The organism is Pseudomonas sp. OV546, assembly GCF_900116845.1.
Lineage (GTDB): Bacteria > Pseudomonadota > Gammaproteobacteria > Pseudomonadales > Pseudomonadaceae > Aquipseudomonas > Aquipseudomonas petroselini.
In genome coordinates this window covers 169,265-226,935 of the sequence record NZ_FPCE01000001.1, presented here as the reverse complement: position 1 = coordinate 226,935, position 57,671 = coordinate 169,265, and the positions used below count along the sequence as shown (strand labels likewise).

Here is a 57,671-nt window from a genome sequence, read left to right as displayed (position 1 = left end):
GGCTGATCTCGGGCACCAATTCGCTGTACAGCGCCTGGGTCATGCCCGGCAGTTGACGCACTTCTTCCACTACTCGAAACGGCGCCAGGCCCTGGTTACGGCGCACTTCCAGGGCTTTGGCGAGCTGGTTGGCCTGGCTTTGAGTCGCACCGCAGGCCAAGGCCAGGCGGGCGAAATCGCCGACCTCGGCGCTGTTCAAATACAACTTGCCGCGCTCGCTGCGCAGGCTGACGTGCAGTTGCGTGTCATCAAATACCCGCGAAATCTCACGCCCGTCGGCTATCCATTGCTTGTGCTGCAAGGGGTCGAGCAGACCTTGCATCGCGAGCGCCACGCCCGCCTCGGCAGCCAGCACCGCCTGGGTGTGCTGGCGGTGCCAGGCGGCCTGGCGCGTTTCCAGTTGCACCCAACCGGCCAGACCGCCCAGCAACAGGCTGAGCAAAGCCAGCACCCACAGCACCAGCAACAGGGCAACGCCACGTTGATGCTTGATCATTCGGGCGCCCCGCCCGACAAGTTCAGGCGCAGGGCAACCACCTGGGTCACCCAGGGCACCGGCCCATTCACTCGCGCGTCGATCCGCACCGCGTAAGGCAGGCGCTTGGTCCACGGCCATTCGCTGATCCAGCCGGTGGGTTGGCCTTTGGGCGACAGGCCGCGATAGCTGAATTGCACATCCTCAACGTCTTTCAACAACACCTGCGGCTCACTGCGCGACGCCGGCACGCTCACTTGCGCCTGGGACTCAAACCGTGCGAACGCGACTTGCAGTTCGCGCTGCGATTCCGGCCCCACCAACTGCAGCGTGAAGCGCTGAATCCCGCCACCGAGCACGCCGGGCAAGGTCGCGACAAACTGCATGCGCTGCGGGCTGCCGGCGAAAAAGCCGTCGACCTGGCTGTCGTCCTCGGTCACATCCAGCGGCAGTGCCTCGCTGATGGCGGTGCGCAAAAACTGCTGCGCGGCGCGCATTTCATCCAGGCTGACCGTATAGCGCTGGGCCTTGAGCACCGCCCGATTGGCCCCCAGCAACGCGCCACCGACCAGGGTCAGCAGCACGCCGAGCAGGCTCAGCACGATCATCACCTCGAGCAAGGTAAAGCCCTGCTGATGCCGCTTCACAATCCGGCCCCGGCAGCGCGCAGTTTCAACGTGCTGAAGTGCGCCTGGCGCGGGCCTTCGCTGACGCTGAGATCAAGGCGAAACAGCTGCGGCTGACCGATACGGGTGGGCTGCTGGGCGATGCGCAGCTGCCAGTCGATGCCGTCCAGTTCGCCCTGGCGCACGCCGTTGGCCAAGGGCCCCGCGCCTTCCTGGTCCATCACGCTGACGGCGGCATGGGTGAGCCGGTCGCTATGGGCAACTTGCAACAACGAGCGCGCGCTCTGGCCGAACGCGACCAGCAACACGCTGCTGCAGATCGCCATAAGCACCAGCGCCGCAAGCATTTCCAGCAGGGTGAAACCGCCTTGATGCTTCATGGCAGCGCCTTGGACTGCACACTGCCGGTGAGCCAGCCGATGTCGATGCGCCAACGCCGGCTGCCATTCGCCAGCAGCAGGTTGCCACCGGTGGAGCTGCCATCGGCGTAGAACGCCACCGCCGAGCCGGCCTGTTCTGCGGTGTGCAGGGTCACGTGCAGGTCGGCCGGCCAGTGTTTCAACGGGCGGCCCGGAGCCTGGAAGCTTTGCTGACGCAAGTCGAACACGGTGCTTTGGGCGGTGCCGCTGACAATCGCCCGCGCCCGCGTGCTGCGCAGCGCCTCGACTATCTGCCCGACAGCCTGGCGCTCTTTTGCGGCACGCAGGCCTTGTTGCAGGCCAAACCCCACCAACCCGGCCGCGATGCTGATCAAGACGATCACCACCAGCATTTCCAGCAGGGTAAAGCCGCGTTGGAGGTTGGGCATGGTCGCGGGTTATTCCCAGTTGCCCAGGTCGGCGCTGTAGCCTTCGCCGCCGGGTTGGCCGTCCTGACCGTAGAAGATCAGGTCGAACGCACCGTGCTCACCGGGGAAGCGGTAGCCGAAGGCATGGCCGAACGGGTCCTTGAGGTCTGAGGGCTTGGCGTACGGCCCGGCCCAGCCGGCGCTGTTGCCGGGCTTTTCGACCAGTTGCTGCAGGGTCTTGGGCGGCGAGCCGACGTCCAGGCCATAGCTTTCGATCTTCATGCTCAGGCTCGCCAGTTGCGCTTTGCCCGCACCGTACTTGCCCTTGTCCACATTGCCGCCGACCTGGCGTACCACGATGGTCGCGACGATGCCCAGCAGCACGATCACGGCGAGCATTTCCAGCAGGGTAAAACCGCCCTGGCGGCGGGCAGGCTTGAATCGGGTAGGACGCATCAGCTTGTTTCCTTAAGGGTTCATATATTGCTGGTCAGGCTCATCAGCGGCAGCATGATCGCCAGCATGATCACCGCCACCAGCACCGCCATGACCACGGTCAGGGACGGCACCAGCGCGGCGAGCAGGCGGTCGATGCCGCGTTTGGCCTCGACGTCGAACACGTCGGCGACCTTGAGCAGCATGCTGTCGAGTTCGCCGGCCTGTTCGCCGACTTCAATCATTTGCAACGCCAGGTCCGGCAGCAAGGGTTCGCTGCCGAAGGCGCTGGCCAACGTGCCGCCGCCTTTGACGGATTCGGCGGCCTGGGCGACTTGCGCCTGCAGCGCGCGGTTGGTGCACACCTGCCGGGCGATCACCAGCGCTTGCAGCAGCGCCACACCGTTGCTGAGCAAGGTGCCAAGGGTGCGCGCCAGGCGTGCGGCTTCGACCCGCTGCAGCAGCGGCCCAAGAATGCGGATGCCCAATACGCGGCGGTCATAGCGCTCACGGCGCTGGGGATCACGCAGGCGTGCAACCAGGGTCCATGCGCCGACAATCAACCCGGCCAACACCGCCAGGCCGTAGGCACCGAGGAATTGGCCGAGGCCCAGAATCACTTCGGTGATCAGCGGAATTGGCACGCCCAGATCCTTGAAGATCGGCACGAACTGCGGCACCACGTAGGCCAGCAACAGCGCGAGCGAACCGAGCACGCCCACCACCAGGAACGTGGGGTAGATCAGCGCGTTGATCACTTCGCCCCGGAGCAACTGGCTGCGCTCCAGGTAATCGCTGAGCTGGCGCAGCGTGTCTTCCAGGGCACCGCCCGCCTCGCCGGCGCGGACCATGCTCAAGTACAGCGGGGAGAACTGGTCGCCCTCCTCCTCCAGCGCCTTGGATAACGGCTGGCCGGCCTTGACCTGTTCGCGGATGCGCTCGATCAACGCGCGGGTCTGCGGCTGGCCGGGCTGCTTGAGCAGGATGCCCAGGGAGCGTTCCAGCGGTTGGCCGGCGCCCAATAGCGTGGCCAGTTGCTGGGTGAAACTGACCAGCGCCGCGCCGTTCAGTTGGCCACGGCCGAAGGCCTTGCGCAGCCCCTGGGCGCCCGCCACCTCGATCTGCAACAGCAGCAAACCGCGTTTGTGCAGCGCGGCGACGGCAGCGTCCTGGTCCTTGGCTTCCAGGGTGCCGTTTTGCGCTTGGCCCTGGCTGTCGAGGGCGCGGTATTTGAACAGGCTCACGCGCCCTCTCCACGGGTGACGCGCAGCACTTCTTCAAGGGAGGTAACACCCGCCACGGCTTGGCGCAGGCCCTCTTCATGCAAGGTGCGCAGGCCACCTCGGCGGGCGGCCTGTTCGAGGGTGGCGGCGTCGGCCTGGCGCATCAGCAGGCTGCGCAGTTCGTCGTTCATCACCAGCAGTTCGGTGATCGCGCTGCGGCCGTGGTAGCCACCGCCCGGCGCATCGGCGCGCGGGCGATAAAGCAGGATCGGGCGCTGCTCGGTAAACCGATCCAGGCCATGTTCGGCGATCAACTCGGCGGGGGCTTCGAAGGCTTCGCGGGTGGCCGGGTCGAGGCGCCGCACCAGGCGTTGGGCGAGGATGCCATTGACGGTCGAGGCGATCAGGTAGCTTTCCACGCCCATGTCCAGCAGACGGGTGATACTCGCCGCCGCGCTGTTGGTGTGCAGGGTCGAGAGCACCAGGTGGCCGGTGAGGGAAGACTGGATGGCGATACGGCAGGTTTCCAGGTCGCGGATTTCACCGATCATGATCACGTCCGGGTCCTGGCGCACGATGGAGCGCAGCGCGCCGGCAAAGTCCAGGCCGATGGCCGGCTTGACCTGGATCTGGTTGATGCCTTCGAGCTGGTATTCCACCGGGTCTTCGACGGTGATGATCTTGCGCTCAGCGGTGTTGAGCCGCGACAGCGCCGTGTAGAGCGTGGTGGTCTTGCCCGAGCCGGTGGGCCCGGTGACGAGCAGGATGCCGTGGGGCCGTTCAAGCACTTCCAGGAAAGTTTCCAGGCGCTGGCCGTCGAACCCCAGGCTCTGGAAATCGAACTGCACGGTCTGGCGGTCGAGCAAACGCATGACCACTGACTCGCCAAAACTGGTGGGTACCGTGGACACCCTCAAGTCGAGTTCCTTGCCCTGGATGCGCAGCATGATGCGCCCGTCCTGGGGCAGGCGCCGCTCGGCAATGTCCAGGCGCGCCATGATCTTCACCCGCGAAATCACCGCCGCCGACGAACTGGACGGCGGCGCTTCGGCCTCGTGCAGCACGCCGTCGATGCGGTAGCGCACCTTGAGCTGGTTTTCGAACGGTTCGATATGAATGTCCGAGGCGCGGTGTTCCACCGCACGCTGCAGGATCAGGTTGACCAGGCGAATCACTGGCGCTTCGGAGGCCATGTCCTTGAGGTGTTCGATGTCTTCCAGCGCACCGCCCTGCTCATCGAGGTTTTCGATCAGCGTGCCCATGGCCGAACGGCCCTGGCCGTAGTAGCGCTCGATCAGGGTTTCGACTTCATTGCGCGGGCCCACGGCCAGCCACACCGGCACGCCGCAGGCATAGGCCAGGGCCTGGAACGGGTACACCAGCGATGGGTTGGCGGCCAGCACGCGCAGGCCGCCCTGGCTCCAGCCCACGGGCACCACTTGGTAGTGACGCATGAAGCGCTCGGTCAGTGAGGGCAAGGGGTCCAGCAAGGGTGGCGCGGCATCGGCCAGCAGCAGCGGCGCGCCGAGCAGGTCGGCCCAGGCGCGGGCCAGTTCCACTTCGGAGACAAGTCCCAGGCGAGTCAGCAGGCCGAGCAATTCGGGGTCATCCGACTCTTGGGACAGGCGTCGGGCGCGCTCCAGGTCAACGGTTTTCAAGCCAGCGTGCTGCATCAGCCACGCGCAGACCTGTTCGGTGTGCGGGATGTGCAATTGGCAGGCATCGAGGGGCGTTGAGGCGCTGGGCATGGGTAACTATCTGAGGGGCGATGTTCTAAAGGGCTATGGGAAACCCTTGTGGGAGGGGGCTTGCTCCCGATAGCGGTGGACCAGCTGCCGCATGCACCGGCTGATACACCGCTATCGGGGGCAAGCCCCCTCCCACAGGGGACCGCGTTTCCCCGCTAGTTCGAGGTCTTCGGCGCGGCCTGGCTGCTGTTCAGCGGCCGCCCGCCTTTGGTGGTTTCGGTCTTCTGCTTCTTGGCAGCCTTGGCATCGTGGCTCTGGGTCAGCACGGTGGAATCAGCGGCGCCTGACTTGGCATCCGCGTCGGTGGCATCAGCCGCCATCGCCGCGCCACTTAGCGCAACGCCCAGTACAACACCAGCACCCAAAAGGGAAATCTTCATCAACTTTCTCCAGATCAAAAACAGCAGATAGCCCAAGTGGCGCCTTGAACTCAATCAAGACCCTACACCAAAGCGTTGTGTATGACAGCTTGTGTAAACATGGCACTTTAGAACTACCGAGCAATGCCACTAGTTCGCCATGCACGATGATTTTTCTTAAACCAATCGACTGGTAGGTTTAGCCTTAGTTCCTGAACGTAAGAAATTATTTCTTATTTCACGCAAAAATTAGCTTTCGTTTGACTTATAACCGCAAGAATTGCCTTAATTATGCCGTTTTCGCGGTTCAAAATGCCATCTCGTGATATCGCTTAGACACTACTTACAATAACAACTCATATAATTATTACACTTATAAAACTGCGAATTTCGCCAAATAGTTGCAATTAGCCATCGGTTAAAAATTGCGCTCACGGGCAACTATTGCCCAGAAAAAAGTGACGAGCGTGCATTGCAACACGCACTTCTCGGCGCGCCATGTTTACTGAACAGTTGTCGGAGAGACCCATGAATAAACGCAAAATGATCGGTGCGCAGTCGGCATTCGCCCTGCTGGCACTGGCCGTGTCCCAGGTGCACGCGGCCACGAGCCCGGCCCTGGATGAAGGCCGGGTAAGCCGTGCAGAAAAGGCCGCGGATAAGACCCTGGCGAAGATGACCATGGAAGAAAAACTCGCCTACATCGGCGGCACCGGTGGCTGGGACGTCAAGCCACTGACTCAGTACGGCATCCCGCAGATTCACGGCGCCGATGGCGGCGTGGGCGTGCGTTACACCAGCGAGGGCAACGCGCAGGGCGTGGTGTACCCGTCCGGGCCGAACCTGGCCGCCAGCTGGAACCCGCGCCGCGCCATCGACCTCGGCCGTGCCCTGGGCTATGACACCGCCAGCGGTGGTTATCAGTTCGTCACCGGGCCAGGCGTGAACCTGTACCGCATGCCGTACAGCGGCCGTGCGTTCGAGTATTTGTCCGGCGAAGACCCGTTCCTCGGCGCCAGCCTCGGGCCGGCGGTGATCAACGGCATTCAATCGCGCGGTGTGTGGGCCAACGCCAAGCATTTCGCCGCCAACGACCAGGAAAGCAACCGCTTCCACCTCGATGAAATCATCAGCGAACGCGTCCTGCGCGAGATGACCCTGCCGCCGTTCGAGTCCGCGTCGAAGAACAGCAAAGTCGCGATGATGATGTGCGCGTTCCAGAAGGTGAACGGCGAGTTCGCCTGCCAGAACAAACACCTGATGCGCGACATCCTCAAGACCGAATGGGGCTACCCAGGCTTCGTGCAGAGCGACTACAACGCGGTGGTCAACGGGTTGCCGGCGGCGCAGGCCGGTACCGACCTGGACATGATGGGCTACCAGATGAACAGCACCATCCTCAAGCCTTACCTGGACAGCGGCGAGCTGAGCAGCGCGACCATCGATGACAAGGTGCGGCGCATCCTCAAGCAGATCTATCTGTACAAATTCGACAGCAAGGCGCCGTTGACCAGCCACAACATGAACAGCGCCACCAGCAACCGTGTGGCCCTGAACGCCGCCCGTGAAGGCATCGTGCTGCTGAAGAACCAGAACAGCCTGCTGCCGCTGGACGCGAAGAAGGTCAAGCGCATCGCCGTGGTCGGCACCCTGGCCAAGTACGCGCCGCCTACCGGTTTCGGTAGCGCCAACGTGATGGCCGCCAACTACATCAGTGAGCTGAGCGGTCTGCAGCAACTGGCGCCGGGCGCCAAGGTCGAGTTTATCGACGGGCTGTCCCTGGACCCGGCCACTTCGACCTGGACCCATGCCGACAGCAATGGCAACAGCGCCAAAGGCTTGAAGACCGAGTTCTTCAGCAACACCAACTGGTCCGGTGACCCGGCGGCCAGCCGTACCGACACACATGTCGACCTCGACTGGTCCACCGATACCCTGCCGGTGAACGGCGATACCGCCGCCACCTCGATCCGCTACAGCGGCCAGATCACCCCGACCGTCAGCGGCGAGCAGGTGTTCAAGATCCGCGCCGACGGCGCCGTGCGCCTCTACGTCAACGGTAAGAAAGTCCTCGACAACGGCGACGGCAAACCGCTGCCGAACAACAGCATTCCGCCGACCATCCCGGTGTTTGCCAAGGTCAACCTGGAAGCCGGCAAACCCGTCGATATCAAGCTGGAATACTCGCGTCGTAACGGCTACCTCTCGACCATGGGCGGCCTGGTCGGCGTGCAGATGAGCTGGGCTTCGCTGGTGGCACCGCAAGACCTGGCGCAGTACGACGCGGTCCTGGTGGCAGCCGGTAACAGCAATGAATACGAAGGCGAAGGCTTCGACCACAGCTTCGACCTGCCGGAATACCAGAACCTGCTGATCCAGAGCATCGCCAAGGTCAACCCGAACACCGTGGTCACGCTGCACGGCGGTACCGGGCTGAAGATGAGCGACTGGATCGACCAGGTACCGGCCGCGCTGCATGCGTTCTACCCTGGGCAAAACGGCGGCCAGGCCCTGGCGGAGATCCTGCTGGGCAAGGTCAACCCGTCGGCCAAGCTGCCGATCAGTATCGAACGCAACATCGAAGACAACCCGATCTACGCGACCTTCCCGAAATTCGACAACCAGGAAACCCTGGCCGAGATGAGCTACAAGGACGACCTGTTCCTGGGCTATCGCGGCTACGAGAAGAAAGGCATCAAGCCGCTCTATCCGTTCGGTTATGGCTTGTCGTACACCACCTTCGGCTACAGCAACATCAGCGTGACCCCTGGGGTGGCGGTGGCGGGTGCGCCGATCAAGGTGTCGTTCGACCTGTCCAACACCGGCAAGGTCGCGGGCGCCGAAGTGGCCGAGTTGTACGTGGGCCAGAACAACCCGAAAGTCGAGCGCGCCATCAAGGAGCTCAAGGGCTACAAGAAGGTGTTCCTGAAGCCGGGCGAAAGCAAGCGCGTGACCATCGAACTCAACGATCGCTCGCTGGCCTACTACGACGTGGCGAGCAAGCAGTGGGTGGTGGATGCGGACAGCTTCAATCTGTCGGTGGGCGCGTCGTCCCAGGATATTCGCCTGAACGCCAAGCTGGTCAACCCGTTCCGCCAGGAACTGTCGACCACCACCAGCAACCCGCTGCCGCGCTCGGCGCTCAACTCGACGCTGCGTGAATCGACGGTGAAGACTGGCGGCGTGCTGCATCAAAATGAAGGGGATAGCGGCACCAGCGACGGTGATGGCTATGACATGAGCGATGACAGCAGCCAGGGCAGTGCTGCCGGCAACTGATCCCGACTCAGTCTAGTGCGGGAGGGGCGGTGCGACGATTCGGCTGGCTCCCTCCCACATTTTGGGCCGCGTTATTTTTGGACTCTGATGGCCGTTTCGACCCGTGCGATGTAGCTGTCGAACCGCGCCACCAGGTCCACTTGCGCGGGAAAGCGCAACCACTGGATCTGCAGGCCATCCATCATGGCCAGGATTTCTTCCACCAGCCCGGCGATGTCCACATCGCTGCGCACCTCCCCCGCCGCCACCAGGTCGGCAAACTGCCCCTGCAAGCGCCGCTGGATGCCCGCGTAACGTTCCTGGAACCACGCCCAGGCCGGCTGGGTGTCGAGCAGACTTTCGGCATTCAAGATGGTAAACGCCCGCACCACCCCAGGCGCGGTCGCGTTCGAACGGTTGATCGCACGCAGGCTGCCAAGCAACCCGGTCAGGGTTTTTTCAGCGCGCACTTCATCGGCAATCCGCTGATTGACCTCGTCGCGGCGTTGCAGCACGCCCATCAGTAATGAAATTTTGCTGGGGAAGTGGTGCAGCACACCGGCAACGGAAATACCGACGATGGCCGCCACTTTTGCCACCGAGGCGCCGCTGTAGCCCTCCAGGGAAAACACCTGCAAGGCTGCGTCCAGCAGCTCTTCACGGCGCTTTTCACCTTTTGGGGCGCGACGGGTCTTGGGGACGGGTTCGGTCATAGGAACATCCTTGTGGGCAGGCTTTCACCGTATCCAAATTGCCCCCGAGCCGCAAATAAAGCTCAGGCGCTTTCCCGTTCGATCAAGCGGCACTCCAGCAAGTTCAAGCGCTGTACCTCATCATTCACCGCCAGCACGCCCAGGCTTTCCAGCACCCGCGTCGCGGCCAGCACACCCATCTCCAGCGCAGGCGGCTTGATGGTGCTGAGGCTCGGCAGCAGCATTTCGGCAAACGGATAATCACCAAACCCGAGCACGGCGCAGTCCTGCGGGATCTTCAACCCGGCGCGCTGGCCGGCCAGCAAACCACCGGCGGCCAGGTTGTCATTGGCGAAGAAGATCGCATCGGGCGGGGTGGCGTGGCTCATCAGGGTTTCCATCGCTTGCTTGCCTGCTTCGAACGGGGCGCGGTCGGCGTCCGGGGCGAAGACCCAGGGTTGTACACCCAGTTCGGTCAGGGTCGCGGCGAAGCCGTCACGCCGCTCCAGTGCACTGAAGTCGCCCGCCGCGCTGTTCTGCACGAAGGCAATGCGTCGGTAGCCCTTGCCGTGCAGGTAGTGCGCGGCACTGACACCGACGTCGTAGTGGGAAAAACCGATCTGCAGCGGTGCGCGTTCGGGCACGTAGTCCCAGGTTTCGACCACCGGGATATCCACGTCCGCGATCATCTTTTCAGTGCCTGCGCTGTGGAAGCGGCTGGTCAGCACCAGCGCTGCCGGCGACCAGCCGAGGAACGCGCGCACCGCGCTTTCTTCCTGTTCGGCGCTGAAGTAACTGGACGCCAGCAGCAATTGATAGCCATGGCGACTGAGGGTGTCGCTGAACCCCTGGATAGTATTGGCAAAGATCGGCCCCGAGATGTTCGGGATCACCATCGCCACGATCCGCCCGCGCGCCGAGGCCAAGCCGCCGGCCACCAGGTTGGGCACATACCCCAGCTCGGCGACCACCTGGGCAATGCGCTCGCGACGCTCGGACGAGACGTGCTCCGGCTGGTTGAAATAGCGCGACACGGTGATCGCCGACACCCCGGCCTGGCGGGCCACGGTGTTCAAGGTGACGCGCCCGGCGCCACGGCGCTTGCGCGGTTTATCTTCGCTCACGGGACAATCCTGCTAACAACCAAAAAGAATATAAGAATAATTTTTAAGTCTTTGACGCTCTAAACCCGAGCTACCAATAATGCCGATGTTAGCGCTAACAAAGCGCGCTGTCTGCTACTCGCTCAAGCGAATGCCCACGACAGTTTTCACATGCGCTGACGGTCGCAAGAACCGCAGCGGACCCGGGCATTCTTTTCGAGCAAACACAGCATGCACAACGTCACAAAACACACTCATTTGTTACTGCTCGCGGGTTTGACCGCCCTCCCCGTGCCCGGCGCCTTTGCCGCTGACGAGCAGGAACCCACGCTCAAATCGGTAACCGTCACCGCCACCCGCCGCGAAGAATCCCTGCAGAAAGTCCCGGTAGCGGTGTCCGTGCTCGACGGCGAACAACTGGAGCGGGACAACCGCAACGGCGTGGCGAGCATCGCCCAGCAGGTGCCGTCGCTGAACTTCCGCACCGGCGCGTCGAACAAGGACACCTCGCTCTTCGTGCGCGGCGTGGGCACCATTTCCACTTCCCCCGGCGTCGAGCCGACGGTGGCCACGGTGATCGACGGCGTGGTCTACGCCCGCCCCGGCCAGGCCACCCTCGACCTGCTGGACCTGGAGCGCATCGAAGTGCTGCGCGGCCCGCAAGGCACGTTGTTCGGCAAGAACGCCTCGGCCGGTGTGCTGAATATCACCAGCAAGGCGCCCACCGCCGAGACCCACGGCTATATCGATCAGTCGTACTACAGCGGCAATGAAAGCCGCACCCGCTTCGGCATCGGCGGCAGCCTGGTACCTGACGTGCTCAAGGGCTCGATCAGTACGTTGTTTGGCAGCTACGACGGCAACGTGGACAATCCGCACAACGGCCAGGAGGTCAACGGCTACAACCACAAAGGCATTCGCGGCAAGCTGGAGTTCACCCCCAACGATGACATGAAGCTGACCCTGATCGCCGACTACATGCAGTCCCACGACGACGCGCCGAATGGCGTGGTCAGCAAGTCCCTGAGCCCGGCGTTCAGCAATGCCCTGAGCCCGGTGCGAGCGTCCAGCGACAACCGCGACATCAACACCGATACCCGCAGCCATGTGGAAGACAGCAACAAGGGTGTATCCGCCCAGCTGGACTGGAACCTCGGCGACTACACCCTGACCTCGATCACCGCCTGGCGCGGCTGGGACAACACCCAATACCAGGACGGCGACCGCCTCGGTACCGTGAGCGCTGCCTTCCCTGGCACCGCCGACAAGGGCGAACTGGACTTCAACCAGTACTCCCAGGAACTGCGCCTGGCCTCGCCCAAGGGCGAATTCCTGGAGTACGTCGGCGGCCTGTTCTACATGCACGGCAAGGACGAAGAAACCTACCAGCGCACACTGACCACCACGACACGCACCGACCGTGGCATCGCCGACTACAGCACCACCAACGACAGCTACGCGGTCTTCGGCGAAACCACACTGAACTTCACCTCGCGTTTTCGGGGTATCGCCGGCCTGCGTTACACCCACGATGACCTGAAATACGCTCACCGCCGCGCCTCCACCTCGGCCACGACGGTCAGCGGGATTCAACCGGCCACCTCCAGTTCCGGCTCGGTGGACGAAGACGGCTGGTCCGGCCGCCTCGGCGTGCAGTACGACCTGACTGACAGCGTCACCAGCTACCTCACCTACTCGCGCGGCTACAAAGGCCCGGCCTACAACGTGTTCTTCAACATGCAGCCGCGTGACACCGACGCGCTCAAGCCGGAGACCTCCAATACCTGGGAAGCCGGGATCAAGGCCACCGCCTGGAACAACCGCCTGACCACCAACCTGGCGGTGTTCCACAGCGACTACGACAACTACCAGGCCAACTTCTTCGACACCGTCGCCGGCCAAGTGGTGACCCGCTTGATCAACGCCGGCAGCGTCAGCACCGAAGGCGTCGAGCTGGATTACGCCTTGCAGGCCACCCAGCAACTCAAGCTCTCCGGCGCCCTGGCCTACACCCGTGCGCGCATCGACGAATTCGCCTGCCCCGCGGGTGCCGCCGCAACCTGCAACGTGAATGGCAAGCCGCTGCCCTTCAGCCCGGACTGGAAAAGCTACGTGCGCGCCGACTACACGATCCCGCTGGATAACGGCCTGGACATCGAACTGGGCACCGACTACAGCTGGCAGAGTGAAGTGCAGTACGACATCAGCCAGAATGTCGACACCCAACAAGGTGCCTATGGCATCTGGAACGCCAGCGTGGCCCTGGCCGACTACAGCAGGGGCTGGCGCGTCGCATTCCTGGCCAAGAACCTCGCGGACAAGTCCTACTCGCCGCTGCTGGCCAGCGGCGGCAATTATATCTACCGCGCCGTACCCCGTGACGATGAGCGTTACTTCGGCGTGCAACTGCGCAAGGATTTCTAAGCATGAGCCGTCAACTGAAACTCGGCGCCTTTCTCATGGCCACCGGGCACCACGTCGCCGCCTGGCGCCACCCGGACGTGCCGGCAGATGCCGGGCTGGATTTCGCCCAGTACAAACACCTGGCACGCGTGGCCGAAGCAGCGAAGTTCGATGCGCTGTTCGTGGCCGACAGCATTGCCGCGCCTACGGGTGAGGTCGCCAGCCAGATGGCGCGCTCGGACCATTTCGAACCGCTGACCTTACTGTCGGCGCTCAGCGCAGTGACCGATCACATCGGCCTGATTGCCACGGCGACCACCACCTACAACGAGCCTTACCATGTCGCACGCAAGTTCGCCTCGCTGGATCACCTGTCCGGCGGGCGCGCGGGCTGGAACCTGGTGACCTCGGATGCCGCCGCCGAAACACAGAATTTCGGCCGCGATGAACACCTCGGCCACGCCGAGCGCTACAGCCGCGCGCGGGAATTTCATCAGGTGGTGACGGGGTTGTGGGACAGCTGGGAAGACGACGCCTTCACGCGGGACAAGGCCAGCGGCACCTACTACGACCCGGCGAAGCTGCACGTGCTGGATCACGTCGGCGAACACTTCCGCGTCAAAGGCCCGCTGAACGTGGCACGCTCGCCCCAGGGCCAGCCGGTGATCGTGCAGGCGGGTTCGTCGGAAACCGGCCGTGAACTGGCGGCGCAAACCGCCGAGGTGGTGTTTACCGCGCAGACGTCGTTGGCGAGTGCCCAGGCGTTTTATGCCGATCTCAAGGCGCGTCTGAGCCGGTATGGGCGCGAACCGGATTCGCTGAAAATCATGCCGGGGGTGTTTGTGGTGGTCGGTCAGACCGAGGCTGAAGCCCAGGCGAAATTCGAGGCGTTCCAGGCGTTGGTTGAGCCGGAAGTCGGCGTGGCTTTGCTGGGGCGCATGCTGGGTAATTTTGACTTGTCGGGCTACCCGCTGGACGGTCCCTTGCCCGCGTTACCGCTGACCGACAGCGGGCAACGCAGCCGCCAGCAACTGCTGAGTGATTTGGCCAACCGTGAGCAACTGACGCTCGCACAATTGGGTCGGCGGATTGCCGGTGGGCGCGGGCATTACAGCCTGATCGGCACGCCCGCACAGATTGCGGATGCGCTGCAAAACTGGTTCGAAAATGGCGCGGCCGATGGTTTCAATATCCTGGTGCCGCACCTGCCGGGCGGGCTGGAAGATGTCGCCCAGTGGGTGGTGCCCGAGCTGCAACGGCGCGGCCTGTTCCGGACTGAATACACCGGTTCCACCTTGCGTGAAAACCTCGGTTTGGCGCGCCCCGAAAACCGCTTTAAAAAGGACGACGCATGAAGATTCCGGCCCTGTTACTGGCCCTGCTGGCCGTCACTCAAACGGCCTTGGCGGCCGACCCCGCCGCACTGCGCATCGGCTACCAGAAAGGCTCTATCGCCCTGGTGCTCGCCAAGGAACATGGCCTGCTGGAAAAGCGCTTCCCGCAGACGCAAGTGAAGTGGATCGAATTCCCCGCCGGCCCACAGATGCTCGAAGCGCTGAATGTGGGTGCGCTGGATGTCGGCGCCACCGGCGACATCCCTCCCCTGTTCGCCCAGGCTGCCGGGGCCGACCTGGTCTACATCGGCGCCGAACCGCCCAAGCCCAGCGCCGAAACCATCCTGGTGCGTAACGACAGCCCGCTGCATTCGGTGGCGGACCTCAAGGGCAAGAAAGTCGCCTTCCAGAAAGGCTCCAGTTCCCACAACCTGATCCTGCGCGCCCTGAACAAAGCCGGCCTGAGCTACACGGACATCCAGCCGGTGTACCTGCCGCCGGCCGATGCGCGTGCGGCGTTCGAACAAGGCAGCGTGGATGCCTGGGCCATCTGGGAACCCTATTCGTCCCTGGCCCTGAGCCAGAGCCCCAGCCAGGTGCTGGCCAATGGTGAAGGCCTCGGTTTATCCGGGCCGGTGTATACCGCGCGGCGTGAATATGCGAAGGCCAACGGTGCGTTCATCCACGACCTTCTCGGAGCACTCACCGCCGCCGAAGCGCTCACGCGCAGCCAGCGTGAAGACAGCTTGAAAGTCCTGACCGACTTCATGGGCCTGCCCGCCGCCGTGGTTGCGCGCTATATGGACAACCGCCCGCCTTCGCCGATTTTGCCGATTGACGACAAGATCATCCAGGCGCAGCAGGCGACGGCGGACCTGTTCTACCAGAACCGGTTGTTACCCAAGGCCATTGATGTGAAGAAAGCCGCTGCTCAGTAGGCGCCGACTTGCCGGCGATGGCGGGGATCAACCAGTCCCCTAACCACGATGCGAAGCGAGCCGTTCTTGATCTTGATCTCGCTTTTGATCTTAAGCGCCCCGTCAAACACGCTGGCCGGAATTCGACAGGGATTTGGGGGGTAAACCGGCAGGGATGCCGGTTTAGCCGCCCCGCGCCATGGATGGCGCGTGGCGGCGGCCCCCCAAATACCTGGCGGATTACGGGCACACCGAGCCTGGGCGAGGTGCCGAGTGTTGGGGCGAAGGCCTTTTGGTTACTTTTGGGCCTTTCCAAAAGTGACCCGCCGTAAGGGCGGAACCCATAGTGGCTGTGACCTAAATAACGGATATGTACCCGGTCAGACCCAACATCCAGCTCGGCTGTCAGGCCGCCTTCGCGGGCAAGCCCCCTCCCACACTTTTTGATCGCGTCAGGCGTGATGGCGGGTGCTTTTCTCAACCACGCACATCGGCGTGCCGGACACCGGCTCATTGATGATCTGCACCTGCACCTCAAACACCCGCCGCATCAATTCGGCGCTGATCACCTCCCCCGGCGCACCGTCAGCCACCAGCTTGCCGCCGTGCATCACCGCCAGGTGGTCGGCATAACGGCACGCCTGGTTGATGTCGTGCAGCACAGTGATCACGGTCTTGCCCTCAGCCGCCAGTTCGCCCATCAGGTCGAGCAGTTCGACCTGGTGGCTGATGTCGAGGTAAGTGGTGGGTTCATCGAGCAACACCACCGGCGCGTTCTGCGCCAGCACCATCGCCAGCCAGGCACGTTGGCGCTGGCCGCCGGACAAATCTGCCAGGGCACGGTCGGCCAGGGTGTCCAGTTCCAGGCGTTGCATGGCCTGGGTGACATGGGATTGGTCGTTGCCGCTCAGGCGCCCCCACAATGAGTTGTGCGGGCTGCGACCATACGCGACCAGTTGGCGCACGCTGACACCTTCCGGCACCGGCAATACCTGAGGCAAAAACGCGATCTGCCGCGCCAATTGGCGGGCGGACAGGCCGGCGTAGGCCTGGCCATCCAGGGTCAATTCGCCCTGGGTCGGCGTGAGGATGCGCGCGAACGCCTTGAGCAAGGTGGATTTGCCGCAGCCATTGGGGCCGATCAATGCAGTGACCTTTCCGGCGGGCGGCGCGAAGGACAACCCCTGCACGATGCGCGTGGCACCGTAGCCGATATCAAGCTGTTGCGCGTGGAGAATACTCATGTCATCAGCCCTTGAACCGTGCCAGCAACCAAAGAAAATACGGCGCGCCAATCACCGCCGTGAGCACCCCGGCGGGGATTTCGCTGGGCGCGATCAACGTACGCCCCAGGGTGTCGGCCAGCACCAGCAGCAGCGCACCGATCAGCATCGCCGCCGGCAGCAGGTACTGGTGATGCCCGCCTACCAGGCGCCGCGCCATGTGCGGTGCGACCAGGCCGATAAAGCCAATCGGCCCGATCACGCCCACGCCCAGGCTGGTCAGCAGCACCGCGCAGGCCATCGCCAGCCAGCGTGTGCGGCTCAGTGCGGTGCCGAGGCTGTGGGCGGCTTCATCGCCCAGCGCAATCAGGTTCAGCGGCTTGGCCAGGCACAGGCCCACAGGGATCAACACCAGGAACGGCAGCACCAGCGCCACGTGGTGCCAATTGCGGCTCCACAGGCTACCGGTCAACGCGAGCAAAGCGGTGTTGATATCCAGCGGGTGGGACAGGATCAGAAACTCGGTGACGCTGGACAACGTCACCGCAATCGCCACCCCGGACAGCGCAAAACGCACGCCGGAAAAACTCACCCCGGTGTTGTACAGCGCCAGCAGCAACGCGCCACCGGCACCGCCCAGGCAGGCCACCAGCGGCAGCCAGGCAATCGGCAAATGCGGCCAACTGATGATCGCCACGGTCAGCGCCAAACCGGCGCCCTGGGTCACACCGAGGATTTCCGGCGAGGCCAGCGGGTTGCGGATCACGCCCTGCACAATTGCCCCGGCCAGACCGAAGGCCGCACCGGCGAGGATCGCGATCAGGCTGCGCGGCAGGCGGTGGTTCCACACTTCGAAGTCGAGCGCGTCGTGGGCCAGCAGGCGCTCCACCACGGTGCCCGGCGCGAGCCACTGGGTGCCGGCGCTGAGGCTGACCAACGTCGCCAGCAGCAATAGGCCGAGCAGCAGCCAGAGGCGCGAACGTGGGCGGATCATAGGGCGCGCCTGGCAAGAAAGAGGAAGAACGGTGCGCCGATCAGCGCGGTGACCACACCGGCCGGGGTCTCCACCGGAAACGCCACGGCGCGGCTGAGCAGGTCGGCCCCCAGCACAATCACAGCGCCTAATGCCGCGCTCAGCGGGATCAGCCAGCGGTAGTCATTGCCGAGGAACTGGCGAAGGATATTCGGTGCGATCAGCCCGACAAAGCCGATCGGCCCTACCGCGCAGACGCTCGCGCCCACCAGCAGCAAACTGGCGACAAACACCTGCAGGCGCAGGCTGGCGATGCCCACGCCCAGCGAGCGTGCGGCGTCTTCGCCGAGGTTGATCAGGTTCAAGCGCGGCGCACACCAGAGGGCCCACACGCCGCCGATCAAGGTGCACGGCCAGAGCAATTGCACTTGCGCGGCGCCGACATTCGCCAGGGAACCGGCCAGCCAGTTGAGCACGCTTTGCGCCTGGGCTTCGACCAGGATCACCGTAAGCCGGGTCAAGGCCGCGCACAGCGCCGCCACGGCTACGCCGGCCAATACCAAACGCCCCTGGGCGGTGGTCGGCGACCAGGCGCCACCCAGGCTGAACACCGTGACCCAGGCCAGCGCGCCGCCCAGGCAAGTCATCAACAACGCACCGCCGGCGAAGGGCAGCGCGACCAACCCGGTGGAAAACAACGCCAACCCCAACGCCGCCCCCGCCGTCACGCCAAACAGGGACGGCGAAGCCAGGCGGTTGCGCGTAATGCCTTGCATCAACGCGCCGGCCAAGCCCAGGCAGGCACCGACCAACGCCGCGCACACCGCACGAGGCACGCGCAATTGGGCGACGATGTAGGCCATATTGCCGCCCACGCTGCCTTGATGGACCAGGCCATTCCACGCATCCGTCGCCGTCAGCGTGAACGGCGACCAGCTGTACAGCGAAAACCAGAACAAACCGGCGCCCAACAGCAGGATGCCCACGGCGGCGAAACTGCGTTGCACGGTTATTGGCTCAATACGGCTTTGCCGCCTTTAAGGATCGCCAACGTGTCTTCGGCGATCTGCTCCGACGCCAGTACGCCACGGTTGCGCGCCCAGCTGTCGCCATCCACTTCGGCGACATGCTGGTTACGCACGGCGCCGAGCACTTGCCACAGCGGCTGCTTGCTCCAGCTGTCAACGATGCTCGGGCGACGGTAATGGCCGACCAGCAACCAGCCCGGGTCGAGGGCAAGCAGTTGCTCCAGGCTGACGAACTCGGTGGGCGCGGCGTTGGCACGCACCGACGGGACTTTCAGGCCAATGGCTTGCAGCACGCTGCCGGCGTAGGAGTCCGGGCCGTGTACGGAGAAGCTGTCTTCCCGCGCCACACCGAACAGCACGCTGGCGCCGGCGGGGATCTGTTGGGCGATGTTTTTCAGGTTTTCACGGTTTTGCGCGATGCGCGCGGTCATCTGCGGGCTTTTGCCCAGGGCCTTGCCGATCAGCTCGGCGGACTTGAGGCTGCCTTCATAATCCTCGCCACGCGACGGCAGCAACAGGGTCGGTGCAATGCTCGACAGGTCGTTGTACAGCGCCTGATGGCGGTTGAGGTCGGCGACGATCAGGTCCGGCTTGAGACGCGCGATTTCCTCGATGCTCGGCTGCGAGCGCAGGCCCACGGACGTCCACTGGCCGATGGCCTGGCGCACACGGGGCAACACACGGTTGGCGTCGCCATCGTCGGCGGCGCCGACGGGGGTCACGTCAACCGCGGCGAGGCTGTCGAGAAACGAGAACTCCAACACCACCACGCGCTTGGGTGCGTCCGGCAGATGCACGGCGTGCTGGCCGTCGTTGAGGTCGATGGGGGCGGCGCTCAGCAGGCTTGAAGAGAACGCCAGGACGCAGGCGGCAAGGGTGGGGATGGAGCGCAGCAATCGCATGACAAGAACCTCGGCGTTAAAACACCCCGGCTAGACAGGCTGGGGAAAACGGCGGGTACTATTCCATATCAGCGCGGCGTGATCAAAAAACATTCTCATTTATACCCGCTCTACCCTGTGGACGCGGGGTTGTTGGGGTGAGTGGCCTGCGTGGTGAGCAGGCTTGTTGGAGTGACTGGCCTGCATGGTGAACGGGCTTGTTGTGGTGAGCGGGCTTGCCCCGCGCTGGGTGGCGAAGCCGCCCCAAAACCTGGCGCCGCGTTCTACCTGACACGAAGTGGTGTTCTTGTTGGGGCTGCTGCGCAGCCCAGCGCGGGGCAAGCCCGCTCACCACAACAGCTTGCTCCCCCCCAACAAGCTTGCTCACCCCAGCAAGCCTGCTCACCACAACAAGCTTGCTCCACCTCAACAAGCTTGCTCCACCTCAACAAGCTTGCTCACCTCAACAAGCCCGCTCACCACAACAAGCCTGCTCACCCCAGCAACCACCTTGACCACAGAAGCCAGTCCGCGCAGCAAGCCTCATGCTAGAAGTCGACGGTGGCCGAGAGCAGGTAGGTACGCGGCGTCGACAAGGTCAACCCCGGCTCGCTGTCATCCGAGGCGCCGGCCGAACTCCAGTAGCGTTTATCGGCGACGTTCTCCACGTTCGCCCGCAGGGTGATGTGTTTGTCGTCCACCTTGAACGCATAGCGCGCGCCTACGTCGATACGGTTCCAGGCGTCGATTTCCTTGTCGTTGGACTGATCCAGGTACTGCGAGCTGGAGTAGAGGCCACGGCTGGTCAGGGTCAGCCCTTCCAAGGTCGGTACGTCCCACTCGGCGCCCAGGTTGACGTTGTACTTGGGCGTCGCCGGTGCACGGTTGCCGTCATAGGTACCGTTGGTGGTTTTCTGCAGTTCGCTGTCGATGTACATCACGCCGCCGAGCAGGCGCACGCCCTTGAGCGGTTCGCCGAACACACTCAGCTCCGCCCCGGTGTTCTGGCGCTTGCCGTTGGGGCCGAACAGGTTCGTGGTGCTATTGGTTTCATAGGCAGGCTGCTTGATACGGAACACCGCAGCGGTGACGGCGAAGGCACCGGCGTCGTATTTGGCACCCACTTCCACCTGGCGGCTGATAAATGGCGGGAAGATTTCATCGTCATTATTCGACGTCGACGGCGCGACCTTGCCCTGGCTCAGGCCTTCCATGTAGTTGGCATACAACGACAGCTTGTCGGTGGCCTTGAACAGCAAGCCGCCGGACGGCGAAACTTTCTCTTCATCGTAGCCGGTGAGGCCTTTGACCCCATTGTTCCAGTCATCCACCTTGACTCGCTGCCAGCGCGCGCCGAGGGTCAGCAACAGGCGGTCGTCGAAGAAGCCCAGGGTGTCGGACAGTGCTACGCCGCTGAATTTGTTTTCGGTGTAGACCTTCGCATCCTGGCGCGTTGCCGTGGAGGGCGTCAGCGTTTGCACCGGGTTATAGAGATTGCTGCGCCCGTTCGCATAGCGAGCGCCGCCGTTTTCAAAGTCCATATAGAAGTAGCTGGCGGCCAGGTTGACCTCATGGCTCACCGACCCGGTCTGGAACCAGTTGCGCACGCCGGCGGTGTAGGTGCGCACGTTTTCATCGCGGGTGAAATCCCGTGGCGACACCACGAAATCACCGGCCGCGTTGGTCACCGACACCGCATGGCGCAGGAAGTCGTGGTTACTTTTGCGCGCGCCCACACCGCCGTAGAGCATCACGTTATCGCTGAGGTCGTACTCAGCGTTGACGGTGCCGAAGGTGTCGTTGGTGCTGGCCTTGCTCCAGGACTGCGCATAGTTGCGGCGCACATCGTTGGCACTGGGGACCGGCGCGGCGGCCGCGACCTGCACACGCTCCTGCGGGGCATCGGTGTCACGCTCGGTGTGGCCGATATCGGTGGAAAGGCGCAGGCGCTCGCCACGAAAATCCAGGCCCAGTACGGCCATTTCACGGTCGACGCTCTGGTGGTCCCATTCGGTGTCGCCGGACTGTTTAACGCCGTTGAAGCGGATGCCGAACTTGTTGTCTTCGCCAAAGCGCCGCCCTATATCCACCGCACCGCCCGCCTGGCTATCAGAGGCCCAGTTGCCGGTAAACGAGTTGATGTCTTTGTCGGTGGCGCGCTTGGGCACCACGTTGATCCCGCCGCCCACGCTGCCGCGCGGCGAGATGCCATTGATCAGTTGGGTGGGGCCTTTGAAGATGTCGACACGGTCGGCCATTTCCATATCGATGGTGTAGGTCGGCAACACGCCATAGAGCCCGTTGTAAGCCACATCACTGTTGAACAGGCTGAAGCCGCGAATGGTGAACTGCTCATAGCGCCCGCCCGCCGGGTTGGTGGCGCGTACCGACGGGTCGCTGGCGATCAGGTCGCCAAGGGTGCGCGCTTGCTGGTTCTTCACCGCGTCCTGGGTGTAGGTGGTCATGCTGAACGGGGTTTCCATGAAATCCCGCGTGCCCAGCAGGCCCTGCGAGCCACGCCGCGCCACTTGGCCACCGGCGTAGGTGTCGCCGTCGTACAGGCCGGTGGTGCCGAGAATCGAGGTCGGCGCCAGTTCCAGGCTGCTGCCATCCGGTGCCGGTACCAGCATGTAGGCCTGCTCACCCATGGGTTGCAGTTGCAGCCCTGAGCCTTGCAGCAAGCGGGCAAAGCCCTCCTCCACGCCGAACTCGCCGGACAAACCGCTGCTGCTGCGACCGCTGACCAGGGCCGGGTCCACCGACAGGTTAACCCCCGACAACCCGGCAAAACGCGTCAGTGCCGCACTCAGGCTACCGGCCGGCACTTGGTAGCTGCGGCGGCTGGCGGTGTCTTCGGCATAGCTGACGGCGGCGAATAACGGGCTGGCACTGAGGCTCAGCATCAGGCTCAGTTTCAGCAACGGGCGCAAGCGCAAGGGTCGGACTGCGGGCATTGGAGGAAGCTCTCGATAATGTTCACTTACCTGGAATGACAGGCGAAGTGAAAAAAAGGGACAGCTGCCGCCAAACTTTTTCAAAAAAACTTCAACTGATCGGTACTTCCAATCCCACCTTGACCCGATCCAACGCCACCAGCGTCTTGAACCACTTCACGTTGGGGTTCTCGGCAAACAAACGCGCGGCGAGTGCCTGGTACTCCTGCATGCTGGCGACATTGAGCACCAGCACGAAATCCACCTCGCCGGTGACGTAGTAGCACTGCTGCACCTGGGGCACGGAGAAACTGGCTTTGGTTGCCGTCAGCGCGTCGATGCTGGTGCGCTCGACGGAGACCTCGGCCAGGATGGTGATCGGTTTGCCGACCTTGACCGGATCGACCACCGCCACGTTCGCGCTGATCACTCCGCCCTCCTCCATGCGCTTGATACGGCGTTGCACGGCGGCGGTGGAGAGGTTGACCTTCTCGGCCAGGGCGCGCAGGGGCAAGCCATTGTCACGTTGCACAAGCGCCAGGATCGACCAGTCGAAACCGTCCAGGTCCAGCAGGGAAGCAGCAGGTTTGGCCATCGGGGGCGCGCGCTCGTCAGGGTGAGAAATTTTATCGAAAACAGCCTCGAATCAGAGACCAATGACGACCGGGACCTCAATACTATCGCAACTCCTCTGGCATGCAGAAAGGGAGTGTCTCATGGCGTTGTTGATCCACCTGTCACCGGTGTTGCTGGTGATGTCGATGCTGATGGTGTTGCGTCGCCCACCGGTTCAGGCAGCGATTGCCGGTGCCGCACTGGTGGCGGTGTTATGGCTGTTCGAGGGGTTGCTGCCGAGTGCCGCGATGGCGGCCTTCAAGGACACGGCGGTGTTGTTCGCCAGCACCGCGTTGGTGATTGTGCCGGGGCTGGCGTTCGTGATTCTGATCGAGCGCATGGGGGTCAACCAGGCGCTGAGCGAATGGGTACAGGCATTGGGCTTGAAGCGCGCCGAGTTGGTGGTGTTCATCGTGCTGGGGCTGGCGCCGTTACTGGAGGCAATGACTGGATTCGGCGTTTCATTGATCGCCACGGTGCCGTTGTTGCTGAGTCTGTTCGAACGCCGCATCGCGCTGCGCGTGGCGTTGACCGGCATGGCGATCATGCCGTGGGGCACCCTGGGCCTGGCGACGGTGATCGGCGCGTCACTGGCACATGTGGATGCAGCCGCGCTGGCGTCGACCTCAGCGCTGACAAGTGCGCCGGTCTTCATCGTGCTGGCGGCCCTGGCGTCGTACTGTTGTGGGGTGGGTATCAGCCGCGCCTTGGTGGGATTGGGCCTGCTGTTTCTGGGTGTGCTCTACGCGTCGAGCCGTTGGCTGGGCCCGGAAGTGGCCGGCGTGAGCGCGGGATTGAGCGTGGCCGCTACGACCTTGCTGCTGGCGTTGCATCGACGCCAGGGCGCGACGGCGCTGGCCTGGCCGCGAAAAGCCTGGCCCTACCTGGCGCTGATCATTTGCATCGTGCTGCTCAAGGGCCTCAATGCCCTCACCCACCTGGAAGACGCCTGGGTGGTGCGCGGCCAGCACGTCGCCTGGAAACCGCTGGCGTCTCCCGGCATTGCTTTGTTGCTCGTGCTGGTGTGGGTGCACAGGCGGGGCGGCGGGGCCTTGCTCGGCACGCTCGGCGCACGTGCACGGCGGCCATTGCTGACGATTTTATTCTTCCTGGCCATGTCGCAGATGATGGTCAAGGCCGGCTTTCTCGACGGCCTTGTCCAGGTGCTGATTGGGCTGCCGGATAGCGCCGCAGCGCCGTTGGTGGCGTTACTCGGCGGGTTGTCGGGCTACATGACCGGCTCCAACGTCGGCGGCAACGCGATCTTCATGCCGGCCGTGGCGCTACTGCCCGAGTCGTCACGCGGGCTGTTGGCGGCCGTGCAAAACAGCGCGGCCGGGCATGCCGCGCTGGGTTCGCTGTCGATCGTGATGCTGGTGCTCGGGCTGGCCAAGACCAGCGCCGAGGAAGAAGGCCAGTTGGTGCGCTTCGGCTTCGCCCTGGCCTGCGTGAACACCGCGCTGGTAGCGCTGGCGGGCTGGGTGTTGCTTAGCGTGTACTGACGCGCCTTACCATGCCGCAATATGCGAATCCGCCCTTGGCTCGGTGCCGCCGCACAGCACCCCGCTGACCGGGTCGCGCAGGATGATCTGCCCGCGCCCGTAGTCGGTGAGGTCGCTGGCGATCTGCACCTGGTGCCCGCGCCGCACCAGGGCATTGGCCAGGTCGCGGGAGGCGCCCTGTTCGATGCCGACCTTCATGTCGCCCAGCCACTGCCAGCGCGGCGCGTCCAGGGCCGCTTGCGGGTTGAGGCCGAAGTCCACCAGGTTCATCACCATCTGCACATGGCCCTGGGGCTGCATATAGCCGCCCATTACGCCGAACGGGCCGAGGGCCTGGCCGTCCTGGGTGAGGAAGCCGGGGATGATGGTGTGGAAGGTTTTCTTGCCCGGCGCCAAGCAGTTGGCGTGGGTCGGGTCGAGGCTGAATTCCTGCCCACGGTTCTGCAGTGCGATGCCACTGTCGGGCAGCACCACGCCGGAGCCGAAACCGTGGTAGTTGCTCTGGATGAACGAGACCATATTGCCTTCGGCGTCGGCGGTGGCCAGGTACACCGTGCCGCTGGCGTGAGGGTCGCCGGGCTTGGGTGGCAGGGCCTGTTCGCCGATGTGCGCACGGCGACGGGTGCTGTAGTCATCGCTGAGCAAATCGGCGACGGCCACGCGCATGTGCAACGGGTCGGTGATGTAGTGCAGGCCGTCGCTGTAGGCGAGCTTCATCGCCTCCAACTGGCGATGCCAGGTTTGCTGGCTGTCGCGGTGATCGAAGCTGAAGCCTTCGAGGATTTTCAGCGCCATCAGCGCCACCAGGCCCTGGCCGCTGGGCGGGATTTCCCAGACGTCCACACCTCGGTAGTTGATGTGGATCGGCTCGACCCATTGGGCGCGGTAATCCCTGAGGTCGCTGGCGCGCAGGTAGCCGCCGCTCGCCTTGGAATGGGCGTCGAGGCGCTCGGCCAGCGCGCCGCGATACAGGCTTTCGCAGCGGGTGGCGGCGAGTTCTTCCAGGGTGCGGGCCTGGGCCGGGTTGCGGAAAATCTCCCCGGCCCGTGGCGCGCGACCATCAATCAAGAAGGTGTCGAACCAGGCCTCCAGCACCGCGTCACGATGCGGGCTGAATTCGTTCAAGGAGATCTGCCATTGATGGGCAACCACCGGCGACAACGGGAAACCGTCGCGAGCCAGGCTGATGGCCGGTTGCAGCAACTCGGCAAACGGCAACTTACCGAAGCGTTGCGACAGCTCGGCCCAGGCCGAGGGGCAGCCGGGCACGGTGACGGGGGTCCAGCCGTACAGCGGCATCTGGTCATGCCCGGCGGCCTTGACCGCGTCGATACTCAAGGCCGTCGGCGCATGGCCGTTGCCGTTCAAACCGTGCAACCGGCCCTTGCACCAGACCAGCGCAAACGCGTCGCCGCCGAGGCCGCAGCCGGTAGGCTCCACCACCGTCAGCGCAGCCGCCGTGGCAATGGCGGCGTCGATGGCGTTGCCGCCCTTTTGCATGATTTCGATCCCGGCCTGGGCGGCCAGGGGTTGGGACGCGGCAACCATGCCGCGCCGGGCAAACACACTTTGGCGTTGCGAGGGATAGGGGTACTCGTGAGCGGAGAATTTCAACATGGCAAAGGCTCTTCAACACAAGGGTTTATTAGCGGGCTCATAACACGCGGCTGAGAAACGCCCGGGTACGGGGGTGGCTGGGGTGGCTGAAGATCTGTTCCGGCGGCCCTTGCTCGATCAGTTCGCCCTGATCGAGCACCACCACACGGTCAGCGACTTCGCGGGCGAAACCCATTTCGTGGGTGACCACCACCATCGTCATACCCTCCTCGGCCAGTTCCTTCATCACTTGCAGGACCTCGCCAACGGTTTCCGGGTCGAGGGCGCTGGTGGGTTCGTCGAACAACATGGCTTGGGGCTTCATCGCCAGGGCGCGGGCAATCGCCACCCGTTGCTGCTGGCCGCCGGAGAGCATCGAGGGGTAATGACTGGCCTTGTCCGCCAGGCCGACCCGCGCCAACAGTCCACGGGCTTGCTCCAACGCTTCGGCACGGGGGGTGCCGAGCACCTGGATTGGCGCTTCGATGATGTTTTCCAACGCGGTCATGTGCGGGAACAGGTTGAAACGCTGGAACACCATGCCGATGTCGCGACGCTGGCGGGCGATGTTGCGCTCCGAATCGCGCACCAGGCTGCCGTCGCTGCGCTCGCGATAGCCCATGGCACGGCCGTTGACGCGGATGCGCCCGCCCTGGATGTCTTCGAGCAGGTTGATGCAGCGGATAAAGGTGGTCTTGCCCGAGCCCGAGGCGCCGATCAGCACCACCACTTCACCGCGCCGTACTTGCAGGGAGATGCCCTTGAGGATCTGCAGCGTGCCGAACGACTTGTGGATATCCAGCGCCTCTATGATCAGTTCTTCACTTTGGTGCGCCATGGTTAACGTCCCCTCAGCAGTTTCAGGGTGCTGCGCCCGAACATGCGGCTGGCTGCCGGTGGTGGCGCAGAAGGCCGGTCAGACTGGCTGAACCGCGTTTCGAGCCAACGTTGGAAAAAGCCCCACAAGGTGGTCAGCGTCAGGAAGTAGAGGGCAACCACCAGGTACAACTCGAACACACGGAAGGTCGCCGAGGTGATCATCTGGGTACTGAGCAGCAACTCCTGCACCCCGATCACGCTGACCAGGGTGGTGTTCTTGAGCATCACATTGAACTCGTTGCCCAGCGGCGGCACGATCACCCGGAACGCCTGGGGCAGCACGATGCGCCGCATCAGCTTGGCGAACCCCATGCCCAGGGAACGGCCGGCTTCGTACTGGCCCTTGTCCACCGCGCCGATGCCGGCCCGGATGATCTCGGCCATGTAGGCACCTTCATTCAGGCCCAATGCGATAATCGCCGCCTGGATATTGCCGGGGACGATCAGGCCGAACAGTTCGATGTCCTCGAAGCGGAAAATCCCGCCGGCCGCCAGCGCGGTGTACAGGAACACGATCTGCACCAGCAACGGTGTGCCGCGCATCAGCCATACATAAAAACGCACCGGCAGGTGCAGCAGCGGGTTCTTCGACAGGCGCAACAGCGCCGCCGCCAGGCCCAGCGCACAGCCGAGCAGCATCGCCAGCACGCTGATCAGGCACGTCAGCCACAGCCCGGTGAGGTAGACCCCACTGGGCTGCAACAGGTATTGCCAGAACACATCCCAATTGAAATTCATCGTTGTAGAACCTCAGTCGAGTGTGTCGCTGCTGACATGCCATTTGTTGAGCAATTGCACATAGCTGCCGTCGCTGCGCATGTCGCTGATGATCTGCTGCACGGCGGCGGTCAGTTGTGGATCATCCTTGCGTATGCCCAGGCCGGTGAGGATGCGACTGAACGCGGGCACGCCTTCCTGGAACAGGTCCGGGGCCATGGCGGCATAGTAACCGGCGGTTTCCACGGTGGTGCCGTAGGCGTCGACCTGACTGATGCGCAGGGCCTGGAAGGCGTCGGTGTCGGTGTTGTACACCACCAGTTTCATCGGCGGCTTGCCGGCCTTAGCCAGGCTGTCGTTCTGGGTGTCCAGCAAGGTCTTGATGGTGGAGCCGTTGAGTACCGCGACCTTGTGCCCGGACAGGTCGTCCAATGCCTTGATGCCCTTGGGATTGCCCTTGGGCACCACCACCGACTGGCTGGAATACATGTAGTTGACGATGTCGATCACCTGGCGCCGCTCGGGCTTGTCGAACAGCTGGTCGACGATCATGTCGCACTGCTGGGCGAGCAACGCCGGCACCAGGCCGGAGAACGGAATCACCCGCCACTGCACCTGTTTGTCGCCCAGGCGCTTGGCGATCTCCAGACCCAGGTCGACGGTGAGTCCCCGCGGTTTCTGCGCTTCATCGAAGGACACCAGGGGCGGTGAATCCATCCCCGAGCAGTAGGTGAGTTTGTCGACACTCTTCAGGCGCTCCGGTACCTGGGGCGCAGCGAAGGCCCATTGGCTACAGAGGCCGAGGGAGACAGCCACCAGCAAGGCGCGGCGTTTATGCATGACCAGACACTCCAGTTCGTTGAATAACGGGGGCAGGAATCAACGTCAAAACACGACAGCTTTCTTATTGTTCGTTTTGCAGGAATTGGATCAGCGCCGGCACCGTACCCTCGATGTGTTCGCGCACCACGGCTTCGGCGCGCGCGGCATCACCGGCACGAATCGCGTCGAGGATCACCGCGTGCTCCTCGCGGGCACTGAGGGGTTTTTCGCCGTGTTGCAGCCACAGGCGCATGGGGGCTTCGACCAGCGAGTACAGCGCGCAAATCTGCTTCATCAGGCGCGGGCGGCCGCTGAGGCTGCACAGGTATTCGTGGAAGGCGCGGTGGCGGCTGACCCACGCGGCGCCTTCATCGCGGTAGTCGTCCATCGCGTCGAGCATGCGCTCGAGGGCCGCCAGTTGGCGCTCGCCGATACGCCCCACCGCAACGCGCACCGCCAAGCCCTCAAGGGCGCTGCGCATCTCGAACACCTCGTGCAGCTCGTCAATATCCAGCCCGCTGACAATGGCGCCACGGTTGGGCCGCAGGGTCACCAGGCCTTGGGCATCCAGGCGGCGGAAGGCTTCGCGCACCGGCATGCGGCTCATGCCGATCTCACCGGCGATGTCTTCAGCGATCAGCCGATCACCCTTGCGGTAGCGGCCGCTACAAATGGCATCCAGCAGGAAGTTGTAGGCCTCCTCCTCCGCCGTGAGGGGCTGACGTTCAACATAAGCGGGGGCAAATTGCATCGACGGCACCTTTTGAATTTTTGTATCCAATTATCCATGAATACAAAAAAGCAGAATACGTGCCACATTACGCAAAGATCGGCCAAGTGATTGATTTAGATGGAACAGCGCGGAAGTGACTACAGCGGGCTCGCAATGACGCCGTAGGCGTGTGCTACCAAACAGCTCAGAAACTGCCCCGTGGGTGGGCGCACGTAACAGGTGGCGGGCCACGCCGGGGCACCTATCGAAACACCGCCCTTGGCCCGTAGATCCGGAGTCAAGGCAAACCAGCCATTTTCAACCCGGTTCGGCCGAGTAGATGACGGTTTGCGCACTGCTTTCAGCGACGGGCGGGCGTGTGAAGTAGGTGTCACCTTCGTCGGTGAGGATCTCGTAGTCGACTTTGCGGGTGTTGCTTGCGTGCTTGATGATTTTCAGCACGCGTTGGAATTTCACGCTCTGCGTGCCGTTCTGGTTGGGCCCGGTCAGCACGCTGACGCTTTGGAACCAGCCGCTGTGCTGCTTGTTGCCCAGCAGCGCACAGGTCATGGCCTCGAACCGCTCAAGCCGCGTAAACCCCCACAGCGTCTGCTCCTCGACCGCCGCGCCAGGGGTGGCGGCACCGGTAAACACGAAGAGATTGATCGCCGGGTTGTCTTCGCAAAAGAAATCATACGGGACCAGGCCGTCGACCATCTTCCTGCCGGGCACAAAGCCCTTTTTATGCACCTGAAACATTGCCACCTCCGCTCGATCACTGGCGAGCAGTCTAATGAGGGGCGACGTACAGGGCGGTCAAGCCAATGTAATGTCGTGTAAAGATCGCGCGCTGTGGAGGTTGATCTCCACGATCAGCCCGCCCCCTGACTCATTGCGCGCCTCGATATGGCCGCCATGCATCTGCACCGCCCTCGCGGCAATGGCCAGGCCCAGGCCAAAGCCGACAGTGGCATCGCCCACACCGCGTTCGAACGGCTGGAAGATCGTGCGCAGTCGTCCGGGCGCCACCCCTGGCCCATGGTCGCTGATGCGCACGCTCAAGCGATTAGCTTCGCGATTGACCTGCGCCGACACCTGCACGGTCGTTCCCGGACGGGTATAGCGTACGGCGTTGCGAATCACGTTTTCAAAACAGCGGTACAGCAACTCGCCGCTGACACAGGCGATAAACGGCGGGCAAGCCTGCAAGTGAACGCGACAGTCCTTGATACCCGCTTCGAATTGCGCATCGTCGACAATCATCGTCAGCAATTCAACGATATCCACGGGTTCGCGCTCGATGCTTTCAGGGCGGCCCTGCAGGCGGGCCAGGGTCAGCAACGCCTCGATCAGCGTGTCCATGCGTTCGGACTCGCGCTCGATGCGCTCGAGCATTTCCAGGCGTGCGGCGTCCTGGCGCAACAGGCCGATGGCCGCTTGCATGCGCGTCAACGGTGAGCGCAGTTCATGGGAGATGTCGTGCAGCAGATGGTGCTGGGCTTGCACCAACACCTTCAACTGGTTGGCCATGCGGTCGCAGTCTTCGGCCAGGTCGACGATTTCATCGCGGCGCTTGCCCATGGAGGGCTTGACCCGGGTTTCGAAGCGCCCCTGGGCCACATCGCTCATCGCCCGGCGCAGGTGCGCCAACGGCCAGGCCAGGTAGTACGCCATGTACCCGCTGAACAGCGCACTCATCAACGTGCCGATGATCAGCGGGACCTGTTGCCAGGGCCTGCCGCCGTCATCACCGGGGGCGTGGCTGGAGCGCAGTGAAAGCGCCAGGCCTTCCTTGCTGGTCACCGCGCGTTCAAAGGCCGGCGCCGCAACCGCAGACCCCGCCAGTAACTGGCCGGTGCGGTCATAGATGCCGATGACCTCGTCTGGCGGACGCTCCCATACCGCCAGGAACTGGCCAGCGGCGTCGACACCAAATTGCTCCAGCAGCTTTTGCTCACTCGCGAGGATGGCGCCCACATGTGGGTCTCCCGGGCGGAAGCGGCTCAGTTCCAGCACACCGACCCCCACCAGGAACGTCAAGGTGGTTGCCAGCCAGAACGCCAGGAACAGTTTCCAGAACAGCAGGCTGGGCTTGGTCATTCGGCAATCAACAGGTAGCCGAGGCCACGCACGCTCTGGATCCAGGCCTTGGCGTCCGGGCGCGGCCCCAGCTTTTGCCGGATGCTGCTGATATGCACGTCGATACGCCGGTCATAGCGGGTCAGCGGGCAACCCAGGGCATTGAGCGACAGATCCTTTTTGCTCACCACTTGGCCGGCGCTGCGGGCCAGTTCTTCGAGCAGGCTGAACTCGGTGCTGGTCACGCCCAGTTCCGCACCGTTCCACAAGGCCTGGCGCTTGCCGGGCCATAACACCAGCGAGCCGGTCTTGATCACCTCGGTGGTTGGCTGGCCCACCGCCTGCACCCTGCGCATGATGGCTCGCAGGCGCGCCACCAACTCGCCTGGGGAGCTGGGTTTGGGCACGTAGTCATCAGCACCGAGTTCCAGGCCGGTGATGCGGTCGATGTTGTCGCCACGGGCGGTGAGCAACACCACCGGGACTTGGCTGACGGCACGGATACGCCGCAGTACCTCGATGCCCGAACGCTGGGGCAGCATCACATCCAGCACCACGATGCTGTAGCGACCCGACAGCGCCTCAGCCTCACCCGCCTCGCCCGTATGCACGGCCGTGGCCGCGAACCCTTCGCACTCCAGGTACTGGCGCAGCATTTCAGTCAATTCCTGGTCGTCGTCGACTAACAGTACGGAGATCATGACGGGCTCGTCCGAGGGGTGGGCGCGCATTATCAGCCTTGCAGCCGGGATTCGGGCCAACCTTTACCTAACTTGACATTCAGTTAACCGCACCAAACGCCGTGCACTCTTATGCTGGCTCTTCACCGGTCGGCGAGTGAACCAAGCGCGCCGGCGCTGCTTGTCGATGTGTTCTGGAAAAGATCTTGATGAATTTTTCGCGCCTGCTCTGCTCGGTTGCGCTGCTGCTCAATGCCTCACTGGCACTCGCCCAAGGCTTCAAAATCTCGGATATTCGAATCAATGGCCTGCAACGGGTCTCGGCAGGCAGCGTGTTCGGTGCATTGCCGCTGAACGTCGGCGACGAAGCCGATGACCGGCGCCTGGTGGATTCCACCCGGGCGTTGTTCAAGACCGGTTACTTCCAGGACATCCAGTTGAGCCGCGAAGGCGACGTGCTGATTATCAATGTAGTCGAGCGCCCTTCGGTTGCCAGTATCGAGTTCGAGGGCAACAAGGCGATCGCCACCGATGACCTGATGAAAGGCATGAAGCAATCAGGCCTGGCCGAAGGCGAGATATTCCAGCGCGCCACCCTGGAGGGCGTACGCAATGAACTGCAGCGCCAGTACGTGGCCCAGGGTCGCTATTCGGCATCGGTCGACACCGAGGTCGTGCCCCAACCGCGCAACCGCGTGGGCCTGAAGATCAAGATCGACGAAGGCGAAGTGGCATCGATCCAGCACATCAATGTGGTCGGCAATACGGTATTCGCCGACGACGCCTTGCTCGACTCATTCACGCTCAAGACCAGCAACTGGCTGTCCTTTTTCCGGAACGACGATAAATACGCGCGGGAGAAACTCTCCGGCGACCTTGAACGCCTGCGCTCCTTTTACCTGGACCGCGGCTACATCAACATGGATATCACCTCGACGCAGGTCTCCATGACCCCGGACAAAAAGCACGTGTACATCACCGTGAATATCCAGGAAGGCCAGAAATACACGGTGCGCGACGTCAAGTTGAGTGGCGAGCTGAAAGTCCCGCAGGACCAAGTCCAGGCGTTGCTACTGGTGCAAAAGGGCCAAGTGTTTTCGCGCAAATTGATGACCACCACTTCGGACCTGATCACCCGCCGCCTGGGCAACGACGGTTACACGTTCGCCAACGTCAACGGCACGCCGCAGGTGCATGAAGCGGACCACACGGTCGACATCACCTTCAGCGTCGAGCCTGGCAAGCGGGCTTACGTCAACCGCATCAACTTCCGGGGCAATACCAAGACCGACGATCAGGTGCTGCGTCGCGAAATGCGCCAGATGGAGGGCGGCTGGGCCTCGACCTACCTGATCGACCAGTCCAAGGTGCGCCTGGAGCGCCTGGGGTACTTCAAGGAAGTGAACGTCGAGACGCCAGCAGTGACCGGGCTGGATGACCAGCTGGATGTGAATTACGCCGTAGAAGAACAAGCGTCCGGCTCGATCACGGCCAGCGTCGGCTTCGCCCAGAGTTCGGGGCTGATCCTCGGCGGGTCGATTACCCAGAACAACTTCCTCGGCACAGGCAACTCCGCCAGCCTGGGGCTGACCCGGTCGTCCTACCAGAGCAAGTACAACATCGGTTTCACCGATCCCTACTTCACTCGTGATGGCGTGAGCCTGGGTTACAACGCGTTCTACAACAAGACCGACTACAACAAATACTACGATGACGGCGTGTCCTATTACGCCATCAACAGTTATGGCCTGGGGGTCAGCCTCGGCTACCCGATCAATGAGACGTCGCGCCTGAGTGTCGGCCTGACCGCCCAACACGACAGTATCGAACCGGGCACCTACAGCGCCGACGAGATCTACGACTTCATCGAGCGCGAAGGCAAACAGTTCACCAACTTCAAAGCCAACCTGGGCTGGTCGGAATCGACCTTGAACAAAGGCGTGCTGGCAACGCGTGGGCACTCGCAAAACCTCAACCTGACGGTGACGGTGCCCGGCAGCGACCTGAGTTTCTACAAGCTCGACTACACGGGACAAACCTTCCTGCCGGTCAGCAACAACACCACTCTGCGCTTGCATACCAAGCTCGGTTACGGCAACGGCTACGGTTCCACCGACGGCTTACCCTTCTATGAAAGCTATACGGCCGGTGGCGAAGGCACGGTGCGCGGTTTTGAAAGCGGCACGCTCGGCCCACGCAGCACCCCGGCGACCGGGACTTATGCCAGCGCCGGCCAGGCCTACTATTCGGACCGGGATACGGAGGCGCTGGGCGGCAATATCCTGATTACCGGCGGCGCGGAGTACTTGTTCCCAGTGCCGTTCATCAAGGACAACAAATCCGTGCGCACTTCGCTGTTCTGGGATGTGGGCTCGGTGTATTCGGACAAGTGCTACCTGAGCACTACCCAAGGCTGCGGCGGTGTGGACCTGAGCCAGATGGCCAGTTCGGTGGGGGTGGGAGTGACCTGGTACAGCCCGCTGGGGCCATTGAGCGTCAACCTGGCTTATCCGATTCGCACACCTGAGAATGCCGACAAGCAGGTCTTCCAGTTTTCCATGGGGCAGACGTTTTAACAGGGTCTGATCGATTTTTTTCACAGTGAGTGGCGACGCACAGTAGGTGTGTGTGCCGCGTCATCTACTGGGACGTTGAACAGACCACGTTCACGGCATCGCGCCTCTCAACCCGTTGAGAGGGCAAATCAACCGGCGTGACATGACGCTCTCAGTCAACTCTGACCGCTGTGTACAAGTAACAGCAACGCTCGGGAATTAAAGTTGAAGTGCCAGGGGAAGCAACCCCAGCTCACAACTCCAATAATAGAGCGACGTCAATGAGACTGACACCATCCTTGCCAGCGTGCCTGGCCCTCAGTTGCGTATCACTTGCCGCCTTTGCTGCCGAGGGCCCTCCACCGCCCTCCGTCAGCCAACCCAGCAGCATCAACCTGGGCGGCACCAGCTTCTACGACGGGTTCGCCGGCCCACCGGGGCTGACGCATCAGACCTATTTGAAGTTCAGTACGTCCAGCAGCATTCGTGACAATGGCGGCAAGGACAACGGCAACTTCGATAACCCGAAGATCAATGTCATTACCCTGATCAACCAGTTCAGCTATTACTCACCGGACACCATCGGCGGCGGCGCGCACCTGGGCTGGAGCCTGTTGGTACCGGTGGTTTCCCTGGACGGCGACTTCGGCGACAACGGCGTCAAACTCAAGGACAACGGGGTCGGCCTGGGTGACGTCACTGTCGGCCCGCAGATCCAGTTCGATCCGCTCGTCAACGCCGAAGGCCGACCGGTGTTCGTGCAACGCGTGGCCTTCGATACGATCCTGCCCACAGGCAAGTACGACAAACACAAGGACTTGAACCCCGGCTCCCATTACTTTTCCTTCAACCCCTACTGGGCCGCGACCTTGATGCCGGCACCACGCTGGGAAGTGAGCTGGCGCCTGAATTACCTGTACAACTTCAAGAACGACGATCCCGCGAGCAGCTCGGCACAGTTCTTTGAAGGGCGCCCCGTGCGCGACACCCAATCAGGGCAGTCGGCCTGGGCCAACTTTACCGCCTCCTACGAGGTGTACCCGAAGGTCTCGGTCGGGATCAACGGGTATTACTTCCGGCAGATTTCCGATGACCAGGTCAACGGCGACCGCCTGAGCAACTCTCGCGAGAAAGTCCTTGGCATTGGCCCCGGCCTGTTCTGGAAGATCACTGAGGACAAGGCGTTCTGGCTCAATACCTATAAAGAAACCGGGGTAGAGAACCGCAGCAAGACCGATTACGCCGTGCAAGTTCGCTACGTCCATAAGTTCTGACTGAGGTGATGTGTGATGAATGCGCTCGACTCCATCGACAGCAAGCAATCACTGGGCGCTATTTGCCTGATGATGGTCATTTCCCTGGGAACGCTGCAGATCCAGCCGATTCTGGGCGGCGCGCTGATTGATCAACTGGGGGTGCCGCTCAATGCCATCGGCGTGATCTTCGCCGCCGAACTGATCGCAATGGCCATCGCCTGCGGCGTATGTGCCCTGCTCATGGCCCGTGTCGACCGCCGCCGCTTTGCACGGGTAGCCTTGTTGATACTGGCCGTCGGCAACCTGGCCAGCACCCAGCTTCACAGCCAGACGTGGCTGGTGATCTTGCGGATCATCTGCGGCGCCAGCGGTGGCGCGGTCATGGCGGTGGTGTATGCGACCGCGGCACTGCGCCGGTCCAAAGATGCAACGTTTGCAGTGATCAATATCGGCAACTTGTTATGGGGCATGCTGCTGGTCACCTCAATGCCTCTGCTGCTGCAGGTATTTGGCGTGCGCGGTGCCTTTGGCCTGCTGGCCATCACCAGCCTGCTTGCCGCATTGGGTTGCGGGAGAATCCCCCGGTACTACCCGGACGCCCAACGCATCGCCCATGGCGCCGCCCGACCGTTCGGGCTGACCTCGCTGCTGCTGATCGCGCTGTTTGCGCTGCTGTTCTTCGGGCATTCCGCCCTGTGGGTGTACCAGGAACGAATCGGTAAAAGCCTGGGCCTGGAACCTCAACAGATCGGGGCTATCCTCGGTGGCAGCATCTTGGCGGGCGCCCTGGGTGCGGGCCTCTCCGGTCTGATCGGACGGCGGCTTGGCCTACTGTTCCCGCAACTGTTGAGCTTCGGTGCTGCATTAGTGGCGACCCTGATCATGGTGTACGGCGACAGTACCGTTGCATTTGCCACCACGGCGTGCCTGATCCATATGGTGTGGTTCTTCAGCTTGCCGTACCTGCTTTCCATGGCCGCCGAACTGGATCCCTCCGGTCGCCTGGCAGGCCTGGGCAACGCCGCGATATTCATCGGGCAAGGGCTTGGCCCCTTTGGCGCCGCGCTGGTCGTCGGCGAGGGGCATTTCCGGGCGGTCGGCTGGCTGGCCGCCTGCGCTTATGGGCTGGCCTTGATTATCTCGTGCCTGGTGGTGGCCCGCTTCCGTCGCGGCGTCAAGCCTCGCGGGCAGGCCCTGTCAGCCCAATCCGCCTGAACGACGTCAAACCAACCGATCAATGAGATAACCCGATGAATACGCCATTCCCCCACACCCCGGAGTTTACCGGGGCGCTGTATGCCCCCAGTCGCGTTGAGGGCGACGTGTATGACCTTGAGATCGAAGGCACCCTTCCCGAGGCGATCCGGGGTGCCTTTTACCAGGTGTCACCCGACCCGCAGTACCCGCCCATGCTCGGCAGCGATATTTTCTTCAATGGCGATGCCTTGGTCAGCGGCTTTTATTTTGCCGACGGCAAGGTTTCGCTGCGCCGCCGCTATGTGCTGACCGATCGCCTGGTCGCCCAGCGTCGCGAAGGGCGTTCGCTCAATGGTGTGTACCGCAATGTCTACACCAACGACCCGCTGGCGGCCAAAAACAACACCACCGCCAACACGTCTGTGATCCCGCACAACAACGTCCTGCTGGCCCTCAAGGAGGACGCCATGCCCTGGGCGCTGGACCCGCTGACCTTGGAGACCCTCGGCGAGTGGAATTTCGACGGGCAGATCGACGCCGCGACGTTCACTGCCCACCCCAAGCTCGACCCCGTCACGGGAAACCTGCTGGCCTTCAGTTACGAAGCCAAAGGCGACGGCACACCCGACATGGCCTATTTCGAGATATCGCCGGAGGGGAAGCTGCTGCATGAAATCTGGTTCCAGGCGCCCTACGCCGCGATGGTCCACGACTTCGCGGTCACGGAAAGGTATGTGGTGTTCCCACTGATCCCGTTGACGGTGGACGTCGAGCGCATGAAAAAAGGCGGCCAGCATTTTCAGTGGCAGCCCGAATTGCCCCAGCTATTTGCCGTGGTGCCCCGTGACGGCCATGCGCGCGACGTACGTTGGTTCAAAGGGCCCAAGGACGGCTTCCAGGGCCATACCCTGAATGCGTTCGACGAAGACGGCAAAATCTATGTGGACATGCCGGTCACCGGCGGCAACATCTTCTACTTCTTCCCCCAGGCGGACGGTTTCGTACCGCCGCCAGAGACCCTGGCCGCCAGCCTGATGCGCTGGATATTCGACCTGAACAGTGCGCAGGATGAACTGCAACCCCAGGCGCTGACGGACTATCCCTGCGAGTTTCCACGCTGCGATGATCGCTACATCGGTCGCAAGTATGAACATGGGTTCCTCCTCGCCTTCGATCCAGAACGCCCGTACAACCCGTCGAACGGGCCGATGCCGTTCCAGTTTTTCAACCTGCTGGTTCACCTCAACCTCACGACCGGTGTCACCGATGCCTGGTTTCCCGGCGACAGTGGCTGTTTCCAGGAACCCATTTTCATTCCGCGCTCAGCGCACGCCGCAGAAGGCGATGGCTATGTGGTCTGCCTGCTCAACCTGATTGCCGAAGGCCGCAACGAACTGGTGGTGCTGGACGCCACCGACATGGCCGCCGGCCCTCTCGCACGCATCAAAATCCCGTTCCGCATGCGCATGTCCCTGCACGGCTGCTGGGCACCGCGCTAAATCGCGCCAGCCCACCGCTCCTCCAAGCGACACGCCCGTGGCCATCCACTTGCTGGAAGGGCGCGGGCTGCCCGGTTGCCGGGCTGAATCCGATGATCGAACAGAAAATTAGCATTTATTTCATATTGCAGGATTTATGCATAAATCCCACTTTACAGGATAAATGTGCAGGACTAGATTGACCCCATTGCCGCCATCTCCCGCTTCCTTTTCGAGAGGACATTTCATGAAACTTGCAAGCTTCAGTGTTCACGGTCGCACGACCTACGGTGTGGTCGACGGTGATCAACTGATTGACCTGGAATCGGTCAAACCCACCTTTGGCCCCGACCTCAAGCATGCCATCGCCGCCAATCGCCTGGTGGAACTGACCCCCGCCGTGCTCGCGCCACTACCCCGAGTGCCAGTGGCCGACGTCACCTTCCTGCCGGTGATCGCCAATCCCGGCAAAGTGCTGTGCATCGGCATCAACTACGCCACCCACGTGCGTGAGACCGGGCGTGACATGCCGACCTATCCGATGATTTTCACGCGCTTCGCCGACAGCCAGGTCGCGCACCTGCAGCCGATTATCCGTCCGAAGGTGTCGCACAAACTGGATTTCGAAGGCGAGCTCGCAGTGGTCATCGGCAAAACCGCAAGGCACGTCAACGCAGCAGACGCGCTGGACTACGTGGCCGGTTATGCCTGCTACAACGATGGCAGCGTGCGCGACTGGCAGAAGCACACCCTTCAGTTTGTGCCTGGCAAGAATTTCCCTCACACCGGCGGATTCGGCCCCTGGCTGGTGACCCGCGATGAAATCAGCGACCCGCAAAACCTGGAACTGACCACGCGCCTGAACGGCGAAGTGATGCAACACACCCGCACCAGCGACATGATTTTCGACGTGCGCCAGTTGATCGAGTACTGCTCCACGTTTACCGAACTGGCACCCGGCGACGTGATTGTCAGCGGCACCACCGGTGGCGTCGGGGCCTTCCGCGAACCGCCGGTTTGGATGAAGCCCGGCGACACCGTCGAAGTCGAGATTTCCGGCATCGGCCTCCTGCGCAACAGCATCGCCGACGAGCAGTGAGTCATGAATCTACTGTCTGAATCAGAACGCCCGTCGGACCTGGATGCCGATAGCAAAGGCTCCAGCCTGGAACGCATGCTGCGGGTGCTGGATCTGTTCACCGAGGCCAGCCCGATCTGGGCGGTGGACGAAATGGGCGCCGCGCTGGGTTACACCCGCTCGACCATCTACCGCTACGTACGCGAACTGGCCGAGGCGAGCCTGTTGTTTCAGGTCGAAGCCGGACGCTATGCACTGGGCGCACGGATCATCACCTGGGACCGCCAGCTGCGCCTGAGCGACCCTCTGGTGCGCGCGGCACAGTCGCTGGAACAGGCTCTGCCACGCTGGAGCGAGCAACAGGTATGGCTGATCTGCCGGCTGTTCAAGGACCAGGTGGTGTGTATCCACCAGCATGGCGAGTTGTTCAGTGAGGTCAGCTACTCCCGGGGTTCGCCCAGGCCGTTATTCCTCGGCGCGACATCGAAAGCGATCCTCGCCAACATGACCTCGCGCCAGCACCGCCAGCTGTTCCTGGAAAACCCGGATGAAGTGCGCGCCAGCCACTTGGGCCAGACCTGGGAACAGTTCCGTCGCGCGCTGCAGCAACTGCGTCGCCAGGGCTATGTCGCCAGTGCGGCGGAAATCGATCCCGGCGTCTACGGCCTGGCGGCACCGATTTTCGACAGCGACGGCAAGGTGCTGGGCAGCATCAGTTGCGTACGCCCGATCGAGGAGCGCGACAACGCCCAGGAAGCGCAACAAGGGGAACAGATGCTGGCCCTCGCGCAGACACTCTCGCAACGCATGGCGGCCCTGACTCACCGCCCCGCGCAGCCGGACTGAAACCTTTGGAAGGGAATAACAATGACAACCCTCAACAGCTTCAGCACTCAAGTCCTGATCATCGGCGCCGGCCCCACCGGACTGACCTTGGCCAACCTGCTTGGCCAGGCCCAGGTGGATACCCTGATCATCGACCGCAAAGCCGGCACCGTGACCGAGCCCCGCGCGGTCTCCATCGACGATGAATCCCTGCGCACCATGCAGGCGATCGGGCTGGACGACGCCGTGCTACGGGATGTGGTGCCCGGCTACGGCGTGCATTACTTCACCCGCGCGGGCGGGCGTTGCTTTGGCAAGGTCGAGCCCACCGGCAAGGTGTATGGGTTTCCCAAACGCAATGCCTTTCGCCAGCCGCTGTTCGAACACACGCTGAAGACCGGTCTTGAGCGCTTTGCGAGCGTGACTGCACGCTTCAATCATGAGCTGCTGGAGTTCACTCAAGACGCGCACGGCGTGCGTGCCTTGATCAAGGACGCCGATGGCCAACTGCTCGACGTCAAGGCCAACTACCTGGTCGCCTGCGACGGCGGCCGCAGCCCGGTGCGCAAGCTACTGGGGATCGAGATGGTCGGGTCGAGCTTCTCCTCGCGCTGGCTGGTGGTCGATACCGACCAGGACGACGACCCGTTCTGGCAGACCCGCGTGTACTGCGATGCCCGGCGCCCGGTGGTGGAAGTGCCCGGCCCGCACCGTACGCGGCGTTTCGAATTCATGCTCCGGCCGGACGAAACCGAGGAGCAAGTGCTCAGCCCGCAAAGCCTGCACACGCTGCTGCGTCCGTTCAAGGGCGATGCCCCGGTGTCGATCGTGCGCAAGACGGTCTACACCTTTCACGCCCGAGTGGCCGAGCGCTGGCAGGTGGGCCGCGTATTGCTCGCCGGCGATGCCGCGCACCTGACCCCGCCCTACGCTGGGCAAGGGATGAACAGTGGCGTTCGCGATGCACACAATCTGGGCTGGAAGTTGATCGGTGTACTCAACGGCAAATTGGCCGCGACCGCCTTGCAGTCCTACGAAAGCGAGCGGCGCGGGCATGCCTGGGCCTTGATCAAGTTGGCGCTGAACCTGGGCGTGGTCATGGCGCCGGCTACCGTGCTGCGTGCTCGCCTGATCAGTGCGGCATTCGCGTTGGTCGGCCTGGTGCCGTCGCTGCGCGACTATTTCCTACAGATGCGCTTCAAGCCAAAACCACGCTTTACCCAAGGCCTGGTGCTGCCCGAAGGCAAGGCCGGAAAGCTGGCCTGTGGGCAAATGTTTCCTCAGCCGCTGCTGACCGATGCCCAAGGCCACGTCCAGTTGCTGGACGCGAGCATCGGTGCCGGCTTTGCCCTGATTCAATATGGCGACCCTGCTCGCCAACACCTTGACGAACTGCGCCACGGTCTTTGGGATCACCTGGAGGCCAAGCGCATCCTGATCCTGCCTGCGCACTTCCAGGCCCTGCCATCGCTGCCTGGCTGCACCGTACTTCAAGACCATGAGGATGCGCTCAAGGAGCTGCTCGGCGACAGCCACACGTTTGTGCTGCTGCGCCCCGATCGCTATGTCGCCGCCCTCTTCGACCGGACCACCCAGGACCAGGCTGCCGCCGCCTTGCAGGCGCTGTTCGGCATCCCCCCGACAAGCGCCTGCGCGGATCAGCCGGCCATGGCCCCCGTCTACCCCTGAACCTTCAGCCCCAGAGGTGTTTATGCAAACCTTGCAGACTTCTACCCCCGCACGCCTGTGCTACTTACACCTGGCGAGCAAAGCGCCCCACCAGCAAGTTGACTTCTATCGGCGCCTGCTGGACATGGAGGGCCTGGCGCAGGCAGACGGCAGCTGGCTGCTCCAAGGGCCGCAACGGGCCATGCTGATCTCGCCAGCCGATCACAGCGGCCTGCTCGCGGCTGCCTACGACCTGGGCAGCCAAGCGCGCTTGAGCGAACTGCGCACGCACCTGGTGGGCAAGGGTTGTAGCCTCGAAGCGCTCGACTCGCCGCTGCTGGAAACCGGCGCCTTTCAAATCCGTGACCCCCAGGGCCGGCAGACCGTGTTTGGCGTGTCTCGTGGCGCCGTCACCACCGACCGCAAGGGCATGCCGGGTCGCCTGCAGCATGTGGTGTTCCAGACCACGGAGCTGGAAGCGATGATCGACTTCTACGTCAACACGGTGGGGTTCACGGTCTCGGACAATGTCGTCGATGAGCAGAGCGGCCAGCTCACGACCTGCTTCCTGCGTTCAGACGACGAGCACCACTCGCTGGCGTTTTTCCGCGGTTCGAAAAACGAATGGGATCATCACTGTTACGAAACCAACGAGTGGAATGACATTCGTGACTGGGGCGACCGCTTCGCCAAGGAGCGGATTACGTTGTTCTTTGGCCCGGGTCGCCACGGTCCGGGCAATAACCTGTTCTTCATGGTGGTCGATGCCGATCGCAATCGCCTGGAGTTCTCGGCGGAGCTGGAAATCACCGAAGCCAGCCGCGCGCCAGGCGTCTGGCCCCAAGAGGAATACACCCTCAACTCCTGGGGACGCGCCTGGATCCGCAGCTGAAAAGACACATTCCAAAGGGTCTGCCCTCATCTACCCTCAATCAACGCGGCTACCTGCCCAAGGTAAAACAATGACAATTCCAACCTTCGCGACCTACGCCATCAGCGGCGACCAATATATCAATGGCACCTGGCGCACAGGTCGTTCGACACGACGCCTCGATGACCGTAACCCGTTCAACGGCGAACGCTTGCTGGAGATGCCCCTGGCCTCGGTGGCCGACCTGGAGGACGCGTACCAGGCTGCCCAGCGCGCACAGATCGACTGGGCAGCACTGCACCCGACACAGCGCGGTGCGCAGCTGGAAAAACTCGCCCAGGTCATCCAGGACCGCAGCGAAGAAATCATTGATTGGCTGATCCGTGAGTCCGGCAGTACCCGTATCAAGGCGGGGATGGAATGGCAGTTCACCCTCAACCTGGTTCGCGAGTGCGCAACGCTGCCAATGCAGGTTGAGGGGCGGATCCTGAGCAGCTACAAGCCTGGCGAACAGAGCTTCGTGTTTCGCGAGCCGCTGGGAGTGGTCGGTGTCATCAGCCCCTGGAACTTCCCGCTGTACCTGAGCATGCGCTCGGTGGTACCGGCCCTGGCGCTGGGCAATACCGTGGTGCTCAAGCCCGCCAGTGACACGGCGGTCACCGGCGGCCTGCTGATTGCCCATTTGTTCGAAGAAGCCGGGTTCCCCGCAGGTTCACTGAATGTGGTGGTCGGCGCGGGCTCGGAGATTGGCGATGCATTCGTCGAACACCCGATACCCAGCCTGATCTCCTTCACCGGCTCCACCGACGTGGGCCGCAACGTCGGACGCATCGCCACCGGTGGCAAGCACATCAAGCGCGTGGCGCTGGAACTGGGCGGCAACGCACCGCTGGTGGTCTTGGACGATGCGGACATCGAGATCGCGGCACATGCCGCCGTGGTCGGGCGATTCCTGCATCAGGGTCAGATATGCATGAGCGTCAACCGCGTCATTGTCGATCGTTCTCTGTATGCCGACTTCGCCGCGCTGGTGGTCGAGCGCGTGCGCAACCTCAAGACCGGTGACCCGGCCAAGGCCGATACGGTGATCGGGCCGGTGGTCAACCAGAGCCAGCTCGATGGCCTGCTGGGGAAGATCGACGCTGCCGAGCGTGCCGGCCTCAAGCAACTGTGCGGCGGCCAGGCGCAGGGGCTGGTGCTGCCCGCCCATGTCTTCGGCGATGTGGGTCCCGACCAGGCATTGGCCCGCGATGAAACCTTCGGCCCGTTATTGCCATTGATGATTGCACACAATCAGGCCCACGCCCTGGAATTGGCCAACGCAAGCGAATACGGTCTATCCAGTGCCGTGTTCACCCGGGACATGGCACGCGGCCTCGGTTTTGCGCGTGGCATCGTGGCGGGCATGACCCATATCAACGACATCACCGTCGATGACCAACCCAATGCACCGTTCGGTGGCGAGAAGAACTCTGGCCTCGGGCGGTTTAACGGTCACTATGCCCTGGATGAATTTACCCGGGCACATTGGGTCACCTGGCAAGCCGGGAGCCATCGCTACCCGTTCTGATCGCATGTCAGAATTGGGCAAGGCGCCCTCCTTGCCCCTTCAGCCATAACAAAAAGACAGAAGGCGAAACCTATGAATAACCTAGCCTGTGTGTCCACCGAACAGGTCGTTCGCTCTGACCGGCTGATGAAGTGGAAAGAGTTCATGAGCGACCACCTGGGCCGCACGCCGGAGTATATAAAGCGCCTGGAAGCCACTCACATCGACCCGTTGCACAACGGTAACTTCCAGGGGCGGCTGGAATACGGCGACCTGGGCCAACTGCGTTTCTGCCGCATGACCGCCAGTGCCCATCGCTATTCACGCCACTTGAGCAAAGCGCTCGATGTCGTCGACACGCCGCGCATGTTGATCCTGCAAGTCGCCGGTGTCAGTCACTTCGAGCAAGGCCAGCAAAGCAGTACCGTCGCACCGGACGACATGCTCCTGGTCGATTGTGGCAAGCCCTTCAGCGTCACCAGTACCCAGGGTTGCGAACACTTTATCCTGCTGTTCCAGGGCGCCGCCGGGCAACTGACGCAGACCGGCGACATGCATTTGAGTGGCCGCAACGGGCTGGGGCGCATGCTGATGCACCTGATCAGCGATGCTTACCATCAATACCCCTTGCTCAACAGCCAGTCGGCCGGGCTAATCGGCGACAGCATCGCCGGGTTGCTGAACAATGCCTTGAAGAACAAGCAGGATGAAAAGCAACTGGACCACGACTTCCGTTTCTTCAAACAGAATCGCCTCAAGGCCTATATCGAGCGCCACCTGGCCGACCGCGACCTCAGCATCGAGCGCATCGCCAATGCCGAACAGTGCTCGGTGCGCAGCTTGCACCGGGCCTTTCAGGATGAATTGGGCTGCAGCGTCAGCGAGTATATCTGGCAGCGTCGGTTGTCCCGTTGCGCCGAGGACCTGCGTAACCGCGAACAAGCGCATCGCTCACTCACCGAGATTGCCTATGCCTGGGGCTATGGCAGCAGTTCACATTTCAGCCGGCACTTCAAATCGACATTCGGTATGTCACCACGACTGTTCCGGGAAACGGCCAGCGACAACCGCGCCCAATCGTCAGCTTTTTGAGCGCGAAGCCCCTCAATTGCGGCGCAAAGGGATCATCGCCCAGGCCATCGTCAATGCGGTCGTCCAGGCGATAAAGGCCCTGCCGAGAGCCAAGTAGGCAGCGCCCGGACCGGGCCCGGCAAACGGGCCGCCGCCCTGATTCAAGGTCCTCAGATACTCAGGAGCTCGGCCACTGGAAAACGATGGGTGGTCTTCATTTCTCGCAGTGACAGGTTCGAGCGGATACTCAATACGCCCGGGAGCTTTCTCAGCACCTTTTCAACGAATCTGCTGTAGCTGTCCAAATCGCTTGCGACGACTTGAAGTAAAAAATCCGCCTCGCCGGTTGTATTGTGACAACTGAGCACCTGCGGCGCCGACGCTATGATTTTCTCAAACTTTTCCGTGGCTTCTTCACTGTGATCACTGCAGGAGATCTGCACGAAAGCCATCACCCCCAGGCCCAGTTTCCTGCGATTCAGGATGGCTTGATACCCCTCGATCACGCCGCACTCCTCCAGGCGTTTCTGTTTACGCCAACACGATGCTTCGCTGAGGGAAAGTTGCTCCGCCAACTTGACATTCGAGAGTCGCCCATCTCGCTGCAGTCGCTCCGAGATTGCAATATCCACCTTATCCAGACGCTCATGCATGGTTGATCCTTTCAATTATGTGCCGGCTCACGAAGATTAATTTCATTCAGCGCCCACTATCAACTGCAATCTGAAAAGCAATTTCAAGGCATTCGCACATAATGGATCAGCACTGATTCGAGCCGCCCGGCACTGGAAACCCATCGAATACAGCGTCGTGTCTATCCCAAGCAGAGGTGACTTTCATGAAAGCAGTTATCTATGAAGCCTTTTCCCAACCGCCGCGCCTGATGAACGTCGAAGACCCGACGCCGGAGCGTCACGGTGTGGTCGTACAGGTGCGGGGCACGGGCGTCTGCCGCAGCGACTGGCACGGTTGGAAGGGGCATGATCCGGACATCCAACTGCCGCATGTTCCCGGGCATGAGCTTGCCGGCATCGTGACGGAGGTTGGCAGGGACATCACCCGGTGGAAGGTCGGCGACCGTGTAACGGTGCCCTTTGTCGGCGGATGTGGCGCGTGTCCCGAGTGCAACAGCGGTAACCAGCAAGTCTGCACTACGCAGTTTCAACCGGGCTTCACTCATTGGGGGTCGTTTGCGGAGTACGTCGGTATACACCAGGCCGACTTGAACCTCGTCGCGCTTCCGGAGAGCATGGACTTCGCTACCGCTGCGAGCCTGGGCTGCCGCTTCGCGACTTCATTTCGCGCCGTCGTTGACCAAGGCAATGTCAGCGCCGGACAGTGGGTGGCGGTGCATGGCTGCGGAGGCGTGGGCCTGTCCGCCGTGATGATCGCCCAGGCCCTCGGCGCAAATGTCATCGCCATCGATATTTCGCCGGAAAAACTCGAACTGGCACGCGCGCTCGGCGCCGTTGCAACCGTGAACGCACACAGCGTTGCGGACGTCACCGAAGCCGTGCTGGACATCACCCAGGGGGGCGCCCACGTATCGCTGGATGCATTGGGCCATCCCACCACGTGCTTCAACTCCATCAACAACCTGCGCCGTCGAGGCAAGCACGTCCAGGTGGGCCTGATGCTCGCCGACCACGCCACGCCGGCGATCCCCATGAGCAAGGTCATCGCGCACGAGCTTGAGATCTATGGCAGCCATGGCATGCAAGCACATCGTTATGACGCCATGATCCAGATGATCACCTCCGGAAAACTGGCGCCGGAAAAACTCGTGGGTAAAACCATCAGCCTGGAGCAGTCCATCGACGCGTTGATGAACATGGATCGCTTCGAGACCGCCGGCGTAACCGTCGTGACCGAGTTCTAGCTCATGCAGGAGGCAACCGCACAACCGGCAGGGTTGGAGTGGGCGCATCGACCAGGCCAGGCGGTTCCTCACGGTGCGGATCAGCCGTTGGCGGAGAAGCAACGTGCTCGGCAAAAACCGGCTGGCCGGGTAACCCTATCACTTGCGGTGACAGTGAATATTTCATCGCCTAATCTTTAAAGATGTTGGCTGGCGTGCCGATAATCGAAAAAGCGTACCAAGTGGCTGCAGGTTGTTTTTGGCGATGAGTAAGGAACACGAAATGATGTCCTTTCGTATGAGCGCCCTCAAAGCATCCGACGTATCCCTTTGTGTTCTCGTGTGCCTGGCTGGGGTGGCCATCACGACCTTGGTACTGATACTTTTCGTCGGGTCGGAGCAGCGCACCGTCAGCGTTGCGTTCCAACTAGAGGTTGACGAGCGATTCAGTCGCCTGCAGCGACGCTTTACTTTCCAAGACTTGAAATTGGACACCGTCAGGCGTTTCTTCATCAACGCCGACGATGTCACGGAAAAGGAGTTCATGGGGTTTGTCACGCCTCTCGTCGAAGAGGGTGAAACGTACGGCTGGGTACCGAGGATTCTCGAGCAGGATCTACAAACGTTTCGCGAAAAAGCGCTACTCAATGGTACGGGTGACTTTTCGTATCATGAGATTGATCCCACGACCCAGACCGAAGCCCCCCTCACCAGCCGTCCGGAGCACATGATCTTGCTCTACTTGTGCAAGCGCAATGACGTGAAGATAACACCGGGCATGGATGTGCTCGCCAGCCCGGATCGCGAGGCCTTGTTGAGAAAGGCACGAGAAACACACCGGCTGGTCGTGTCGGCGCCGTTGAAAATGACCAGTGGCCATACCGGGTTTTTCTTTGTCGCGCCTGTTTTCAAGGAGTCCTCGGCGGCCTCACTGAACGATGATGGTTTGCAGGGGTTCATCGTCTCGACGATACGCTTGGCGTCCTTGATGGAACATGGCATTCCGTTACCCAGTCTGCAACGACTGAACGTGACCCTGTCATTGATCGACACGCCGCATCCGAACGACATCTTTTATCAGAGCTTATCGCCGGCCGCCCCTTCGGCGCTTTACGCTCAACGCGTGTTGAAAGTAGCCGACCAGCACTACTCGATGCAGTTTCGGCCAAGCTCGATATTTTTGAGCTCTAACAGTCACGCAGCGCTTGTCAGTCTGATCGTCGCGTTTGGAGCAGGATTGACGCTGCTGATGACGCTCATGGTGTACATGCTGATCACACAGCGTGCGCGCGCGCTCTCTCTGGTTGATGAGCGCACGCAAGACTTGCGCTTGTTGAACATTACCGACCACCTGACGGACGTGTATAACCGCCGGCACTTCGAAGCGTTGATGGAACGCCTGCTCGTTGAGGCTGACGCGCAACACAGCCCCTTATCGCTGATCATGTTCGACGTCGATCACTTCAAACGCATCAACGACCTCAAGGGGCATCAGTGCGGTGATAGCGTACTGAAGTCATTGTGTGTGCGACTACGTTCGGCAATACGCAAAACCGATCTTCTGTGCAGAACGGGTGGGGAGGAGTTTGCATTGATCTGCCCTGGAAGCGACCTGAACGATACGACGTTGTTGGCGGAAAAGCTTCGAGCCCTCGTCAGCGCCCTCCCCTTTGAGGAGGCCGGTCAAGTAACGTGTAGCTTCGGCGTCGCGACGTGGATTCGATCGGAATCATTTGACGCTTTCGTTCGGCGTGCGGACAGTGCCATGTACAGTGCTAAATCAAGTGGTCGTGATCAAGTCCAGCTCGCCGATATATAACCTACCGAACGCAGGGGCGCCGCCCATCCGCGCCGAGGCGTTGATGGGCGGCTGTGGCGAGCAGATCTCATGCCTGAACATGCTGCCGTCACGCGCCGGTCAAAAGTCATCCTTTGCGGTTGCGCCGTTGATCTTGAACGCTCGGCTTTGCAGATAGGCACTTCGAATAAACGTGTATTTATCGCCGGTCATGAGTTTCTCGGCTGTCAGGTATTGAGCCCGTCCGTCGATCACGCCCAGGCCGTACAAGCTATTACGCGTAGGCACGTCGCCGATGTAGCGAACCGGATTGGCGTAGGCGTCGGGAAGGATGGCTGGCGCATCGCGCAGTGTGCTTGGTCCCAGGAGCGGCAGCACCAGGTAAGGCCCGCTGTTGACTCCCCAGTAACCGAGGGTTTGACCGAAATCTTCGTCACTGCGCTGCAGCCCCATGGGGGTCGCGACGTCGATCAACCCCACCAAGCCAATCGTGCTGTTGAGCAAAAAGCGGCTTGTGTCGACGCCAGCACTGTGGAACTTCGCCTGGAGGACATCGTTAGCCAGGTTTTTGACCTCCCCCAGGTTGTTGAACACATTATGAATGCTGTCCTGGACAACACCGGGCGTGATGAATTGATAGCCCTGGGCGAGGGGTTTGAGTGCATAGGTATCCAGTGCGTCATTGAATGCGAAGATCGGCCGGTTGATACCTTCCCATGGGTCCGCGTCGGAATTCGCAAGGCACAGCGGTGACATAATGATGAAACAGGCGCAGCCCAGCACCTGCACGCAACCGCTTAAAGTGAAACGAAAAGCACACATGTTGATTCCCCGTTGAATGAACTAGCCGATTTGATCCGCGCAAGCCGTTCCATCGCTGCGGTGATGTGTGCGTGTGCCAGCGCCGTTAATTCCAACCGCCCCCCAGCACTTTGTATAACATGATGCGGTTACTCTGCTCGGTCAGGCGCAGAGTGATCAGGTCCTGTTGTGCGCTGTAGAGCGAGCGTTGCGCATCCAGGGCTTCGAGGTAGCTTTGCGAGCCGCTCCGATACAAAGCATCCGAGAGTTCGAAGCTTTTACGGCTGGCGTCGGTCAGCGCCTGTTGCGCGGCGATTCGGCGATCCAGGGTGCTGCGCACCGCCAGCGCGTCGGCCACTTCGCGGAATGCGGTCTGCAGGGTTTGCTGATAGGTCTGCACCTGAATCTCACGTTCGACTTTGGCCGAATCCAGGGTTGCGCGGTTACTGCCCCCGTCAAAAATCGGCACGCTGATGCTCGGGGCGAAGGTCCAGGCGCCGCTGCCGGACTTGAACAGGCCGGCCAATGCCGAGCTGGACGAGCCGGCGTTGGCGGTCAGGGTGATGCTCGGGTAAAACGCCGCACGGGCCGCGCCAATATCGATGTTGGCGGACTTGAGCGTATGCTCGGCCGAGAGCACGTCCGGGCGTTGTTGCAACAGGCTGGAGGGCAGCCCTGCCGGAATGTCCACCAGCACTGCCGACGACTCCAGGCGCGTACCCGGCAAGAGGGCCTCGGGCAGATCACTGCCCACCAGCAGGCGCAAGGCATTACGGTCCTGCAGGATCTGGCTCTCATAGGACGCTGTATCGCCCCGTGCCGATTCGACGGTGGTCTGGGCTTGCGCCACCGACAACGCGGAGGAGCCGCCCAAGGTGTAGCTGCGCTGGGTCAGGTCGTAGGTGGCCAACTGGCTGGTCAGGGTTTCCTGGGCCAGCAGCAGCCGTTCGTTGTCGGCGGCCAAGGTCAGCCAGGCGGTGGCAACTTCCGCCACCAGACTGATTTGCGTGCTGCGCCGGGTTTCCGTCAATGCCAGGTAGTCTTCCAGCGCCTCATCGCGGAGGTTGCGAACCCGGCCGAACACGTCCAGTTCATAGCTGCTCAGCCCCAACTGAGCGCTGTAATCGTGCGTGGTGACCGCCGTGCCGGTGTTGGACAACGACCCCGGCGTACGGCTATGGGTGCCGCTGACGCTCGCGTCGACAGTGGGAAACAGGTCGGCGCGCTTGATGCGGTACTGCGCCTGGGCCTTTTCCACATTCAGGCTGGCCAGGCGCAGGTCGCGGTTATTGGCCAGCGCCAAGGCCTGCAACTGCGCCAGGCGGCGGTCGGTAAAAAATTGCTGCCAATGGATATCAGCCCCCACTTGCCCTTTGGGCAGTTGGGCCGCCGGCAACCATTGCTCGGAGACGGGGGCCTCAGGGCGCTCATACTGCGGCGCCAGGTTGACGCAGCCAGCCAAGGCCATGGCAGCCAGCAGAGGCCAGTGTGACTTGATCATGCATCACCTGTCGGAGCAGATTGATTAGCGCTGCGCACGCGGCCGAAACGGCGGCGGACCAGCACGAAAAACAACGGTACAAAGAAGATCCCCAGCACCGTGGCGCTGAACATGCCGCCCAGTACCCCCGTACCAATGGCCTGGCGCCCGGCTGAGCCTGCACCGGTGCTCAAGGCCAGCGGCAATACGCCGAACATGAAGGCCAGGGAGGTCATCAGGATCGGCCGCAGGCGTTGGCGCACCGCGATCAGCGTCGCGTCGACCACGCTGTTGCCCTGCTCTTGCAAGTGCTTGGCAAACTCAACGATCAGGATCGCGTTTTTCGCGGCCAGGCCCACGGTGGTCAACAGCCCGACCTGGAAATACACATCGTTGCTCAGCCCGGCGACACGGGTCGCCAACACCGCACCGATGACCCCCAGGGGCACGACCAGGATCACCGAAAACGGCACCGACCAACTCTCGTAGAGCGCGGCCAGGCACAGGAATACAAACAACACGGAAATACCATAGAGCAGCGGCGCCTGGGACCCGGACAATCGCAGCTGATAGGACTGCCCGGTCCACTCGTAGCCGATACCCTGGGGCAATTGCCGGACGATGGCCTCCACTGCGTCCATCGCATCGCCGGAGCTGACCCCTGGCGCCGGATCGCCAACGATTTCCAGGGAGGCGTTACCGTTGTAGCGTTCCAGCAGCGGCGAGCCGTAACCCCAGGTGCTGTTGGCAAAGGACGAGAACGGCACCATTTCATTGTTACTGTTGCGCACAAACCAATGATCAAGATCCGCAGCCTGCATGCGCGAGGATGCCTGGCCCTGTACGTAGACCTTTTTCACCCGGCCCTGGTTGAGAAAGTCGTTTACATAAGTGCCGCCTAACGCCGTCGCCAAGGTGGTGTTGATATCGCTGGTACTCAGGCTCAGGGCCCCGGCCTTGCGGTCGTCAATGCTGACCTTGAGCTGCGGTGCATCGTCCAGGCCGTTGCTGCGCACGCCCAGCAAGCGAGGATCTTTCCTGGCCAGCTCAAGGAACTGTTCGCGGGCGGCCACTAACGCATCATGGCCCAGGCCACCGAGGTCCTTGAGTTGCAGGTCGAAGCCCGAGCTCTGGCCCAGGCCGCGCACGGTCGGCGGCTGCATGACGAACGCATCGGCATCGCCGATGCTGGACAGTGCCAGGGTCGCCCGCTGGGCAATGGCGGCTGCACCCTGACCAGAGCCACCGCGTTCGGACCAATCCTTGAGTCGGATAAACGCCCGTGCGGTGTTCTGGCTGTTACCGCCCATGCCCAAGCCGCTGATGCTGATCATCGCTTCGACCTCGGGCTGTTGCAGGATGTAGTCCTCGAACTGCTTGATCACCGCCTGTGTACGGCTATCCGTCGCGCCGACCGGCAACTGGATCTGCGCCAGCAGAATCCCTTGGTCCTCGTCCGGCAGAAATGAAGTGGGCAGGCTGACGTAGCCCACCGCCATGACCCCCAGCACCAGCCCATACAGCAGCAGGCTGCGCCCCCAGCGCCGCAACACCCCGCCCACCCAGCGCTCATAACCGGCGCTGGCACGCTCGAAGGTGCGGTTGAACCAACCGAAGAATCCACGCTGAGCACCATGCCCCTGGCCATTGCGGGCTTTGAGCAACGACGCGCACAGCGCGGGTGTCAGGGTCATCGCCACCAGTACTGAGAGGACCATGGCCGAGACGATGGTCACGGAGAACTGCCGATAGATGATCCCGGTGGAACCACCGAAAAACGCCATGGGGATAAATACCGCACTCAGCACCAGGGTGATCCCCACCAGTGCGCCACTGATTTCACGCATCGATTGACGGGTGGCCGCCACGGGCGAAAGCCCCTCGCCCATCAGCCGCTCCACGTTTTCCACCACCACGATGGCATCGTCCACAAGCAAGCCGATCGCCAGGACCATGGCAAACATGGTCAAGGTGTTGATCGAGTAGCCGAACAGCGCCAGCACGCCGAACGTGCCCAGCAGCACCACCGGCACGGTAATCGCCGGGATCAGCGTGGCGCGCAGGCTCTGCAGGAACAGGAACATGATCAACACCACCAGCACGATGGCCTCGCCCAAAGCCTTGACCACCTCTTCGATGGACAAGCTGACAAAGGGCGTGGTGTCGTAGGCGATCACGTTTTTCAGCTGCATTTGCGTCGGGTAGAAGGGCTCCATCTCCTTGAGCTTGGCCTTGACCGCCTTGCCGACGTTCAGTGCGTTGGCGCCGGCGGCCAATTGCACGCCCATCGCCGCCGCGGGCTTGCCATTGAGGGCGGTGCTGATGTCGTAGCTTTCACTGCCCAGTTCCAGGGTCGCGACATCGCCCAGCAGTACCACGGCACCGTCGCTGTTGGACTTGACCACTACCTCGCGAAACGCTTCGACAGTCTGCAGTTTGCTGCGGGCGCTGATCGTAGCGTTCAGTTGCTGCCCCTTGACCGCAGGCAAGCCGCCGAGCTGTCCAGCCGAGACTTCGGTGTTCTGCGCTTCCAGGGCGCTGCTGATGTCCGACGGCATCAACGCATACTTTTCCAGCAAGGCGGGGTCCAGCCAGATGCGCATGGCGTAGCCCGAGCCCAACGTCTGCACATCGCCGACGCCGTCTATCCGGCTGATGGAATCGAGCAAGGTGGTGGAAATGTAGTCACCTATCTGGGTGCCGGTGACGCTGGGGTCATCCGATGCCAGGGCGACAATCATCAAGAAGTCCGAGCCGCCCTTGGTCACGGTCAGGCCTTCGCTTTGTACCGACTGCGGCAGCCTCGACTCGGCCTGTTGCAGCTTGTTCTGCACCTGCATCTGGGCGACGTCCGGGTCAGTGCCGGCAGTAAAGGTCAAACTGATGCTGGCACTGCCTGCCGAACTGCTGGTGGCCGACATATAGGTCAGGTTATCCAGGCCTTTCATCTGCTGTTCGATGACCTGGGTCACCGAGTCTTCAACGGTCTTGGCCGAGGCCCCGGTGTAGGTGGCGGAAATCTTCACCGTGGGTGGCGCGATATCCGGGTATTGCTCCAACGGCAACTGGCTGATGGACAGACTGCCACCGAGCATGATCACGATGGCAATGACCCAAGCGAAAATCGGTCGATCAATAAAAAAGTGCGCCACGCTCAACCCTCCTTCGCGGGGGTGGGAGCTGTGGTGGCCTGAGCATTGGCGTCCTGCACTTGGACGGCGGCGCCGGCACGGACTTTTTGTCCGCCTTCGACAATCAATTGGTCACCCGCCTGCAGGCCTGCCGTGACCCACCACTGGTTCCCCACCGCCCGATCGATGGTCAGCTCACGTTGTTCGACCTTGCCGTCGACCACCAGCAACGCGGTGGTCACGCCACTGGCGCTGCGGTTCACGGCTTTTTGCGGAACCAGAATGGCCTGCTCGTTACGCGCCTGTTCAAGCACCGCGCGCACATACATGCCCGGTAGCAGCAGGTGCTCCGGGTTGGCGAACTCCGCACGCAGGGTGACCGTGCCTGTCCCCTCGTTGACACTGACACCACTGACCTTGAGCCGCCCCTGATGGTTGTAGGCGCTGCCATCGTCCAGCTTCAGGCTGACCCGTGCCTGGCCATCGCCGTTGGACTGCAACGCGCCGCTGGCCAGGTCACGCTTTAGCTTGAGCAATTCGGTGGTCGATTGGGTCACGTCCACATAGATCGGATCGAGTTGCTGCACGGTGGTCAAAGCACTGTCCTGATTGGCCACCACCAGCGCCCCCGGGGTCACGGTGGAGGTTTCGATGCGCCCGCTGACCGGTGAGACAATACGGGTGTAAGCCAGGTTGATCCGGGCGGTCTGGACTTCGGCCTCGGCGACCTGTACGTCGGCGGCGGCGGTCAGCAAGGTCGCCTGGGCGTCCTCGTTATCTTGCTGGCTGATGGCATTGATCTTTACCAGTTCGGCGTCGCGCCTGGCGGTGGTCTGCGCCGATTTAAGCGTGGCGCGGTACTTGGCCAGGCTCGCCTGGGCCTGTGCCAGCGCGGCGGTATAGGACGCCGCATCCAATTGGTACAAGGCTTGCCCAACCTCGACATCCGCGCCTTCGACAAACAGACGCCGCTGGACGATACCGCCGACCTGCGGACGAATCTGCGCCACCATGAAGGCCTGGGTGCGCCCCGCCAGCTCAGTGGTCAGCACTTGGCTTTGGGGTTTTATGCTGATCACCGAGACTTTGGGCGTGACCGCCTCGGGAGGTGGCTCGCCGCCGGAACAGCCGCCGAGCAGGGCAAGAACGATCAAGGACAGGAAAACCGCGGCGGTTACCAGGTATTTGGCGATTATTTTCGTGGACATAGCGGCCTCTGCGACACGGAATGGCTTGAGTCAGCGCCATCCTGCAAGGCAAATGTGCAGGAAAATTGAAGATTGCCCGGCCGGGTTGAATCTTTCCTTTACCAGGGCCTAAATGGTCCCACCTATTCTTAACGGCCCACCTGCATGAAGTTGAGTATCTCCACCAAACTGTTTATTGCGGTACTGGCCGGTGTGCTGTTGGTCATCCTGAGCATGGGCCTGGCGACGAGCTGGAGTTTTGGACGGGGCTTTCTCGGGTACCTCAATGAACAGGCACTGGACCGCATGGCGCCCGTGCTGCCACGCCTGGCCAATGCTTATGCGCGTGAGGGCAATTGGGAGTTCCTGCGTAACCAGCCGGATCGCTGGTTTGAAATCATGCGGCCCGAGCTCGGCGAGGATCCGGCGAAGAACGATTTGCGCACCCCCTTGGCCTCGGACCTGACGGGGGCCCTGTTCCGGATCGCCCTGCTGGATAACCATAAAAAGCGCGTGAACGGCTATCCGGATATCGGCGCCGACGCCCTCTTACGCCCGATTGTGGTGGCCGATGAAACCGTGGGCTGGCTGGCCGTGACGCCGTTCCAGAGCGTGACCGAAGCCGGCGGCGAACGGTTCCAGCAATACCAGTTACGCACCAGCCTGGTCATGGGCGCCTTCTCGCTGCTGCTGGCGATGCTGATTGCCTGGTGGATCGCCCGCACGCTACTGGAGCCAGTCAAGCGGGTCGCTGCGGCAACACATCGCCTGGCCAGCGGCGACTTCAGCAGCCGGGTGGCGGTGACCTCCAATGACGAAGTGGGCCAATTGGCCCGAGACTTCAACCAGCTCGCCTACACCCTGGAACGCAATGAGCAGATGCGCCGCGAATTCATGGCGGATGTGTCCCACGAACTGCGTACCCCGCTGTCGGTATTGCGCGGCGAGCTGGAAGCCATCGAGGATGGCGTACGCACCCTCGACCAAGGCTCGATGAAGTCCTTGCAGGGCGAAGTGAGCATGCTCAGCAAACTGGTGGATGACCTGTATGACCTGTCCCTGGCGGATGTCGGGGCGCTGACCTATCGCAAGAGCGCCTGCGCGCTGGAGCCGCTACTGCGCGCCAGTGTGTCGATGTTCGAGGAGCGCATGAACGCGCGCCATCTACGCATCGAACTGGATTTGCCAGCGCCGCCCGTGGAACTCTTGGCCGATGCCGGCCGCTTGCAGCAACTGTTCTCCAATCTGCTGGAAAATGCTGTGCGCTACACCGACCCGAATGGGCTCGTACGCATACGCGCCGTCCTGGATCGCGCTGACGTGTGCATCGACATCCTCGACTCTGGCCCTGGTGTCTCGACCGAGCAACTGCCGCGCCTGTTCGAGCGCTTCTATCGCGGCGAATCATCGCGCAACCGTGCCAGTGGCGGGGCCGGCCTGGGGCTCGCGATCTGCCACAGCATCGCCCTCGCCCACGGCGGCAGCCTCAGCGCGGCTCACTCCCCTCTCGGCGGCCTTTGGCTGAGCCTGCGCCTGCCCAGGAATACCTGACCCATGAGCGAAGAAAGCCCGATCCTGATCGTTGAAGACGAACCGAAACTGGCCGCATTGTTGCAGGATTACTTGGTCGCAGCGGGGTACCCGACCCTGTGCCTGGACAACGGCCTGCAGGTGGTACCGACCGTGCGCGCCCAGCCCCCTCGCCTGATTTTGCTCGACCTGATGCTGCCTGGGCGCGACGGTATGCAAGTTTGCCAGGACCTGCGCGGTTTCAGCGCCGTGCCGATCATCATGATCACCGCCCGCGTCGAAGAAGTGGACCGTCTGCTGGGCCTGGACTTGGGCGCCGACGACTACATCTGCAAGCC

General features: G+C 62.4%; 48 protein-coding genes (2 of these 48 running past the window's edge). 19 read left to right on the top strand and 29 right to left on the bottom strand.

The genetic code is table 11. The features are described 5' to 3' along the window. The 8 genes from BM403_RS01130 to BM403_RS01095 all read right to left on the bottom strand — a co-directional run. Positions 1–496: the 5' portion of a general secretion pathway protein GspK gene (locus tag BM403_RS01130; protein ID WP_093541257.1), read on the bottom strand. Its footprint begins 230 nt before the window's first position; only the first 496 of its 726 coding nucleotides appear in the window; the start codon lies at positions 494–496; its stop codon lies off the left edge, out of view. Beyond that, on the bottom strand, positions 493–1,122 hold the full coding sequence (locus tag BM403_RS01125) for a prepilin-type N-terminal cleavage/methylation domain-containing protein (RefSeq protein WP_015884867.1): 630 nt from the start codon (positions 1,120–1,122) through the stop codon (positions 493–495). The genes BM403_RS01130 and BM403_RS01125 overlap by 4 nt, the downstream gene beginning before the upstream one ends. Beyond that, positions 1,119–1,481, bottom strand: a complete 363-nt coding sequence (locus BM403_RS01120; RefSeq protein ID WP_015884868.1) for a prepilin-type N-terminal cleavage/methylation domain-containing protein — start codon at positions 1,479–1,481, stop codon at positions 1,119–1,121. The genes BM403_RS01125 and BM403_RS01120 overlap by 4 nt, the downstream gene beginning before the upstream one ends. Beyond that, on the bottom strand, positions 1,478–1,909 hold the full coding sequence (locus tag BM403_RS01115) for a type II secretion system protein (protein WP_015884869.1): 432 nt from the start codon (positions 1,907–1,909) through the stop codon (positions 1,478–1,480). Before BM403_RS01115 ends, BM403_RS01120 begins: the two co-directional genes overlap by 4 nt. Positions 1,910–1,918: 9 nt before the next feature. Continuing rightward, positions 1,919–2,344, bottom strand: a complete 426-nt coding sequence (gene gspG, locus BM403_RS01110; protein WP_015884870.1) for a type II secretion system major pseudopilin GspG — start codon at positions 2,342–2,344, stop codon at positions 1,919–1,921. 20 nt (positions 2,345–2,364) lie between these two features. Then, positions 2,365–3,567: a type II secretion system inner membrane protein GspF gene (gspF, locus tag BM403_RS01105; protein WP_093541255.1), complete on the bottom strand. Its 1,203-nt coding sequence runs from the start codon at positions 3,565–3,567 to the stop codon at positions 2,365–2,367. Then, positions 3,564–5,294, bottom strand: a complete 1,731-nt coding sequence (gene gspE / locus BM403_RS01100; RefSeq protein WP_015884872.1) for a type II secretion system ATPase GspE — start codon at positions 5,292–5,294, stop codon at positions 3,564–3,566. Before gspE ends, gspF begins: the two co-directional genes overlap by 4 nt. 155 nt (positions 5,295–5,449) lie before the next feature. Then, positions 5,450–5,674, bottom strand: coding sequence for a hypothetical protein (locus BM403_RS01095; RefSeq protein WP_046035367.1), 225 nt, complete (start codon positions 5,672–5,674; stop codon positions 5,450–5,452). Positions 5,675–6,181: 507 nt separating this feature from the next. On the opposite strand from BM403_RS01095, the gene BM403_RS01090 reads away from it, so the two are divergent. Continuing rightward, positions 6,182–8,932, top strand: coding sequence for a beta-glucosidase (locus tag BM403_RS01090; RefSeq protein WP_043205618.1), 2,751 nt, complete (start codon positions 6,182–6,184; stop codon positions 8,930–8,932). Positions 8,933–9,003: 71 nt separating this feature from the next. Here the strand turns inward: BM403_RS01090 and BM403_RS01085 are convergent, their stop codons facing one another. Then, a complete protein-coding gene (locus BM403_RS01085) occupies positions 9,004–9,624 on the bottom strand; it encodes a TetR/AcrR family transcriptional regulator (RefSeq protein ID WP_093541253.1) in 621 nt (206 codons plus the stop codon). 62 nt (positions 9,625–9,686) lie between these two features. Further along, on the bottom strand, positions 9,687–10,727 hold the full coding sequence (locus tag BM403_RS01080) for a LacI family DNA-binding transcriptional regulator (protein WP_093541251.1): 1,041 nt from the start codon (positions 10,725–10,727) through the stop codon (positions 9,687–9,689). 210 nt (positions 10,728–10,937) lie between these two features. Between BM403_RS01080 and BM403_RS01075 the strand changes: the two genes are divergently transcribed. From BM403_RS01075 to BM403_RS01065, 3 genes are read left to right on the top strand one after another with little or no spacing between them, the layout of a single operon-like run. Then, entirely contained in the window at positions 10,938–13,130 is a 2,193-nt protein-coding gene (locus BM403_RS01075) for a TonB-dependent receptor (protein ID WP_015884877.1), read from the top strand. A gap of 2 nt (positions 13,131–13,132) precedes the next feature. Next, complete coding sequence (locus BM403_RS01070; protein WP_093541249.1) at positions 13,133–14,464, top strand: LLM class flavin-dependent oxidoreductase; 1,332 nt, start codon at positions 13,133–13,135, stop codon at positions 14,462–14,464. Further along, on the top strand, positions 14,461–15,381 hold the full coding sequence (locus BM403_RS01065; protein ID WP_093541247.1) for a sulfonate ABC transporter substrate-binding protein: 921 nt from the start codon (positions 14,461–14,463) through the stop codon (positions 15,379–15,381). The genes BM403_RS01070 and BM403_RS01065 overlap by 4 nt, the downstream gene beginning before the upstream one ends. A 431-nt stretch (positions 15,382–15,812) precedes the next feature. Here the strand turns inward: BM403_RS01065 and fecE are convergent, their stop codons facing one another. The 6 genes from fecE to BM403_RS01030 form a co-directional block, all read right to left on the bottom strand. Further along, positions 15,813–16,604, bottom strand: a complete 792-nt coding sequence (fecE, locus tag BM403_RS01055; protein ID WP_046035362.1) for a Fe(3+) dicitrate ABC transporter ATP-binding protein FecE — start codon at positions 16,602–16,604, stop codon at positions 15,813–15,815. 4 nt (positions 16,605–16,608) lie between these two features. After that, positions 16,609–17,577, bottom strand: a complete 969-nt coding sequence (locus BM403_RS01050; RefSeq protein WP_015884881.1) for an iron chelate uptake ABC transporter family permease subunit — start codon at positions 17,575–17,577, stop codon at positions 16,609–16,611. Next, on the bottom strand, positions 17,574–18,563 hold the full coding sequence (gene fecC / locus BM403_RS01045) for an iron-dicitrate ABC transporter permease FecC (RefSeq protein ID WP_163825679.1): 990 nt from the start codon (positions 18,561–18,563) through the stop codon (positions 17,574–17,576). The genes BM403_RS01050 and fecC overlap by 4 nt, the downstream gene beginning before the upstream one ends. Positions 18,564–18,565: 2 nt before the next feature. Then, positions 18,566–19,486 carry a Fe(3+) dicitrate ABC transporter substrate-binding protein FecB gene (locus BM403_RS01040; protein WP_015884883.1) on the bottom strand — a complete coding sequence of 307 codons (921 nt, stop codon included), beginning with the start codon at positions 19,484–19,486 and terminating at the stop codon, positions 18,566–18,568. Positions 19,487–20,013: 527 nt separating this feature from the next. Continuing rightward, positions 20,014–22,419, bottom strand: a complete 2,406-nt coding sequence (locus BM403_RS01035) for a TonB-dependent receptor (protein WP_093541245.1) — start codon at positions 22,417–22,419, stop codon at positions 20,014–20,016. 91 nt (positions 22,420–22,510) lie between these two features. Further along, positions 22,511–22,993: an Lrp/AsnC family transcriptional regulator gene (locus BM403_RS01030; protein WP_093541243.1), complete on the bottom strand. Its 483-nt coding sequence runs from the start codon at positions 22,991–22,993 to the stop codon at positions 22,511–22,513. A gap of 121 nt (positions 22,994–23,114) precedes the next feature. Between BM403_RS01030 and BM403_RS01025 the strand changes: the two genes are divergently transcribed. Further along, positions 23,115–24,515, top strand: coding sequence for an L-lactate permease (locus BM403_RS01025; RefSeq protein WP_015884886.1), 1,401 nt, complete (start codon positions 23,115–23,117; stop codon positions 24,513–24,515). A gap of 6 nt (positions 24,516–24,521) precedes the next feature. Here BM403_RS01025 and BM403_RS01020 read toward each other — a convergent pair whose 3' ends face one another. The 8 genes from BM403_RS01020 to BM403_RS00985 form a co-directional block, all read right to left on the bottom strand. Continuing rightward, positions 24,522–26,132 (bottom strand): gamma-glutamyltransferase family protein, encoded by a 1,611-nt coding sequence (locus BM403_RS01020; RefSeq protein ID WP_093541241.1) that lies wholly within the window; start codon positions 26,130–26,132, stop codon positions 24,522–24,524. 37 nt (positions 26,133–26,169) lie between these two features. Beyond that, complete coding sequence (locus BM403_RS01015) at positions 26,170–26,949, bottom strand: amino acid ABC transporter ATP-binding protein (RefSeq protein WP_015884888.1); 780 nt, start codon at positions 26,947–26,949, stop codon at positions 26,170–26,172. Positions 26,950–26,951: 2 nt separating this feature from the next. Next, the gene (locus tag BM403_RS01010) at positions 26,952–27,728 is read right to left on the bottom strand and encodes an amino acid ABC transporter permease (RefSeq protein WP_015884889.1); all 777 of its coding nucleotides are present in this window, start codon (positions 27,726–27,728) and stop codon (positions 26,952–26,954) included. Between the two features lie 12 nt (positions 27,729–27,740). Further along, positions 27,741–28,547, bottom strand: coding sequence for an ABC transporter substrate-binding protein (locus BM403_RS01005; RefSeq protein WP_015884890.1), 807 nt, complete (start codon positions 28,545–28,547; stop codon positions 27,741–27,743). A 64-nt stretch (positions 28,548–28,611) separates the two neighbouring features. Then, positions 28,612–29,280 carry a GntR family transcriptional regulator gene (locus BM403_RS01000; RefSeq protein ID WP_015884891.1) on the bottom strand — a complete coding sequence of 223 codons (669 nt, stop codon included), beginning with the start codon at positions 29,278–29,280 and terminating at the stop codon, positions 28,612–28,614. Positions 29,281–29,559: 279 nt separating this feature from the next. After that, on the bottom strand, positions 29,560–30,000 hold the full coding sequence (locus BM403_RS00995) for a hypothetical protein (RefSeq protein ID WP_043205621.1): 441 nt from the start codon (positions 29,998–30,000) through the stop codon (positions 29,560–29,562). 57 nt (positions 30,001–30,057) lie between these two features. Continuing rightward, the gene (locus BM403_RS00990) at positions 30,058–31,341 is read right to left on the bottom strand and encodes a HAMP domain-containing sensor histidine kinase (protein ID WP_093541239.1); all 1,284 of its coding nucleotides are present in this window, start codon (positions 31,339–31,341) and stop codon (positions 30,058–30,060) included. Further along, positions 31,338–32,021 carry a response regulator transcription factor gene (locus BM403_RS00985; protein WP_043205622.1) on the bottom strand — a complete coding sequence of 228 codons (684 nt, stop codon included), beginning with the start codon at positions 32,019–32,021 and terminating at the stop codon, positions 31,338–31,340. Before BM403_RS00985 ends, BM403_RS00990 begins: the two co-directional genes overlap by 4 nt. 188 nt (positions 32,022–32,209) lie before the next feature. Here BM403_RS00985 and bamA point away from each other — a divergent pair, with 188 nt between their 5' ends. From bamA to BM403_RS00935, 10 genes are all read left to right on the top strand, one after another. Further along, positions 32,210–34,576, top strand: coding sequence for an outer membrane protein assembly factor BamA (bamA, locus tag BM403_RS00980; RefSeq protein ID WP_093541237.1), 2,367 nt, complete (start codon positions 32,210–32,212; stop codon positions 34,574–34,576). A 260-nt stretch (positions 34,577–34,836) separates the two neighbouring features. Beyond that, positions 34,837–35,829: a SphA family protein gene (locus BM403_RS00975; RefSeq protein ID WP_093541235.1), complete on the top strand. Its 993-nt coding sequence runs from the start codon at positions 34,837–34,839 to the stop codon at positions 35,827–35,829. A gap of 15 nt (positions 35,830–35,844) precedes the next feature. Then, complete coding sequence (locus BM403_RS00970; RefSeq protein ID WP_043205625.1) at positions 35,845–37,026, top strand: MFS transporter; 1,182 nt, start codon at positions 35,845–35,847, stop codon at positions 37,024–37,026. 35 nt (positions 37,027–37,061) lie between these two features. Continuing rightward, a complete protein-coding gene (locus tag BM403_RS00965; protein ID WP_046035354.1) occupies positions 37,062–38,507 on the top strand; it encodes a carotenoid oxygenase family protein in 1,446 nt (481 codons plus the stop codon). Between the two features lie 226 nt (positions 38,508–38,733). Further along, complete coding sequence (locus BM403_RS00960; RefSeq protein WP_046035353.1) at positions 38,734–39,585, top strand: fumarylacetoacetate hydrolase family protein; 852 nt, start codon at positions 38,734–38,736, stop codon at positions 39,583–39,585. A gap of 3 nt (positions 39,586–39,588) precedes the next feature. After that, positions 39,589–40,410: an IclR family transcriptional regulator gene (locus BM403_RS00955; protein ID WP_015884900.1), complete on the top strand. Its 822-nt coding sequence runs from the start codon at positions 39,589–39,591 to the stop codon at positions 40,408–40,410. Between the two features lie 21 nt (positions 40,411–40,431). Continuing rightward, positions 40,432–42,078, top strand: coding sequence for a bifunctional 3-(3-hydroxy-phenyl)propionate/3-hydroxycinnamic acid hydroxylase (locus tag BM403_RS00950; protein ID WP_093541233.1), 1,647 nt, complete (start codon positions 40,432–40,434; stop codon positions 42,076–42,078). A gap of 22 nt (positions 42,079–42,100) precedes the next feature. Beyond that, the gene (locus BM403_RS00945; RefSeq protein ID WP_046035351.1) at positions 42,101–42,949 is read left to right on the top strand and encodes a VOC family protein; all 849 of its coding nucleotides are present in this window, start codon (positions 42,101–42,103) and stop codon (positions 42,947–42,949) included. A 70-nt stretch (positions 42,950–43,019) separates the two neighbouring features. Continuing rightward, positions 43,020–44,498: an aldehyde dehydrogenase family protein gene (locus tag BM403_RS00940; RefSeq protein ID WP_093541231.1), complete on the top strand. Its 1,479-nt coding sequence runs from the start codon at positions 43,020–43,022 to the stop codon at positions 44,496–44,498. A gap of 72 nt (positions 44,499–44,570) precedes the next feature. Beyond that, the gene (locus BM403_RS00935) at positions 44,571–45,569 is read left to right on the top strand and encodes a helix-turn-helix domain-containing protein (protein WP_046035349.1); all 999 of its coding nucleotides are present in this window, start codon (positions 44,571–44,573) and stop codon (positions 45,567–45,569) included. 149 nt (positions 45,570–45,718) lie between these two features. Here BM403_RS00935 and BM403_RS00930 read toward each other — a convergent pair whose 3' ends face one another. After that, a complete protein-coding gene (locus tag BM403_RS00930; RefSeq protein WP_093541229.1) occupies positions 45,719–46,201 on the bottom strand; it encodes an Lrp/AsnC family transcriptional regulator in 483 nt (160 codons plus the stop codon). A gap of 185 nt (positions 46,202–46,386) precedes the next feature. Between BM403_RS00930 and BM403_RS00925 the strand changes: the two genes are divergently transcribed. Further along, positions 46,387–47,427: a zinc-dependent alcohol dehydrogenase family protein gene (locus tag BM403_RS00925; RefSeq protein WP_093541227.1), complete on the top strand. Its 1,041-nt coding sequence runs from the start codon at positions 46,387–46,389 to the stop codon at positions 47,425–47,427. 262 nt (positions 47,428–47,689) lie between these two features. After that, positions 47,690–49,225, top strand: a complete 1,536-nt coding sequence (locus BM403_RS00920) for a sensor domain-containing diguanylate cyclase (RefSeq protein ID WP_093541225.1) — start codon at positions 47,690–47,692, stop codon at positions 49,223–49,225. A gap of 99 nt (positions 49,226–49,324) precedes the next feature. On the opposite strand, the gene BM403_RS00915 is transcribed toward BM403_RS00920, so the two are convergent. The 4 genes from BM403_RS00915 to BM403_RS00900 all read right to left on the bottom strand — a co-directional run bounded on the left by BM403_RS00915 (position 49,325) and on the right by BM403_RS00900 (position 55,824). Further along, positions 49,325–50,026, bottom strand: a complete 702-nt coding sequence (locus tag BM403_RS00915; RefSeq protein WP_093541223.1) for an MlaA family lipoprotein — start codon at positions 50,024–50,026, stop codon at positions 49,325–49,327. Positions 50,027–50,111: 85 nt separating this feature from the next. After that, entirely contained in the window at positions 50,112–51,506 is a 1,395-nt protein-coding gene (locus BM403_RS00910; protein WP_093541221.1) for an efflux transporter outer membrane subunit, read from the bottom strand. Next, positions 51,503–54,637 (bottom strand): efflux RND transporter permease subunit, encoded by a 3,135-nt coding sequence (locus BM403_RS00905; RefSeq protein ID WP_093541219.1) that lies wholly within the window; start codon positions 54,635–54,637, stop codon positions 51,503–51,505. Before BM403_RS00905 ends, BM403_RS00910 begins: the two co-directional genes overlap by 4 nt. Before the next feature lie 2 nt (positions 54,638–54,639). Next, the gene (locus BM403_RS00900) at positions 54,640–55,824 is read right to left on the bottom strand and encodes an efflux RND transporter periplasmic adaptor subunit (protein ID WP_093541217.1); all 1,185 of its coding nucleotides are present in this window, start codon (positions 55,822–55,824) and stop codon (positions 54,640–54,642) included. A 144-nt stretch (positions 55,825–55,968) separates the two neighbouring features. Between BM403_RS00900 and baeS the strand changes: the two genes are divergently transcribed. After that, positions 55,969–57,354: a sensor histidine kinase efflux regulator BaeS gene (baeS, locus tag BM403_RS00895; protein WP_093541215.1), complete on the top strand. Its 1,386-nt coding sequence runs from the start codon at positions 55,969–55,971 to the stop codon at positions 57,352–57,354. Positions 57,355–57,357: 3 nt separating this feature from the next. Further along, a protein-coding gene (locus BM403_RS00890) for a response regulator (protein WP_015884913.1) crosses the window boundary here: on the top strand, positions 57,358–57,671 show its beginning. Its footprint extends 370 nt past the window's final position; 314 of the gene's 684 nt are visible here — the first part of the coding sequence; the start codon lies at positions 57,358–57,360; its stop codon lies beyond the right edge, outside the window.

Bases quoted from the DNA above. Each gene is read 5' to 3' on its own strand.
- BM403_RS00900 (WP_093541217.1), bottom strand. From the start codon at position 55,824: ATGTCCACGAAAATAATCGCCAAATACCTGGTAACCGCCGCGGTTTTC.
- BM403_RS01090 (WP_043205618.1), top strand. From the start codon at position 6,182: ATGAATAAACGCAAAATGATCGGTGCGCAGTCGGCATTCGCCCTGCTG.
- BM403_RS01005 (WP_015884890.1), bottom strand. From the start codon at position 28,547: ATGCATAAACGCCGCGCCTTGCTGGTGGCTGTCTCCCTCGGCCTCTGT.
- BM403_RS01025 (WP_015884886.1), top strand. From the start codon at position 23,115: ATGGCGTTGTTGATCCACCTGTCACCGGTGTTGCTGGTGATGTCGATG.
- BM403_RS01065 (WP_093541247.1), top strand. From the start codon at position 14,461: ATGAAGATTCCGGCCCTGTTACTGGCCCTGCTGGCCGTCACTCAAACG.
- BM403_RS00985 (WP_043205622.1), bottom strand. From the start codon at position 32,021: ATGATCTCCGTACTGTTAGTCGACGACGACCAGGAATTGACTGAAATG.
- BM403_RS00955 (WP_015884900.1), top strand. From the start codon at position 39,589: ATGAATCTACTGTCTGAATCAGAACGCCCGTCGGACCTGGATGCCGAT.
- BM403_RS01020 (WP_093541241.1), bottom strand. From the start codon at position 26,132: ATGTTGAAATTCTCCGCTCACGAGTACCCCTATCCCTCGCAACGCCAA.
- BM403_RS00960 (WP_046035353.1), top strand. From the start codon at position 38,734: ATGAAACTTGCAAGCTTCAGTGTTCACGGTCGCACGACCTACGGTGTG.
- BM403_RS00935 (WP_046035349.1), top strand. From the start codon at position 44,571: ATGAATAACCTAGCCTGTGTGTCCACCGAACAGGTCGTTCGCTCTGAC.
- gspG (WP_015884870.1), bottom strand. From the start codon at position 2,344: ATGCGTCCTACCCGATTCAAGCCTGCCCGCCGCCAGGGCGGTTTTACC.
- BM403_RS00975 (WP_093541235.1), top strand. From the start codon at position 34,837: ATGAGACTGACACCATCCTTGCCAGCGTGCCTGGCCCTCAGTTGCGTA.
- BM403_RS01115 (WP_015884869.1), bottom strand. From the start codon at position 1,909: ATGCCCAACCTCCAACGCGGCTTTACCCTGCTGGAAATGCTGGTGGTG.
- BM403_RS01000 (WP_015884891.1), bottom strand. From the start codon at position 29,280: ATGCAATTTGCCCCCGCTTATGTTGAACGTCAGCCCCTCACGGCGGAG.
- BM403_RS00925 (WP_093541227.1), top strand. From the start codon at position 46,387: ATGAAAGCAGTTATCTATGAAGCCTTTTCCCAACCGCCGCGCCTGATG.
- BM403_RS00930 (WP_093541229.1), bottom strand. From the start codon at position 46,201: ATGCATGAGCGTCTGGATAAGGTGGATATTGCAATCTCGGAGCGACTG.
- BM403_RS00970 (WP_043205625.1), top strand. From the start codon at position 35,845: ATGAATGCGCTCGACTCCATCGACAGCAAGCAATCACTGGGCGCTATT.
- BM403_RS00995 (WP_043205621.1), bottom strand. From the start codon at position 30,000: ATGTTTCAGGTGCATAAAAAGGGCTTTGTGCCCGGCAGGAAGATGGTC.
- BM403_RS01050 (WP_015884881.1), bottom strand. From the start codon at position 17,577: ATGATCCGCCCACGTTCGCGCCTCTGGCTGCTGCTCGGCCTATTGCTG.
- BM403_RS01075 (WP_015884877.1), top strand. From the start codon at position 10,938: ATGCACAACGTCACAAAACACACTCATTTGTTACTGCTCGCGGGTTTG.
- BM403_RS00920 (WP_093541225.1), top strand. From the start codon at position 47,690: ATGATGTCCTTTCGTATGAGCGCCCTCAAAGCATCCGACGTATCCCTT.
- baeS (WP_093541215.1), top strand. From the start codon at position 55,969: ATGAAGTTGAGTATCTCCACCAAACTGTTTATTGCGGTACTGGCCGGT.
- BM403_RS01095 (WP_046035367.1), bottom strand. From the start codon at position 5,674: ATGAAGATTTCCCTTTTGGGTGCTGGTGTTGTACTGGGCGTTGCGCTA.
- BM403_RS01040 (WP_015884883.1), bottom strand. From the start codon at position 19,486: ATGCGATTGCTGCGCTCCATCCCCACCCTTGCCGCCTGCGTCCTGGCG.
- BM403_RS01015 (WP_015884888.1), bottom strand. From the start codon at position 26,949: ATGGCGCACCAAAGTGAAGAACTGATCATAGAGGCGCTGGATATCCAC.
- BM403_RS00940 (WP_093541231.1), top strand. From the start codon at position 43,020: ATGACAATTCCAACCTTCGCGACCTACGCCATCAGCGGCGACCAATAT.
- BM403_RS00990 (WP_093541239.1), bottom strand. From the start codon at position 31,341: ATGACCAAGCCCAGCCTGCTGTTCTGGAAACTGTTCCTGGCGTTCTGG.
- BM403_RS01120 (WP_015884868.1), bottom strand. From the start codon at position 1,481: ATGAAGCATCAAGGCGGTTTCACCCTGCTGGAAATGCTTGCGGCGCTG.
- BM403_RS00950 (WP_093541233.1), top strand. From the start codon at position 40,432: ATGACAACCCTCAACAGCTTCAGCACTCAAGTCCTGATCATCGGCGCC.
- BM403_RS00965 (WP_046035354.1), top strand. From the start codon at position 37,062: ATGAATACGCCATTCCCCCACACCCCGGAGTTTACCGGGGCGCTGTAT.
- BM403_RS01010 (WP_015884889.1), bottom strand. From the start codon at position 27,728: ATGAATTTCAATTGGGATGTGTTCTGGCAATACCTGTTGCAGCCCAGT.
- gspE (WP_015884872.1), bottom strand. From the start codon at position 5,294: ATGCCCAGCGCCTCAACGCCCCTCGATGCCTGCCAATTGCACATCCCG.
- BM403_RS01070 (WP_093541249.1), top strand. From the start codon at position 13,133: ATGAGCCGTCAACTGAAACTCGGCGCCTTTCTCATGGCCACCGGGCAC.
- BM403_RS00910 (WP_093541221.1), bottom strand. From the start codon at position 51,506: ATGATCAAGTCACACTGGCCTCTGCTGGCTGCCATGGCCTTGGCTGGC.
- BM403_RS01030 (WP_093541243.1), bottom strand. From the start codon at position 22,993: ATGGCCAAACCTGCTGCTTCCCTGCTGGACCTGGACGGTTTCGACTGG.
- BM403_RS00915 (WP_093541223.1), bottom strand. From the start codon at position 50,026: ATGTGTGCTTTTCGTTTCACTTTAAGCGGTTGCGTGCAGGTGCTGGGC.
- bamA (WP_093541237.1), top strand. From the start codon at position 32,210: ATGAATTTTTCGCGCCTGCTCTGCTCGGTTGCGCTGCTGCTCAATGCC.
- BM403_RS00945 (WP_046035351.1), top strand. From the start codon at position 42,101: ATGCAAACCTTGCAGACTTCTACCCCCGCACGCCTGTGCTACTTACAC.
- fecE (WP_046035362.1), bottom strand. From the start codon at position 16,604: ATGAGTATTCTCCACGCGCAACAGCTTGATATCGGCTACGGTGCCACG.
- BM403_RS01085 (WP_093541253.1), bottom strand. From the start codon at position 9,624: ATGACCGAACCCGTCCCCAAGACCCGTCGCGCCCCAAAAGGTGAAAAG.
- BM403_RS01035 (WP_093541245.1), bottom strand. From the start codon at position 22,419: ATGCCCGCAGTCCGACCCTTGCGCTTGCGCCCGTTGCTGAAACTGAGC.